Below are 53,624 nucleotides of genomic sequence, written 5' to 3' on the forward strand. Positions count from 1 at the left end.
AGGAAGTGTCTCGGTTACAAGCAGCCTGTCGTTGTGTTCAATGAATTACGCAATGCAGCCTAATTTAGCGAGTGGTGCACTTCGGACTTGAATTCGCGTCTGTTTCTATCGTTTTTATAGCTTTGAATATTTCCGGGGCTACATTAGAAGAAGCGAACTCATTTATATTAAAATTGAAATTTACTAAAGGTGGAAACCTATCTTACTTATTCATAGGAAGTATTCTTTACCTTACGCTCAGATACTTTGGATACGCGAGGGAATACCATAAGAAACTATTCAATTTTTGGAGCTCTAAGTTATTGAATGACTATAGAATTTTAAACTTTAATCCTCATGAGGGAGATTTTACAGGCTTACTAGCTCCAGCGATTAAGATATGGCCAGGAGATGAGCCAGGCATTCAAAGTCCATCTTATAATCCAGTTGGAATTTTAAAGAGAAACTTGACTTATAGATCGGAATCAGTCGACGAGTACGGGCAGGAATATTTCTATACTGCAAATATAGAGCTAAACAAGTTTGACGATAAATGGACTAGAAAAAAATTTCTTAAATTACTGAAGTACGAAGCAAGCTATCAACTCAATGCTTTTTTTAAAAGCAGAGAAAACTTGGATCTCTATTTTCCGTACATTGTAAGCTTGCTAGCAATAATAAGTGTATATTTCAAACCCAGCTAGTATACACATAACAAAAAAATTAAGTCGCTCGCGGGCTCGCTGGGACACAAACATGGCGGCTGAGTCGCTTCGCTCCGATTATAGCCGCCATGTTTGTGCCCCTTATTTGGGTGTTAGCTTTCTTTGGCTGTAAGCCGACAAGTATGCTGTTATAATTGGGGTGTTGCTTTTCTGATTAAGTTGATACGTATGAGTTTTACATTAGACGGAAATGACTGTATGCCTCCAATTTCAGGGGGATATCTAATTATTTACAGAGGTAGTGTTGAGTTATCGGTTATTAGTGTTCCATCTCCCAATTTTGTCGCTGATAGATATAGGGATAGTGTAAGTGAGAATTATGATTCTTTCGAAGATGATGATGGGAATGATTACAACATGACCGTTTTGTCTTCAAATGTAGGCGTGGATTGGACTCTTGAGGTGTCAACTGAAGACCCCGCTTTAAAGTCCGAGATTAAAGTGGAGTACCACGCTAATGAGTTCTGAGGAAAAAGCGAATGAGTTTTTAGCTGTTTTTAATGACGGAATAGCAAACATCAAAGCTCAAAATAGGGATGGTTTTCATAATCAGTTATATTTTTCCAATGTAATTAGCCTTATGGAGCAATTTCTTTCAAACCTGTTCATTTTTGAGATAACAGATTGTCACCAATCCCTTCAGAAATTGGCGAGTCACGACAAGTTTAGGGCTGCTACAGTTACGATTCCGTTTGCGCTAAATAATTCTATTGAAACGTATTTAGTACGCTCTATGAAAGCACTAGTTTGGCACCGCTTAAATGACGTCGAAATGTATTATAAAAGAGTGTTAAATATCCGTTTTAACATAAGCAGTGATTTATTGAAGCAGTTAGAGTTACGCCATGATTTCGTTCATCGTAATGGCTTTACGCTTGACGGTGAGCAAGTCGAAATATCAGATGAAGATCTAGATAAGTGTATTTCACTAGTTGAACCTTTTGTTATCGATATCCACACAAAATACGTCGCAGCAAAAAGCTAACAAGACGTTTATGCTGCTTCGCCGTGACACGACTTCGTTGCGCATCATATTAAAGGGTTGTAGCCCCTTAAAGTCATCTACACCTAGGTACCACTATGAGTGGCAACCTTGATTGAATGAAATATTCTGATCAGGACAAGCAAAAAGAAGAAAAATTTCAAAGAGTCAATGATTCAATCGCCATGGAGATAGATATAAAACGCTTAATATGGAGTTCTGAAATCCTATGGAAAGACTAATAAAAACCTATAAATATTTACTGGGGGAATATTATAAATGAAACCAACGACGTTATTACGGTGAAGCTTACTTTCGTTAACGAGTACGGCACTCATTTTTTGGAAATGAAACCAATTAAAGCGAATGAAAATCGTATATGGGAATATGAACAATCATCACTGTTCACTGACAAGATAGATAAAGATTTATCTAAGGTTGAGGCGACAAATTATGCAGGTTGTACCATTGTTTTTGACCGTAAAGCGATAAAGAAAAAAGTTGGAAAAAATAGACAAGTAATAGTGATTGAACCTCAAGATTTTATTGATGCTTGCAGTTCAAAATCAAATATGAACTAGATGAACATCATAAAATTAAACCATGTACCGTTTTTGATTGGTGCTTAGTTTGTTAACTAGTTTAAATACCTAATAAGGGTTTTAAAATTGGTTTCGTAACAGTTTGCTCGGTTTCGCTTCACTACACATCTTAGCACACTATTATCAGCCCCTTATGCAGGAGTTATGTGCTTTCAAGGAATATTATGAAAAAACGTATGTTATTGGCTCTATCTGCTTTTGCATTCACAGCTACCGCTATAGCTGAGGAAGCAGTTTACGATTGTGACAATGCGGTTAGCACCCGGCAAATTAATGATTGCGCGATAATTAAACTGAACTCAGCAAAAGCAGAGTTATCCAAGTATTTGGAAGCAAGTTTTGAGCGCAATTCTTATGATTCTGAGTTAGTTGAAGCTATAAAAACTGCTCAAAATGACTGGCAAATCTATGTTGATTCCCACTGTGGCTCTGTCTACACGAAATGGCGTGAAGGTACAATTCGTGATGTTATGGCTATTTCATGTGAAACTAAGCTAACTAGGCAAAGGACTTATGAGGTTTGGGCACACTTTTTAACCTATATGGATAGTACTCCGCCAGTGTTACCAGAGCCAAAATAATGTTTATGGCGCTGTATGGCAGCTTCTGTATTGCGTGGCGGCTCCCCTTAATGCGGCTTAAAAAAAGCCATGAATTGTTCTAAGTATGTTTGAACCCTTTATTCCTGATAATTTCGAGGCGCCTAAGCGTTTTGACACTGAATCTTTTCATTTTAGAGTGCTTGAAGAGGCGGTTGCTGAATTAGACTTTGACGCTGTGATGTCCAGCCAACAAAGGCTGCAAGGGATTTTTGGGCTAGAGTCCGAATGGCCTAAGCCATCGATGACTCTCGAAGAGAACAATGAAAGCCTGAAGGTTCATAAGCGAGAGTTTGAATCGCGAGTAGCGTTTGCTTATTCAGTGTTCAATAACTCAAACGATACATGCCTCGGTTCCGTTTACATAGACTCTAGCCAGTCACCCAAATATGATTGTGAAGTATATTTGTGGGTTAGAGACGATGCTATTGCTTTAGACAGAGCGCTTTACCACACGGTCTTTGATTGGCTAAAAAAAGATTGGCCATTTTCAAAAGTTGCATTCCCTGGTCGAAGCATTTCATGGGCAGATTGGGCGGTTGCGTTGAAAGTTACCTAATATAAATCAATTATGTATGAGACGTATAAAGCCTAGCTTGCGCTCTTTCGTTGCTTTTTTAGCCAAGCTTAATGTGCTCCATAGTGAAGCATCATCTACCTAGGGAAGCATAAAACGTCTATTCATCATTTTATTAAGCCTGGACGTTACTGGTTGTATGGATGATAGGCCGCTGTGAGGAAAAGTTGGGGCGTCTGCAAACAGTAAAACGAATTTCGGTGTTAGCGATAATAACGGGTCAAAGAGGATCACAGCGTAGAGTGGTGATTATTCAGTTTAGTTGAATAAAAGATCTAGTTTACGTATTATGGCCTGCTCAGAATAAAGGCACGGTGCTCGAAAGAGTTTCCACGCAAAGCTCCAGGTCTAAGGTCAATACATTGGCTATGATGGCTGAGCCGCTTCCACTTTTGCCCTCCTAGTGCAAACGAACTTGTGCCTTTGTTGTATCTGTATTTATTAGAGAGAACGACATGGCCAACTCTGTTGTTGCGAGTTTAAGTTATTGCGCTGAAGAAAACATTGTCTGCGCAACCATGCGCGGTAAAGCGCAATCAATTGATGTGTTAAATAACGCCAACGCCATTATTGAATTCGCCAATAGTTACAATGCGAAAGCAGTGTTAATTGATGTACGCGAATTTGAACATGCTTATGCTAAGGATGAGTTCATTGATGTGTGCAACAAGCTAGCGCCATTGCTCGGCCAGTTGATTATCGCCCGGGTGGTTAGTTATCAGGGTTTTATGCATGAACTGGTGACGCAAAAAGTACGAGAGCTTGGGGTCAGGGTGAAAAACTTTGATTGTCAGGAGCAAGCACGTAATTGGTTGCGCCCACTTTCGTGCTAGGTTAGTATCCCAAGCCCAAAAAATAACAACAGGCCTGAACATGCAGGTTACAGGGTTACTCGCAGAACTAAAACGCCAAGGCGGTATCGCCTCTGAGCAGCAATTTAAAAAACTTCAGCAGGAGATGGGGTCTTCTTTTAAAGACACCATCGATTGGTTGCTAGCGCAAACCCAAACATGGGCGGTGGCGCCCATTTCGTCATTTCATGTCGCCGCTCTTGTTAAAGCAAAAAATAGCCAAGGTGACGTGTTTTATGCAGTCGGTGTGAATGTTGAGCTAGCAGGTTTGGGGTTAGAGGTATCCACCCATGCAGAGCAGTGCGCATTACATAATGCCTGGCTACACGGCGCGACAGAGATTGAGCACATCTATATCAGCGCCGCACCTTGCGGGCATTGCCGCCAATTTATCAATGAGTTCAAAGGTGCGAAGAACATCGCTATAACCATAGGTGATAAGTCAACGACCTTGAACGAATTGTTGCCTCAAGACTTTGGTCCAGTTGATTTGGGGGTAGAGCAGCCCTTGCTGGGCAATGCTGCTAGCCATCATGATGAGAGCCGCTCATTACACCACCATTTTGCGCAAAGCTATGCCCCTTACAGTGGTGGTAAAGCGGCGGTAGCCATTGAATATGCCGGCGCAACCTATTTTGGCCGCTATATGGAGAATGCTGCGTTTAATCCTAGTTTTTCACCCATGCAAGCGGCGCTAAGCCAGATTGTGTTGGCCAATCAAGAAGTCGATTTTAGTGCTATTACAGCGGTGACTTTATTGGAGCAGCAGGCGGACAAATCACACCTTGGAGCAAGCAAAACAGTGTTAGCTCAACTTGCTCCGCACGCGCAATTTAATTACGAATTGCTAAGCAGCAGCTGTGCTCCGGCAATAACCTGATCTATCGCATTTTGTTCAACAGCCGAGATATCCACGTCGGGTATCTCGTTTTCACAGCGGTTGACTAATACTCCGGCGATGCACGCTGAGCGCAGCCCTAATGCGCTACACATGGTCAGTAAGGTGGCAGACTCCATTTCATAATTCATCACGTTAAGCGCTTGCCACTGCTGCATGGACCCTTGAAGGTGAGTGGGAACATAACCACTGTGGGTGTCATAACGCTCTTGCCCAGGGTAAAAGGTATCACTGGATGCGGTAATGCCAACGTGATGAGTGATATCGCTATCCTGACATGCTTTCACTAGGGCGGCGGTGGCTTCAAAGTTGGCCACTGCGGGGTAGTTGGCTGGCGCAAAGTGGTGCGACGCTCCATCTAAACGCACAGAGGCTTGGGTGATCAATAAATCTCCCACAGCAATGTGCGGCTGAATGGCTCCTGTGGTTCCCACTCGTAAAAAGGTATCTACGCCTAGCTGCGCGAGTTCCTCAACGGCGATGGACGTAGAAGGTCCACCAATACCGGTTGAGCACACCACCACAGATTGGCCTGCTAACTGACCTAAATAAACGTGAAATTCGCGATGCTTGGCAAGACAGCGCGATTGCTCAAGCTGCTCTGCAATAACGCCTGCACGCTCAGGAGCGCCGGGGATAATAGCCAAGGTTGCCCCTGCAATGTCTTCTTTAGTGATGCCAAGGTGAAACATTTTTTTCATGTAAGCCTCTGATTTATCTTACGCATAATAGTGCCTTTAAAGGTGCCATGCTGCGGTGTTGCGGTCCATGCCAATAAGGACAAATGTCCGATACAAGTGATCCCCTAGCTTGCGAACTGAGTAGATCTCAACTAGATGTTAATTGAATGTATCATAGGAGATAAATTATGGGGCTTTCTTCTAGTGCTTCGAGCCGCAGTGAATTTGCTCGTTGCTTTGAGTGTAACAAAGTGAGCGTCTTTGCTCCTTTACATTGGTTAGCGTTAGCGTTTAAAGATATGGCTCGGGCACCGCTGTTGAGCCTTGTCTATGGTTTAGTGTTTACCGCTATTCCCGCTGCGCTGTTGTTTTTTGTTTATTCTAGCCAGTCGCATTTGGTCATTTTGCCTGCTGCCGTCGCCTTTGCCCTCGTTGGACCAGCCTTTGCGGCCGGCCTCTACGATGTGGCGTGGGAGCTGGAAAAAGGGCACACCCCAACATTTCGCCATAGCCTCAAATCTATGTTTCGTAATCCCGCAGGGGAGTGGGGCTTTGCCGTACTCTTGATGGTCGTCATGATAGTGTGGATGCGCTTGGCCGCTTTGGTGCATGCGCTTTATCCCAACACCGTTAACCCTACATTGGAAGAGCTGAGCGCGTTTCTAACCTTAGGCTCTATTATTGGCGGCGTGCTGCTGGTAAGTGTATTCGCCATCTCTGCCTTTACTCCGCAAATTATGATGGAACGTCGCGTTGATATTATGACTGCGGTGGTGAGCTCAATGAATGCAGTGCGAAACAATGTGGGGGCAATGGTGGTGTGGTGCGCCTGTATTGTCTCTTTGGTTTTGCTTGGCTTTATCACCGGTACTGCGGGCTTTATAGTCATTATGCCTCTGCTCAGTTACGCCAGTTGGCACGGCTATATCGCTATTATTAAAACCAAGCGTCCGCGTAGCTACGAGTAACTTTCTGGCTGGCTTATGCAGCTTTTATGCATAGCCAGTCACGCCTTTGTTTGCGGCCCCTCCACGTCAGTTTGACTTCTTCACTCAGCTTGTATATTAATCGTTTACCTTGGGTGCTAAGGTGTATATGGATGCTAAATAAGTCTTTTAAAAACATAATGTTATGTTTTTATGGTGGCTTGGTGTCGAGGTACAAATTACGCAGAATAAGATATCAACGCACAGCAACACGATTTTTCTGCAAGCACCATACAATTGCATAACTATTGAGGAGAGAGCATGACTGCTAAGTGGCAAGATTTTCAAGAAAAAGTTGAGCACTGCTTGTGCCCGCCAGGTAACGGTGTATTTACTGTTAACACCGCTAAAGAGCGCAAAGCGGCCCTGCATCACAAGCTCTACGGTCAAACTGAAAACATTGAACCACTGTGGAAATCATCCCTTCAAGATTTACCCACTAGCGAGCACAAAGCAGTTATGCTGGGGATCAGCTCTGACTGCGGTGGCGGTATTTTACGTGGTGCGAACTGGGGCCCGTTATTCCTTCGTAGCACATTAATTGAACAGCAACCACAAGCGAAAGCGTTCGATATCGGTGATGTTCGTGTGATCCCACACTTATTGCATGATAAGTACCTCAACGAAGGCACTATCAGCAACTGTCAAAAAGCCTTGTACGCAAACGAGCAGAGCGACTATCATGTTAGCCCGCTATCCATCACCGAAGATGTATGCACTGATTTTTATGCAAACTTCCCTGAAAAAGGCATTTTCGGTATCGGTGGGGACCACTCAATCAGTTACCCACTGACAAAAGCGTATCTTAAAGCCAAGCGCGAGCAGGGCAAGAAAGTGGCTATCATCCATTTTGATGCGCACACTGATTTGCTCGTGGAGCGTTTGGGCATTGACTTATGCTTTGGCTCTTGGTGTACGCATATTCTAGAATTCTTGCCGAGCCCTGCGCATTTAATCCAGTTTGGTATTCGCTCAAGCGGTAAGCCGAAAGAGCATTGGGAGTCTACCTTTGGTGTGAAGCAACACTGGGCCCACGAAATCAATGAGCGTGGTTGTGAAGCCGTTATTGCCGAAGTGCTTCAGCAACTGCGCAATGATGGTGTTGACGAGCTGTATGTAAGCTTTGATATTGACGCTTTGGACGCTGAGTTTGCCTCGGCCACCGGCACACCCGAAGACGACGGCTTAAACCCACAACAAGCACTCACTATTCTTGGCGCACTGGCTGATGAGTTTCCAATAACGGGTGCCGACATGATGGAAATCGCTCCTTTCACCGACAGTTCATTGGAAGGAAAAAGCAGCTCAGAGACGACCTTACGCGAAGGGGCTAAAATCTCAGCGTTTTTGCTTCAAGCAATGAATAAGTAAGACTCCACGTCTACTAGTGACCAAAAAAAGCGCCTTTCGGCGCTTTTTTCATTGTTGATAAGCGCTCCTTTGGCTATTCAAAACGGCCTTTGCGTATCAGCTCACCATCGGCCATCATGCATTGACCGCGCACGAACACCCATCGTGGTAACAGTGAAGTGCTATCAAGCAACACTAAATCAGCACATCCCCCCGTTGCCAGCGTGCCTTTTTGTATACCCAGTGCGTTCGCAGGGTTGCTGGTTATCGCTCTTAACGCATCGGCAAATGCCACCTTATGCTCTTTTACTGCTTCGATAAATGCCAGTAATAACGAGCGCTCATGACCGACCTCAAGACCCACCAAATGGTTGTTCTCATCAAACACTGGCAAGCTAGCGTGGCCATCAGAGCTCATAGTTAAACGGGTTTTTTCAACACCCTTGGCTAAGCATTGTGCCAAAGCGCGCGCCGCACTGACTTCGCCATGTGCTAAGTCATAGTCGGTGGTGCTGGTGGTGAAATCTATCCAGCCACCGGCATTGGCAAAGGCGATACCGGCGTCAAGCAGCTGCTGATTGCGGTTCATATGGGTAGGATAGAAGCGGTTTAATGGCACATCATAGTGGGCAGCCACCTCATGCAGAAGCGTTAAATGACTGTCACTGGGACCGACATGAATACTAATCGTGCCGCGCTTATTACTTAGCATACCTGCAACCCGAGCATGTGCTGCCAGCTCACTAAGCTGCTTCGCATCCAGCTGAGAGCCGCGATGATCGCTAATAGCGACTTCACCGACACCGATGACTTCATCAATGAACATAATGTCTTTTTCAATACTGCCGGTGAGCGAGGGCGCTGGCAGATGATACGCACCGGTATAGCAAAAGGCATTGAGCCCTTCTTCTTTGAGTCCTTTAGCCTTAGCCAGTAAATTACTGTGTGTGCGGCCGATTGAATCAGTACCAAGGGCGCCAACAACCGTGGTGATCCCGGCGGTTATCGCATCACTGAGCATCATTTCCGGCGTGCGACTGGCGAAACCGTCTTCACCGCCACCGCCACAAATATGCACTAATGAATCAACAAAGCCGGGTACGGCAATCAGTGTGCTGCCATCTATGACCGTTTGCTGCAGGGAGCTGGTGAACGTGAGAGCAGGGTCTATACCGAGAATATGTTCGCCGCCCAGGGCGATAGTTTGTTGCCCCATAGGGTCGGGGTTGTAAGTAGTAACGTTGTTAATAAGTGTGATCATAATGACTTAACTGTATTGCATAAATTGAGCGCCGATAACAAAAGCGCTGGCGAGGGCAAATAGCGCAAGCTGCAGGCGCCAAATAAATAAAAACCATTGGCCCCACTCTAACTTCACCACGCCCAAACAACCAATCAGGCTTGCTGAGGTGGGAATAATGATATTGGTCAGGCCGTCACCGAGCTGGAAGGCGAGTACCACGGTTTGCCGACCAACATTAAGCAAGTCGCCCAAAGGCGCCATAATCGGCATGGTGATCGCAGCTTGCCCCGAACCTGAGGAGACAAAAAAGTTAAATAAGCTTTGAAACACCAACATACTCCATGCTGCCAGCGCTTCGGGCATACCGTGTAATAGGGTGGCGCTGTAATATAAAAGCGTGTTTAACACCGAAGGCTCACTGAGCTCATTGCCACCGAGTAAGAGCACGATGCCTTTGGCTAAGGCGACCAATAAGGCGGCCGGTAGCAGCTCTTGTGCTCCTTGGGTAAACATCTCTGCACTGCGCGAAAACGAGGTGCGATACATGAACTTGGCAACAATGGCGCTTAACACCGCCAAAGTAAAAAATTGGCCAGCAAGTTGCGGAATGTAATACTGGTGCAAGGTCACTCCCCAAATCACCCAGGCAATGACACCGGCAAACAGCAATAATAGCGTTTTATCAGCTCGACAAAGAGGCGCATAACTTGTGGTCGGCGCAGGTTCAGCGGGTAATGTGCGACTGTGTTTTGCATAGCGATAGGTGTAGGTCATGCCCAGCAATGTAAAACAACCCCAAGCGAACATCCGCAAGGGGGCACCGGAGAACACGCCGAGTTCAGCAATAGACTGAGCAATGGCGATACTAAATGGGTTCATCCATGAGCTCGCAAACCCGATTTGCGTTGCCACATAAGTCACTAACACTGTGGTTTGAGCGTTGTAGCCCAGCTGCTTCATAATCGGCAGCAGCACCACGCAAAAGGCGATTGCCTCTTCACCCATGCCAAATATGGCACCGCCAAGAGAAAACAATGTAAACAGCACAGGAATAAATAGCCATTGTAGCTTTTGAGTGCGGCCGATCAGTGCTAAAACAGCGCGGTTTATAGCGCCGGTGTGCATCAGAACCGAAAACGCCCCGCCGGTAATAAGAATAAATGCCATGACGCCAATGGTCGCGCCAAATTTATCGCCAGCAACGAGCCCTTCGAATAGTACATTCACAAAGCCGACTTCGCCGTTACTTGCAAATAACGGCAATTGCAGCTGCGTTTGTTGTTGTTGAAATTGCGCCAAGCTGACCGTAGTTTGCTGAGCGTCCATAGCAAACCAGCCAGGTTGCACAAACCAGGTACTGGCATAGGCAAGTAAGGCCACCGACATCAAAATAACGCTGGCACTGGGCAGAGAAAAACGCGTGTGATTAGTCATGAGTCTTCACTTATAAAAGGACAAAGGGGCGCACGGCCCCTCATTGAGTTTTGGGCGCTGACCATTAAAAGCGGTAGGTCATGCCCACACGATAGGTAGCGCCAAGGGCGTTATGATTTATTGCATCAAAACCTCGGGCAGAGCCATACACTGTAGGCGGCTCTTCATCTGTGAGGTTGTCGATATTAACGCGTAGGGTGAGCGCGTTGCTTAGCTCATAGCCAGCAGAGAGATCCCACACTAACCATGAGTCGACCTCTCGCTCACCTTGCGCATCGAGCGCACCAAGCACCTCCAACTCGTCAATTTCACGACCCCTCAGGCCATCGATATCGTCGCTGTAGCTGTCAGTATAGTTGGCACTTATAACGATATAGTAATTGTCGCTATCCCAAGCTAAGCTGACGCGGCCCACATTCTCAGGGTAACGATAACTACCTACTAAAGATTCAATGGCATCGGAGCCTGGGCGGTTACGTTCGTATTCGAGATAATGAGTGGCGTCAAAACGCAGTGTCAAATCTCCTTGGGCGAGTGCAAAGCGATGGTCAAATTTGATATCCACACCTTGTAAATCTTGGCTGCCGGTATTTTCTAAGGGGATCACATGATCGCGAGATAAAGGTAGGTATAACTCACTGTCACGGGGGTCAAAAGCGGCAATATAATTATCAAGAATCTCGGAGAGATCAGCGCCTTGTTGCTCAATGTTGAGCCCTTGCTCGTCAGTCACCTCACACAGCTGTTGATCGTAGGCAATGCCTTGCTGCCCTTGTGGTACCAGATTGCAATGACGTAAGGTTGCATCGCTTAGTGCTCTGTCGAGTACCGCCGTCATATTGGTATCGATGACTTTTTCGTGATTGAACTGCCAGTAATCAATGGTGAGATTGGTTTGGGCACTTGGGCTCCATGCGAAACCTAAGCTTAATGCCTGCGACTCTTCCGCTTTTAATTCCGGGTTGCCAAGTTCAAGTGAATTGACTGTTACTTCGGTGCCATCGCCCATACAATATAAATCGGCCACCGCTTGGTTGGCGCCACAATCAAAGGTTGAGGTGGTCGTGCGCAGCTTTACACCGGCCTGAGTCAATGACGGAGCGCGGAAGGAGGTGGACCATGAGCCCCGTAGCACCATAGTGTCGGTGGGGCGGTAGGTGAAACCAAGCTTGGGGTTAAAGGTACTGCCGAAATCATCAAAATGATCGTAACGCCCGGCGGCTTGCAGCTCAAGCTCGGTGCTTAGTGGAATATTGAACTCTGCATAGGCTCCCCACTGAGTGCGGTCGGCCTCGGCCAGGCTAGAGCCAAAACCGAATACATCCACTAAATAGTCATTTTGCGCCTGAGCTCGTGAGTCTGAAGAGGGGATATCTTCAAGCTCTTCGCGGCGAACTTCGACACCAAAAGCTGCATTCACTGCGCCTGCATCAAGCAGCAGTAATTCACCATTAATATTGGCATCCCAAGCATAAACCGAGCTTTTTCCTGAGCGAGAGGGTTGTTGTTGTGTTAACGCCAAAGTCGCATCATTGGTGCTATCGCCGAGCAAAAACGGGTTATAAAACGGGCGTAATGTAGCGTCGCCTGCGCAGTTTAAGGTAGTGCCGTCATAGCTTGCAATTTGTCCGTCACTACACAGCTCACCAGTTAATGCAGCGTGAAACTTGAAGCGGTTATAGACGCCAGCAATGGCAACTTGCTCTGACTTTGAGCGCGACAGGGTGATGCCACTTTGCCAAAACCACTCACCGAGGCTGCCTTCAAGTTCACTCACTAAGCGCATGTTATCCGACTCTACTTCAACGGTACGCGGGTCGCTAAAACGGGCATCAAAGGCAAAACCATAAACTTGGCGATTATTTACGGTGTTAAAGGGGTCGATATAGAGCTGCTCTAAAAGCGGGTTTGAGCCATCTGCTTGGTCAAAAATAAACAAGCTTTGCTCAAGGGCATAAGGGCCTTCGCTGTCATCAACTTGATTAATAGGCGCTGGCGAAGAGTAGGCTGTTGATTGCGTATAGCTGAAGAAGAAATCTGTTTTCCAATTAAGATCGCCAATGGCTTGCGTAAAGGTAAATCCGGTGGCGAGGCTTTCAAATGGGCTATCGAGGTAATCGTCCTCATTGCCGTAGTAGGCACATATTTGCTCGCCATGTTCGGTTTCTACCAACTCGGTTTTACACCCAGGGGCAGGGAGTTCTAAGCCATCTCTCTGCGAGTAATAATAAATGTTCGGCGTGTTCTCGAGCTTGGGTAAATAAGAATAGCCACTGACTAGGAGAGGGTCTTTGGTGTAGTCACGATCCGTCGCTTTAAAGGCATTACGGTGATAATAATCGGCGAATACACTGAGGTTGCCTTTGCCAAGTTGTGTGCCCCAAAGCAGATTAATTTGCGTTTTACTTTCATCACTTTGTGCCAAACTGTCGCCGTATGAGGCATTGACTTCAAACCCTTCAAAATCATCTTTAAGGATGTAGTTGATAACGCCGGCAACAGCGTCTGCGCCGTAAATGGCCGAGGCACCGGTGGCAAGAATTTCAATACGTTCAATGGCCGCGAGCGGAATTGCGTTAACGTCAACAAAGTTTTCCGTGCCCGCTGCAAATGAGCTCGGCGCAATGCGTCGGCCATTAACCAGTGTCAGTGTTGAGGACGGGCCCATCCCGCGCAGGCTCGCCGCTGATTGCCCAGCAGGCGTGGAGTTAGAAGTACCGCCACTTTGAGATGTGGAAAACGTCCCCGTCCCCCCACGCAGCTGGGAAATGTCTTTCAGTAGGTCGTGGATGCTATCGGCGCCGGAGCGAGCGATATCATCTTGGTCCAACACTGTAAGCGGTTGTGCGCCTTCCAAATCCACGCCTTTTAAGCGCGAGCCGGTGACGTCGATGCGCTCAATACTTTGCTCAGCAGGGGCTTGGGGCTTTTCAGCCGCCGATAGCGAAGGGCATACAGCCGCAGTCACGGCCGCAGCTAAAGATAACTTGCGAAACATATTTCACCTGTCGATGTTGCTGTGCGCGTCATACACGCGCTCAGTGAGTGCGCGCTTTCATGCACAGAATTTTATTATTGGTAGTAGATTTAGAGTGAGATGGCTAAGACGTACTTAACCACCGCGTTGTAAAGACAACGGGTGGGCTACTCGTCAAACCACTCCGACAGGTAATGGGGCGAGTAGAAATATGCAGCAAGCACCGGGGCTTTTTTCAACATTTTCTCGCATTCCTCATAGGTTTTTGACAACGCAAACTAAACGGGTTAGCTTGTACTCGATTTTTGAGTCCTTTTCGTTATAACACCCAATTATTGCTAAAGCAACAATTGTTTTACATTTAAATCAACCTTGGAAACTTATGACCATGATTAAGGATTTAGGCGCTATTCGCGCATTTTCGACTCATAATCGTCTCTTTTACCCTGTCTTGTTTTTCATTTCTCTATTCGTGTTACCACTTGCACATGCCCAGACACATATATTGATTGGCGGCGCTTTGCACACTTGTTCATCGCTAGGTGCTAAGCATTGCCTTGGTAAAACGAATTTGCAGGGCAAGCGTAGTAACCTTTATCAGCTTGATGCACAAGCTATCGACAGGCTAGAAAAACACTGGCCAGAGCAATACCAACCGCAAAAGATGCGCACCATCAACGCGCTAAAAGCCATCACCAGTGAGCAAAAAATGAGTCGGCAAGCGCTACTCGACCAATGGCATGCGGTGGATGAGCAAGTGGCGTTAATCACCGATGAGCTCTATTACTTCATCCTCGATAACCTCGAAGTCTATCAAGGAGATAAACGCCAGCGTTTGGTAGAGCGTGTGGATAAAACTCGTACTCGTTCGCAGGCGGCCAACGATATTGTTGCCTTCATTGAAAAAGCCACGCTGGTGGCAGCGCAACAACAGAAGCAACCTGCAAAGATATTGGCTATTACCGCATCAAGCAGAGACCCTTATGAGTCTGCTGATTTTTATGAGCAACTACTGCAATTTGATGGGGTCGAAACGCAGTGGTTGGCATTGACGCCAGCGTTGGCGCAGGCCATTACCGAGAATCGCTGCGAGGCCTTACCTGCTCTGCGCGCGCAAGCGCTCAGTTTTGCGCGCTCACGAATCTACCCAGAGCGAATCGCCCAAGAGCATGCAATGTGCGAAGCCGGGGTTGCCAGCTTAGTGGAAAAAATCCAAAGTGCGACAGCGGTGATGTTTAATGGTGGCGATCAGAGCTTAACGCGCAAGATACTCTTTGCAGACGATGGCGCTCCCTATCCTTGGACAGCCGCACTAAAGGCGCGCCCTGTTATTGTTGGCACCAGTGCTGGGACGGCGGTACAAAGCGGCGGCAGTAATGAGCACGGCGCGGTGGCTATGATCACCAGCGGTGATTCGATAGGCGCTCTTAGTGCGGGCGCCAAACCCCATTCTGCTCCTTCAGCGCGAGTGCAGCAACGACGTGGCGTGACGTATGAACAAAAAGGGGGATTGGGAAGCTTTACCTACGGAGTATTAGATACCCACTTTAGTGAGCGTAATCGTAGTGTGCGTCTGCACACTTTAGTGCAACACATTGGTCAATATCATGGCTATGGTGTGGATGAGACCACGGCACTGGTCACGCTGTCATCAGCATCAGGCAGCGGCGCTGCAGTGCTCGGTGCTGCAGGTGTGGTAAAGATAACTCCCACGGCAGAAAATGCCTTTCGCTACAGCTTTTACCCTGCGGGTGTGCGCTTAAAACTAAACGATGGGCACTGGCAGCTGGCTGAGAATACCGAGCAAGTCAGTAGCCCTCAGCTTGCCAATCAAGCGTTACCGGATATTCGGTTCAACGACATTATGTACGATGCTAAGCTTCGCAGCCTGACTCAGGCAATGTGTATGACCAACACTAAAAAAGCCCTAGCGCAGCAATTTGCCGATGGCCAGTATTGGCACTTTACTCTAAATGCAGACGAGCAGACTCGCATGGTTAACACCGCTATAAGTAACAATGCCTGCGCCGTTGAGAACTTGCTTATAACCTTCTCTAAAGCCCAGTAATCTCGCACTATAAGCTATAATGGCACCGAGCTCGGGGTGCCATTACTCAAACATACCTTGTCATCAGCTTATCTTTGATACTTTTGGTAACAACAATAGCGGGTATGACTATAAATCATATCGCGGTAATACTGTGTAAGCGTTTTTTCCTAGTTGTAATTAGTCACAGTCCCTATTTTAACTATACTGAGGGAGTTGCAGCGTGAGGGAGAACGGTTATGCCTTTGAAATTTAGATTACTTATCGCCTTTTTATTGGTGGGACTGATCCCAGCTCTGGTTATCACTTTGATCAGTGGCTACATCAGCAGTGAGGCTCTGCGCGAGCAGGCCTACAACCAATTACGCTCCATCGAAACTATCAAAAAATTGCAAATTAAACAGTACTTCGAGCGCATTGAAGTGGATATCCTCAGTGCAGCCAACGATTGGTCAGCACGCATGAGTGAGTCGGACTGGGTTAGAAGTGCTCACCAAAACCAGAGCCGCTTCGCTGATTACATTGAGCGCCGAGGCTACTACGATTTATTTCTTATTGATGACACAGGGATGGTGAGCTACTCGGTCACTAAAGAGGCGGATTATCAAAGCAACCTCGTCAGTGGCCCTTACCGTGACTCGGGGCTTGCCCAACTGTATCGTCAAGTGATGGAAACTGGCGAATACACATTCAGCGATTTTCAGCCTTATGCACCCAGCGGCGGCGCCCCCGCTGCATTTGTCGGTGCGCCCGTTGTTGCTGGTGGTGAAGTTCAGGCGGTGCTTGCGTTGCAGTTATCCATTGACGCTATCAACGAGGTCATGAACACGCGTGAGGGAATGGGGCGCAGTGGTGAGAGCTATTTAGTTGGTCAAGATTATCGTATGCGTTCAGACTCGTTCTTAGATGCTCAGGGACGCTCAGTTAAAGCCAGCTTTGCCGGTACCATTGCTGATAATGGGATTAAAACCAAAGCGGTCACTGAAGCCTTAGCTGGTCGCAGTAACACCGAAGTGATCATCGATTATAACGGTAATCCAGTTTTGAGTTCTTATGAGCCCCTTGATATTGGCGACACGCGTTGGGCGATGGTGGTAGAAATCGATAAACAAGAGGTATTCAGTAGTGTTGATAAGCTGATATCCAGTATGACGGTATTGCTGGTCTTGGTTATTGCGGCAATATTACTGGCAACATGGTGGGTGGTAAGAATGATCATCACTCCCCTTGGCGGCGAGCCTGAGGAGATGCAAGACATCAGTGAGCGTATCTCCCATGGTGATTTGAGCTGCGAACTAAGCGCACGAGGCGAGGGCAAAAATGTATACAACTCCATGCGAGCGATGAATTCCAATCTGCGGCAGTTGGTCGGTCAGCTCAGCGATACCGTTGATACCTTGGGCTCTACAGTTGAGCAAACATCGGCCAGTACCGAGCAAGAGCTGGAGAATAATCGCACACAAATGGAAAATATCATTAGTATTTCCACAGCCATGCAAGAGATGTCGGCCACCATTGATGAAGTGGCAAAAAGTGCTCGTAACGTTGCTGATTTAACACATGGTTTAGAAGGCACATCGCAACAAACTAATGATTCTATTAATCAAACCTCAGGTGCCCTGCAACAGTTGTGTGAAGAAATTGGTCGTGGTGAGAATACCATTAATAGCTTGAGTGAACGTAGCCAAGAAATCGGGTCGGTGCTCGATGTGATTAACTCTATTGCTGAGCAAACAAATTTGTTGGCACTCAATGCCGCAATTGAAGCGGCGCGGGCTGGCGATCAAGGTCGTGGATTTGCCGTGGTAGCCGATGAAGTGAGGCAACTGGCACAGAAAACGCAGAGCTCTACGAAAGACATAGAGTCGATGATTGGCATGCTACAAAAGGATGCTAAGCACGCTCGCGAGTCGATGGCTCGAAGCAGCCAATATGCCAGTGATACAGCTGATAAATCTATCAAAAGCACACAAGCACTGCAGCAAACGCTAGAGCAGTTAAAAACAGTGGCAGGCCATGTTGAAGTGATCGCCACGGCCGCCAATGAGCAGAGCTACACCGCTCAAGATATCTCTAAAAGTATGACGCGCATTAATGATGCTGCCAACGATAATGTCGCTACCGCTGAGCAGGTTAAAGCAGCCAGCGAAGAACTTCAACGTCTAGCCTATGAGCTGCAAACAAGTAGCGGGCGCTTCAAGCTTAATTAATGGTGTGCGCACGCAGCTCGCTTTGAATTTGCTCATATAACATTGTGTCGACCTTCAATGCACTAATATGGGTTTGTTGCTTGGCCCAGTGCAGTGCAGTAATGGGATCATCGACGACATGGTAGAAATAATAGGCCAGTGCATCAGCATAGTTATTGGCATCATCCGCTAGTCGGTGAGCCATGCGTTGTTGCGCACGTGCGAGCCACTGTTTTGGAGCTGCATGTGCTAGGCGCACAATTAAGGCATCGGGAATGTCGTCGATGTTCAACTTAAGGCGAGAAAATTCATCAACAAACTGCTGTGCTTGACCCAGCGCCATGAGTGTATCGGCAAAAAGTAGCCAAGTGCTGGAGCTAAGTTTTGCGCCCATCATGGGGGAGAGTACTTGTTTTGCGGCCAGGTATTGGCCATCAAAATACAGCGCGGTGGCAAAGAGCTCTTGCGTAAAATAAGCCAGTTCAGAGTCGCCCTCGCGCAGCGGTGAGTGAGCAAGGCGAGTAATAATTGGCTGCAGTGGTTCACTTTGCATTTTTACATCAAGGGTGCACACCATGGCCAAATCAACACTGTGTTTAGCGGCCAGTGATAAACAGGTCGCAAGCGCCTTATCAAAAAAGCCAAGTACGGTTTCAATATTCGCTTTTAATAGTAGCGCATTCGCATCGCTAGGTCGTAATGCTAGGTAATGCTCAAGTGTACTTAAAGCCGGTTGAAAATGGTGGGCACGTTGCAACATGCTGGCGTGCCAAAAATGACTGATAGGTCGCTCATCGCTTGTGCGCTTAGCTAACTCTTTACTCAGTGCTTTATGGGTAAATGACTGCGGGGTCACAAACTTATTGCCAGCGATATGCTCCACTAACTCATCGAAACTAAGGTCGTTCAGGCGTGTTTCCTGACTCTTAGGTTCATGTATATGTTCCAAATGGGCAGAGCAGGGCACCGACACTGTCGCTGCGAATAAAAAGCTAAGGGTGGCGAGTTTCATAACAGCTCCTTAAAAAAGGCCTTCCATGGCCTAGGTTTAACAAGGCAGGTCCGTATTGCCTAATTGCTAGCGTCGACTAAGTCTTGATAGAACTCGGTGGTGTCGACATCGTTGCTAAATATGCGGCCATTTACACGGGCCGGCATGGCGTCACTGGCAGCGGTAAATGCCGCTCGGCTGTAGCTTGAGAAGCTGACCTGTAAAGCGTCGACAGTTATTTGCGCTGTCGCTGCAACGGCCATGTTCTTGCCATCGTCGACAGTAAAACTAAAGCTATCGCTGCCGGTGTACTCAAGCATTGGTTGATAGCTGAAACTGCCATCAGCGTTGACGGTGACAGTGCCATTGGTCGGCGCTATGTCTAAGGCGAACGTTAACGTATCACCATCAGCGTCGGACGCTTGCAATTGTCCGCTCAACTCGGTGTCAGCTTGCGTCGTAAAGCTTGCATCCGCGACACTGGGTGCGCTATTGCTTGGTATTGGTTGCTTTTTGTCTGTGCCATCGTTATCGCTGCCACAACCACTGAGAGTCAGTGCTAGGGTGGTAGCAACTGCTAATTGGATTAAGTTACGCATGATGATCACCTCTTATTACTGCGAACCCGGTAACGGGGTCGCTAAATAAGGAAATTGTGCATTGGTGTCCTGTGCACTAATGGGCGCGCCATCGGTGAACGGGACATTACCAACGCTTGCATCATCAGAGCTGCAAAGCCCTAAATCAGTATCGTTACCGGCAACGGGAATGGGGTAACATAAACGGCCCATCACCACGCGTAAGGCGATATCGACAACATCATCACCAGGGCGACGGCCATTGGGGAAACCCGCTAAATCATCGCCAACAACACCAAAGGTAGACTGCTGCTCTTGTGGTGTGGCTGTAATCGCAGTGTTTAGGCGTAACATCTCAGAAGGTGTCACGGTTGCTAACTGGTTAACGCCCTCAAACCCGGTTAGGAAGGCAGTAACCAAATCGATGCGCGGAAAGTTAGTTGGCGCTAAGGTTTCAATATTGGTGCCTAGTGTTTGGTTGACTGCATCTTTGAAAAGAATATTGAGTAGCTCTGGTAAGCTAGGGTGGGTCACATAGTCAGCAAATTGACCATCATCTTTTGGATGAGCACTGGAGAAGGTGTCTTTATCTTTTAGGCCAATGACCAGCTCATTAACCAGAGGGTTACCAAGACGTGAAACCTGCACTAATGCTCCGCCATTGACTGCAGGCTTGGCAAAATTTGCTCGCGGATTAAGAATACGTGCTTGTGGCATCCACGCTGTAGTCCATGTACCAATGGTGCCGTTGCCTTCACCGGTAACACACTCTTTAGGTAATTCGAGCGCTAAAGCGGTCACGTTTTTGGTTGCTAAGTCGTCATTAGCGGTGTCCTGAGTAATACCACCGGGGAACCCTTCACCGTCATTGGCACCCGGTGCGCTATCGCCTTCTACGGGCACGTAGTTGACCAAATCAAAGGTCTTGCCAAGGTTGACGACAAAGGGATCTTTGCGTTGACCAACAAACACTTTTGCCGGTGAGCCACAATTAGGTAGAGCCACTTCATAGACGAATTGGTCACTGTATTGCTGATAGGCAGCAGGGCTGGTAAACGTTTTATTACCGATGTAATCCAATGGCTTGGCAAAATTTTCTGTGCTGGTCATTGGGTTAGTCACGGGGGTGCCTGTACCTGAGGCCATTGGGCCTTGCACAACACTTAGGGTGTAGCTTTCAGAGAAGTTAGCTGCGCTTTGATCGCTGGCACTGATTGGCCCCACGTTTTTTAGCGGGACGGCGATACTTTTCGTATTGCCTTCAGGACCCACATTGAGTGCAATGCCATCGCCACCGGCGAGTGCCGAACTAAAATCGAAGACATAGGTTAAATCTTCGATGGCATCGCCATCATTGTCGATGTGAATGGCGTATTTGGCATCTGGGTGCATAGCGAAGTAATTGGGGCCACCATAGGGGTCTTGTAGCGGAATGTAGTTAGCAATAACGGTTACATAGCCACCCCGTTGCGCCTCGTAACTATTGAAGGCATAAAAGTCGGTGGAATCGACCGTAGGCATCCGCGCGATATTAGGTGCTTCTCGATGACTTGAGGCATGAGCGGGAAGGGCACTAAGAATACCGAGAGCACCGGCGACGATAGAAAGTGATAAGTGTTTAGCATGAGTCCGCATGGGATTCTCCTTTTTGCTGAGTTCATGGCCGTAACGGGGCAAAAAGGACTTTGGATGCAAAAAAAATTAAAAAAGCTAAAAATTTTTTAAAAACTCTGTATTTTCAATTGATTAGGCGCATAAAAAAGGGCCCGTACGGGCCCTAACAAAATGGTTTGCTTTAAATGTCGACTAACTCAGCCGTATATAGCACTTCGGTGGGCGTGCCAGTGGGAGAGCCACCGAGTGGCTCCAAGCTGACAGCGAGCAGGTTGATATTGCCATCGGCGAAATCTTTGGGGATAGGGAGCGATGCCTGCCCTGATTTGGGTAACAAACCTAAGGAAATTGGCGCTTCTTGAGTTTTTACTATCATCCATAGCTCGTAGTCTTTATCTTGTCTTGCTTTTAGCTGTTCATTGGCTTTAACCAGCAGGGCGTTGTCAGTAGCATCAATAAGCCAAAGTGGTTGTTGCTGCTGATCTTTTACAAGCGCAAACTGATCACTGACAAAGCGCTGGTCCACCGGCTCTGAAGGCAACATCAGCAGTATTGTGAGCAATACACAGGCTGCAAGGCTGGCGGCGCTGATTGTTGGCCAGAACCAAGTCGTTGATGTTTTAGTCACTGATTTGCCTTGGCTGATTGCGGTGACATTCTGTGTGTTGTTGATACGAGCTTGAATCTTTTGCCATACCTGTGGATTGGGCGCATCATGGGGCAACTGTGTACCGAGTGTGTTGAGGTGCTGCTCCCACTGATTTGTTGCATGGCGCGCATACTCTGAGGTCATCAATAAACGCGCAAAGCGTTTACGTGCGGGGCCCTTCAGCGTTCCGAGCACGTACTCGGCGGCTAAATGGTCAATGAGGTTGTGGTTGTCATAGTTCATATTCCTAAGCACCTCTTTAATTGCGATAACCCTCGACGGATCCAGCTTTTAACTGTGCCAAGTGGGTCGCCCAAATGGGAAACGACTTCGCCATGGCTAAAGCCGCGAAAGTAAGCTAAATGAATCGCATGACGTTGCTCTGGAGCAAGCGCCTCGATACAGTGCGCCAACTGTGAGTTTTCTTCAGCCATGATGGGTTGCTCACTGCCATGAGTTTCTTCATACTCTTCCTCTTGGCGGACCTTTTGATAACGCAGCATGTCTAAGCAGCGGTATCGCGCAATGCTCACCATCCAACTGAGCACTTCTCCCTTATCTGTTTGATAATCGCTGGCATTGTGCCAGATACGCACATAGGCCTCTTGCAGCGCTTCATCAGCTAAGGCTGGGCTATTCAACATTTTACGACAAATCGCGTTGATGAGACCGCTGGTGTCTTTGTAGAGGTGTTCAAAAGCGCGTTGATCACCTTGCGCCACCGCTGTCAACCAAGCTAAATGATGTTCTTTTTGCACGACGTTATCCCCTTAACGATTAATAAGTCTAATTGGATGCATAGACTCTAGCCAGACTAGCATATAACACTATTTTAACAATTAATTAGGCTGATAATTAGCAACGACATCAATAACTTCGTTGTATTAAAGCGGTACACATGGATATTTAAAGAGAGGCTTTTAGCGCTTGCGCTTACTGATGATCGTGATATGGTTTTACTATAACACTATACAAGGAGTGGTTGATGTACGCTGCTGTTGCTTACTTATTGATGGCCGTGGCGCTTTGTGCCATTGCCGTAGTTATTAAAATTCCTTATTTCGCAATTTTTTTCTATTGGAGCGCACTGTCGTTACTACTGGTTTCCTTGGCTTATATCGCCAATTTAGGGCGCATTTTTAGAAAGCGTCAAGATGGCAGTATTCCTTGGTATATTCGTTGGGCATTTATTCCTTTCTTATTGGGTGCGCAACTATATAACTCTTGGCAACGGCGCACAGATAAAGTGCCGCCTATTCAAGAAGTTGAGCCAGGCTTGTTTCTCGCCTGCCGACTGTTTCCTTCCGACGTGGAAACCCTTAAGCATGAAAATGTCACTGCCATACTAGACGCTACCTGCGAGTTTGATGGCTTGGACTGGTCGCTCATCGGTGAAAACATCAGCTATTTAAATATCCCTGTGTTGGATCATGCGGCGCCAAACCGTGCGCAACTGCGCCAAGCCATCAACTGGATTCACCACCACCGCAAACGCAACCGCAATGTGGTTGTACATTGTGCCCTTGGACGCGGGCGCTCGGTGTTAGTGATGGCTGCTTACTTACTGGCTAAGGAGCCTGAGGCGGACCTAGACGAAGTATTGTCGCGAATTCAGGAGACCCGTGAGACGGCCAATCTCAATCGCTTCCAGCGCAAGGCCCTGAAGAAAATGCACAGCAGTGGTGAACTCGAAGTACGCAATAAAGTGTGCTTAATTGCTAATCCAGTCTCTGGACGTAAGTTATGGGGTGAAAAAAAGCACGAGATCATGTCACGCCTCAATGGCTATTTTGATATGTCGGTGAAAACCACCACAGAGGAGGTTAATGCGGCGATGCTAGCCGAGCAAGCGTTGGCCGATCATCCTGATATGATCATCGCTTGCGGGGGCGATGGCACGGTCACCGAAGTTGCCTCTGTGATCTGTAATAGCGATATCGTCCTAGGAATTATTCCCATGGGCACGGCCAACGCCTTAGCGCATGTGATTATGGGGATTGAGTCTAAAGCCTTTGGGGTTGATAAGGCCCTTGATGTGTTGATCAGTGGAGATGTTCAGGCCATAGACACAGCGCGCTGTAATGATGAGTTAACGTTGTTACTCATCGGCCTAGGGTTTGAGCAAAAAATGATTGAAAGCGCTCATCGCGACGCCAAAAATAGCAGCGGCCAGTTCGCCTATTTGCAAGGCTTCTGGCAAGCGCTTGGCGAGCATAAGGCAAAAGATTACGAGTTAACATTGGATGATATGGCCCCTCAGTCCGTGCATACAAACAGTATGATTATTGCCAACGCAGCGCCTATTTTCACTTTGTTAGCGCAAGGGCGAGGGCAACCTGAGCATGACGATGGTTTATTAGATGTCAATTGGCTCGAACCGGCCAAAGACTCCAGCGTTAACGTACTTAGTATTGCTGAGCTTGCGTTTAACAGTGTGACTCAAACTCAACTTGATGTGAATGCGCACCATACCAATGCCCGTAAAGTGCGTGTTACAGCCAATGAACCGATTGATTACGTAATTGATGGTGAAACTCGTCAGGCAGATGAGTTAGTCATTGAAATTCAACCCTCATCATTGCGTGTAATGGCTCCGCAGCGCAACGAAGAGTCATCTTAAAAGCACAAAGTGATTGGGCCCAGGTCATTGGGCTCAATCACCTTATAGCGTTAGTTAGTGCACCCGGATTTTGCCTTGTTGCTCGGGATAAACGGGGTGGCCCTGTTTGTCTACAGCTCGCCAGATAAGCGCGCCGTTATCTTGGTTTGGGTGTTTACGGGCACAGATTTTCGGGGCCCCAAACATGTCAATTACCGCTCCTTCACTGTAACGACGCTCTTCATACCAACACACCGATGTGTGCTGCGCATCGACCCAAACACGCGTTTTGGTTTTCTTGGTATCAGCCACCCCTTGCGGGGCGAACATCAGTGTTATCAATACCACAAGCGCTGTGCGCATATCGGTTTCTCCGAGGTGTAATCGTTATGTCAAAGCAACAGACACAATTATGATACCTGTTGCTTTGCGTGTTTAGGTGGCATCCACCTGTTGCTGCGGCGCCGCATCAGCAAAGGCTTTGAGCGTATTACAGTGCTCATAGACAGCCATGATTTTGGGGTAACGGTCCATATCGACCTTAAACCGCAGCGCGTTAAACACTTGAGGTACCAGGCAAATGTCGGCAAGCGTTGGCGCGCTGCCAAAACAAAATGGACCCTCGCCGATCTGATTTTCAAGGCTGTCAAAGCCGGTCACTATCCAGTCTTGATACCATTTGGTTTTCTGCTCATCACTGACATTGAGCTCTGCTGTTAAATACTTTAGCACACGCAGGTTGTTGATAGGGTGAATATCGACGGCAATGGCATACGCCAGAGCGCGAATTTGTGCTTTTTCCCATGCATCACCTCTAACCAGCGGCGCCTGCGGGGCTATTTCGTCTAACCACTCTAAAATAGCCAGTGATTGACTAAGTACACCTTGCTCAGTTTCAATGGCCGGCAGCAAGCCTTGTGGATTTTTACTGAGATAAGGCTCGCCACGCTGCTCGGATTTGAGCAAATTGACTGGTACAATGTCATGCTCCAGCTCCTTTAAATTTAGTGCAATGCGCACGCGGTAAGCCGCTGATGAGCGAAAATAGCTGTATAGCTTCATTATTTCTCTCCGTTAAAGTGTTTTTTTATCCCTTTCCAGCAATCAAGATAGTTGCTTTGGCGCTCTTTGCCAGTTAACGCGTACTCTGTGGGAGCAATGATATAGCGGGATTCAAACATAAAGGCTAAGGTGTTTTCATAGCGTACCGGCTCAAGCTCGCCCTGGCTTGCCTTGTCGAACACTTCAGCCTCTGGGCCGTGTGGTGACATGCAATTGTGTAGGCTCGAGCCACCTGGCACAAAGCCCGCTTCTTTCGCGTCATAGGTGCCTTTAATCAGACCCATAAATTCACTCATGACATTGCGGTGGTAATAAGGCGGTCTGAAGGTGTGCTCGGCGACCATCCATCGCTCAGGGAAAATAACGAAGTCAACATTGGCCACCCCAGGGGTGCCCGAAGGAGAGGTCAATACTGTGAAAATGGATGGATCTGGGTGATCGAAACTGACCGTGTTCATGACATTAAAACGTGACAGGTCATATTTGTATGGCGCGCTGTTACCGGTCCAAGCCACCACATCCAGTGGTGAATGGGTGATATCTGCTCGATACAGTTGACCGCTAAATTTGGCCACCAATTCAAAGTCACCTTCTTTGTCTTCAAATGCAGCGACAGGGTATTGGAAGTCGCGGTCATTGGCATAGCCATTGGCACCCACTGGGCCGCGCTCGGGAAGAATATAGGGGTGGCCGTAGTTTTCGCAGATATAACCGCGCACGGGGCCATCGATTAATTCGACAAGGAACTTCATGCCGCGAGGGATCACCGCGATTTCTCCAGGGACAACTTCGATGATGCCGCATTCTGTGCGCAGCCGCAGGCCGCCTTGTTGCGGCACAAACAACATCTCGCCATCGGCGTTATAAAAGTAACGCTCATGCATCGAGGTATTGGCCACATAGACGTGAATACCAATCCCGGCTTGACCATTGACGCTACCGTTAGCTGCCATGGTCACCAAACCATCAATAAAGTCGGTATGCTTAACGGGAATATCGATTGGATCCCAACGCAGCATAGTCGGTGGAGTCGGCACTTCGGTGATGGGGGCACTGCGCAGTAGGCCATTGTCCAAGGGTTGATAATCTCCTTGAACCACCGATGGGCGAATACGATATAGCCAAGAGCGACGATTGTCGGCGCGCGGCGCGGTAAACGCGGTTGTCGAGAATTGTTCAGCGTAAAGGCCATAGTTGACCTTCTGTGGGCTGAATTGACCAATTGGCAAGGCATCGGCAAGGGCTTCGGTGTCAAATTCATTGCCAAAGCCGGTCATGTATTGCAGTGTATGTTTGCTCATTAGTAGGCTCCTGTTGTATTGTTAGCCAACATACTCTCATGTGAGAGTAATTTCAAACATCACGCACAGGGCGGGTGTAACATAAATTTTACGTGTAAAGTCGATGTCATTTGATTTAAATAACTTCATCCCCTATCTACTCACCTTGTCTGGGGCCAAAGTCAGCGCTGCTTTTGCCTCTGTTTATCAAGATTCATTATCAACTCCCCAATGGCGCATTATGTGTCATTTGAGACAACAAAAATCAGGCCTAACGTCACGCCAACTATGTGACTATGCGCTATTAGACAAATCAACGGCCTCGCGGGCAATTAATGGTTTGCAAGAACAATTGTGGGTTGAGGTGCAGCCTTGTGCGGAGGATAGGCGCGCCAAACAAGTGCGTTTAACGCATTTGGGCGAGTCATTGATGGATGAGTTAGAGACGAGGGCTTTGCAGTGGCAAGAGAGCTTAATAACCGAGCTAAGCGCACAGGAACAGGCCTTGCTGAAAGGTTGTTTGCAGAAATTAAACCGCGCTGCAGAGGCGAGCGCCAGTCGTCAGGCATAAAAAAGGCCCACCTTAGGTGAGCCTCCTATTATCGTGTTTACTAGCAATTAGAACGTATAGCGAACACCGATGCGCATTTCCCACAGTGACGCGTCGCGTTGTACAGACGTGTCTTGGTTGCCATCGTTAAAGCCGGTATAAACATAACGGCCGTTGCTGTCGATATTCATATCAACCATACGGTTGCCTACGAATGAGCCTTTTTTATAAGTGCCCCAATCGTCGTTCAACAGGTTAGTTAGGTTGTCGATGACAAAGAACACTTCACCGTTGTGACCTTCTGCGAAGCCAGGCAGTTGTTGCGTAACTTTCAGATCAAACTTCACATACCACTCGGCATTTTCGGAGTTACGATCGGTCACTGAGCCACGCTTCAAGCCTTCCTCTTCGATGAATGCATTGAATGCAGCGAGGTCTTCGGCACTCATGTCATAAACAACGTTTGGATCGTTTTCCAACGGTACATACAGTAATTGGCGTGAACCATAGCCGTAGTTGTTGAAATCGCCGAACTGGCTGTCTGCGGTATCAAACACGTAGCTGTAAGGTAAGCCTTCGCTTGCTTGACCGAGTAGGTTGAAGCGAGTTTCGTAACCATCGAAGAACTCTTGGGTGTAGCCAAGGCGCAACGTAAAGCGGTGCGGTACTTCGTAATCCGAAGTGGCCGGTCCTGGCATACCCGGATTGGTGGTTGCGAAGTTACTGTAGTTCGATGCCGCCACTGAGCTATTCATTGGGTTTACATCTTCTGAATCAGTAAATGCATAGGCCACAGTGAAGTCGATGCCGTTATCGTAGGACTTGCTTAGCGCTGCCGAGATAATGGTTGATTCGCCATCATCGCCGTCTACATTGGTGAGCATGTACTCTTGGTTACGACCTTCAATGCTTTCGAAGATAGGACGACCATCAAAGGCTGTTTCGCCGCTATCACGTAAAGCGATGTCTTGTAAGTACGCTGAATCTTGTTTTTGCGTGTGCAATACATCTAAGTTAACAACATAGTCATTTTCGAAGGTGTACGTAGCACCGACTGAGTACTTCCACTCTGACGGGATTTCAAAATCAGGGTCGATAGAGTGAGTTGCTGAGTCACCTGCGCCTGGTGTGGTTGCTGCGATTTCATCAAACAGTGATTGTGGTACGCCGTAACCTGGAGTGTCACCATTGGTCATTGCAGTATTGAACAGATCTACACCAGATGCGCTCAATTGAATTTGTGTTACACCGTCGTTCTGGTAAGCACTTGACGCCCATACATTCGGGTTACCACCTGAGTAGAGACCGAAACCAGCGCGAATCTCAAGGGCATCGTCTACGAACCAGTTAAAGCCAACACGCGGTTGCAACAAATCAACGCCATCTAGGTTTTGCTGGTTAGAGAAGCCATAGCGATTTTCAAACTGCGCATTGAAGTTTGGATAGTCGTCGCTTTGGTATTTGTCATAGCGTAAACCAAACAACAGGGTCGCATCGATATCAGTGAAACTATATTCGTCTTGAACGTATAGAGTATGCACTTGGTATGAGAATTCCGCCGCTAAGTCGTTCGGGTTGTTGCTGCCCGCTGCGTTATAATAATAAACGCGATCAGCGATACCTTGCTCATAATCTTCGATTGAGTCGAAGCGGAACTCACCTTCGGTGTGCTGTACGAAAAGGTTGAACACGTTCAAATCTTCATACTCATAACCGGCAGTAATGGTGTGTTGGTCAAGGTAATATGTACCTGAGATTTTCGCAGTCAGGTTGTCCCAGTTAAGGTCGTTTGACTGACGTGAATCATCCGGGCCGATGTATACGGTGTCGTCATTCGGTCCATAAGTAATTTGGAATTCACCGAAACCGCTGGCTGCATCAAGTGACTCTTGGCGAGCATCTAGATCTGACTTGCCGATACGTACTTCAGTGGAGAAGTTGGCTGACCAGTCTGAGTAAAGTGAACCGACGATAGAGTAGAACTCTGCGCCACGCTCGTAGAAATGACTAGAAAATGCCAATTCGTCGTTGTCAGCATCAGACTGTGAAAGATCAAAACCATCGTTGTAGTTATACACTACACTGGCGCGGTGATCTTCGTTAATGTTCCAGTCCAGTTTTACCAACAGCTTTTCATCTTCGATAGGCATGCTGCCTGGCGTTCCGCCGATATCGTAGTTATAAACATCGCTGGTGATTTGGCGAATGCGGTCGATATCTGATTGGCTGATATTACCATTGTCGACAGGGCCGTAGTCGAACTGTTTTACCCCTTCCAACTTCTCGTAAGAGGTGAACAAGAATAGCTTATCTTCAATCAGTGGCATGCCCACATTAAAGCCATAGCGTTTTTCGGTGTAGTTGCCGTTATCGATGTCGCCATCGATTTCGTCGATGCTATCGCCTTTCATCGAGTCATTGGTGTAATCAAAGAATACGCCACCGTGCAACTCATTAGTACCAGATTTAGTAACGGCGTTGATGTTACAAGAGGTAAAGCTGCCGTACTGAACGTCAAACGGGGCCATTTCAACGGCGACTTGCTCTAGCGCATCAAACGAGAACGGCTGGCGCACTGTTGGGTAACCATTTGAATTCAAACCAAAGTTGTCGTTCATACGAACGCCATCAAGGGTTAGGCTGTTAAAGCGTGGGTTAGCGCCACCACAGTGAATCGCATCGCGGCTATCGTCCACATAAATACGTGGGTCGGCACGGACAATATCTTTAATATCACGGTTAATGGCTGGTGCTGATTCTAAATCTGCTTGAGTAAAGGTCGCGGCCGGGCCGGTGCCACCTGAAAATGAACTAATAGGACGGCCGGTGACTACGATTTGCTCGATATCGCCTTTCGCTTGAAGTTGCACTGTTACTGGGTATTCTTTACCCAGTGATAGATAAACATTTTCAACGACTTGGTCTTCAAATTTATCTGAGTCGATCAGTACATTGTATGGGCCGCCAACGCGCAAGCCTTTGGCGCTAAAGTAGCCAGCATCATTGACTACAGCGGTCTTTGCAGAGCCTGTCGGCAAGTGAATAATGGTCACTTCAGTGCCTGCAGCCGGGTTGCCGTTTGGTCCAGTGATTTGACCTTTGACTGAGGATGCGGTTTCGTTAGCAAAAGCACCTGAAGACATGCCCACAGTAGCGGCAATGGCCATCGACAGTGCCGATTTCCTAAGTTGCATTTTCATGTTGTTTTCCCGTGTTTAAGTGTCATTAGTTAGACGGTCATTAATTATCGTAAGATATTAAAAACTATTATTGTTACCGTGGTATTGCGAAAAGCTAAAATTACACATTTTATTGCAAAAATAAGCTCTTAACTTGCTCAACGGCGTGACTCTTATTGTTACTTGCTTTAAATATATTAACAGCTAAGCCTAGTTCATCGACTCATAGATGCCAGTATATCGACACACTCTGATGCGCTTAGCTTAGTGGCTGTTGAAAGTGGGTGAATTGTACCCATCATAGCCAGCTTAGTCACTCTTTTTCAGCAAATTAAAGGCCATTTGTCCGCTTTAGATTGAACTTTGTTTATAAACTGTAAGTTGGAGTATTAACCAGCAGCGGGATGTATATATCGTCGGGTGAGGCGGTTGCATAAAAGCACACCAGAGTGTCAGGGGTATAATGATCACGAATAACCCTAGGGAAGAGGGAAGTCTAGGTATAAAAAAGCCCACCGAGGAGGTGGGCTTGAGGTTGCGATTTTCTAACTAATTAGAAAGTGTAGCGTACACCAATCTTAGCTTGCCAACCCGACGAACTCTTTGAAATAGAGTTGTAGTTACGAGTGTCGAAGCCATTGTGGCGACGGTCAATGATGATGCGACCTTCGTCATCTAAGCCACCAAAGTCATAGACTGCTTGGTCTGAATAGCTTAGGCGCTTTTCTACGCCCCAATCATCATTAAGTAAGTTCGCGAAGTTCTCAACCATCACGTAAAGCTGGCCTTTGTGGCCTTCGGCAAACCCAGGGATCTCTTGCTTGAAGCTTACATCCATGGTGGTTACCCAAGGTTGTGTGCCGGTGTTACGGCCGATGATCTCACCACGCTCAGAAATGCCAGCCTGGTTTAGCAAGGTTTCTAGCTCATTCCACGTCACCTGTGACTCATCCCAGTTGACCGCTGCGTCATCAGCGCCAGATGGAATATAGGCTAGGTAGGCTGAGTGGCTTTGGAACTCACTGCCGATATCGCCGAAGTCGTAATCATTGTAGAAGCCCATTGAATGGCTGTAAGGACGACCCGAACGACGCTCGAAGAACATGTTGAACTGTGATTCATAGCCTTCAAAGAACTCGGTCTTGTAGCGAAGGTTAATTTTAAAGCTGTGTTCTACTTCATAGTGACCACGGCCCACAGTATCAATATTGCGGCTCTCGACTAGCGCATGCTTATAGTTACTGATGGCGCGTGATGATGAACCAGGCGCTACTTCAGTAATATCTTGGTGCGCGTAGCTCACAGACGCATAAAGACCGTTGTCCCACTCTTTGGCAAGTGCCGTAGCTAGGATCACTGAGCGACCGTTTTCATCAGCATTGGTCATCATGATATCGTAATTTTCTTCACGCTCACCATCATAACGGCTCTCGTAAATCACCCGACCGTCAGCTGATTCACCCACTGGAACCAAAGCGGTATTGTGCCATACTGCTTCGTTTTCTTTTTTGTGATAAACCGCTTCACCGGTCCAGCTAAAGCCATCACCTAGTAGCTCTGAATCAAACTCATATTCAAAGCCAAGTTGAGCACGAATTGAAGACGGTAATTCAAAGTTAGGGTCGGTGTAGTTAGTGCTTCCTGCGCCTTGAGTCATAGAAGCTTGGATTGCTTCAGGTACTCGAGTTATATCAGCTTCAACACCGTCTTGTGAATAGTAATCCGCAATCGCTTGCGACGTGGCTGCTACATAAGTTAGACCATCATTTTGGTATGGATTGTTATACCAAACGTTTGGAATACCGCCTTGGAAGCGACCTACGCCACCATTGATGGTGAGGTTCTCGGACGCGTAGTATTTAAAGCCAACGCGCGGCAGAATAATATCTAAGCCATCAAGATTCTCTTGGTTTGAGTACCCATAAGTGGCTAGGAAGTTTTCGTTTAGCGTGGGTTTATCATCTGATGATAAGCGCTCATAACGAAGACCGACGGTAAGTTCCAACTCATCAGTAGGGTAGAATTTGTCTTCAACATACACAGCAAACTGATTACGGCGTGCGTCATAAGCCGTGTCATCGGCGTTATTAGTGTAGGCATTGCTATAATCGAAATCGTAGTTACCGTTGTAGTTACCCACTTCGCGGTTTTGGAAACCTTCTAGGCTATCAAATTCCCACACACCTAATGAACCTGCTGCAAATAGGTTGTATAGGCGCAGTGACTCGTACTGAGCACCAAAATTGATTTCGTGGTCACCCCAGAAGTAAGTACCATCGAAGGTCAGGGTGAGGTTTTCCGTTTCCGATTGGTTTTTATGACGATATTCATCGGTGCCGAACTGATAGGCTGGGCCGCGATAGTATTCTTCTACCTTAACGCTACCAATGCTTGAGTTGGTGAGGCTGTCGCTACTGACATCTTTATAGGCAATACCGATTTCGGTCGAAAAATTACCTGACCAATCTGAGTATAGCTTAGCAGCAAAGTTGTTAAACTTGGTTTCGTAGGTATAACGGCTCGAAGCCAACATTACTGTGTCGCCACCGGTACCGTAGTTTCGCTCGTCGGCGTCATCTTGCCATTGGTAGGTGAAATCAGCGCGGTGATCTTCAGCCACGTTCCAGCTTAGTTTTACCAGTAAGCTGTCGTTGGTATCTTCCGGGTCACCACCAAGCTCATCGCTCAGACCGTAGGTGCTGTCTAGTACAGAAAGGAACTCATTAAAGTTTTGCTCTGAGGTATCGTACTCGTGCGTTGCACCTGAGCCTTCAAAACCATAGTCCATTTCCAGTTCACTGGCCCAGCTGTTGTAGTTAACAAAGAAGAATAATTCGTCTTCGATGATGGCGCCACCGGTGCTGATCCCGAAACGCTTTTCAGATTGAATAGGGTCTGTCTTGGTTGTTTCGAAGGTGCGGCGACCATCCTCGTCGAGTACCGGTCTTCCATCTGCGTATACCTGAGAAATACTCTCTACTTCTCCAGCAAGACTTGGGTTAGTGAATTCATAGAAACCGGTGAATTCAAACTCATTGCTTCCCGATTTAGTCACCGCATTGATAACACCGCCGCCAAAGTTACCTTTTTTCGCTGAAAACGGTGAGGTATCTACTGACACTTGTTCAATAGCGTCAAGTGCAACAGGTGGCTGCTCAGTAGGGTAACCGCCATAGTTTAAGCCGAAATCGTCATTTTGGCCGATGCCGTCAACGGTTAAGCTGTTACTTCTTGGGTTGCTACCGGCAATGGTTAGCTCGCCGCTACCATTAATGCTTGCTAACGGATTCAAACGAGCAATGTCTTTGATATCGTTATTAAAGCTCGGAGTGTTAGCAATTGTGTCTTGGCCAAATACGCTGCTTGAACCGCCTGCTTTTTGCAAAATACGGTAGCCTGATACTTCGATACGCTCTACGTTGATAGGCTCAAGCTGAGAAGTGACGCGGCGAGTTTCACCTAGTTCAAGATAGATGTTCTCCAGCTCTGCATCACTGTATTTATCTGAGTCAATGAGGATGCGGTATGGACCACCTACACGCAAACCCTTGGCGATGAACGCGCCAGAATCATTAGTCGTAAAGGTGCTCACGGTGCCGGTAGGCTCGTGAATCACTGAGATTTGCACGTTAGATGCAGCATCGCCTTTAGGCGTGGTGATCTTACCGCGCATTGATGATGAAGTATCGGCTGCGAAAGCGTTTGCTGACACGCCTAAAGCGAGTACGAGCGCGCCGGCCACTTTCGTTAAGCGAACGTTTTTCATTATGTTGTTTCCCGTGTTTTGTTTCATTGGTTAAACAGTGTGTAATCGAGTGAATATTTTTATTGTTATTAATTCGGTCTATTGTTGTCCGTATAGCGCGTTAAGCACGGCCGCTAGGCGTACACCCGCACGCTGCAGTTGTTGCTCCATCACTGGACGATAGGTAAATAAGTAGTCGTAGCTGACTTGCTCACCGGTATTGGCGTAAATGTCTTGCGCTAAGTGGTGAGACTCAATGAGCCACTTTTTAATATCCAGGTCTTTATTGATTGCCTTGGTATCAACGCAGCATAGGAAGTCTGCGTATTCGGAATATGACAGCTTTTGGCTCTCAACAAGGTCGGTATCCCATAAACGATGTAAATTGGTTTGCTCACGAAAGAAGGTGACATCGATGCGGTTACCGCCTCGGTCCTCGGCATTACCGACATGCATAGGTTGGTGAATATCGCCAATAATATGAATTAAAAAACGCAAATAGAATTGCTGCTGTTGTTGGCTTGTTTTTGGTGAGCGCAGTGCCTTCATAGCCGTTAGGATGGCAGTATAAGCGTCTTTTACATCATGCTTGTGTTCTTTTGCTGAGAAGTGCTGGTGTGTAAATTCCTCAACGGAGTCGATATTAATGTAATGCCAAGGGCTGGCCTGTTTTTGCCAGAATGTATCGGGGGAAGAGCGCATTTCATCAGCCCAAGTACTGACTCTGGCCATACTGTGGCCAGCTAAAATGGTAGACACCTGTTGCTTTGCATCAGCATCCAAATGGTGCTCAGCAATGGCTCCTACAATACGGTGACCGTTGGCGCCCCAAGCGCTCACTTTCGTTGCGAAAAAACTAACAAAAGCGAGGGTGCAAATAAGCGGCAATTTGCTCAGATGCGTATAATTGAACTGTAAACTCATTGTTGTTGTCACGTTACTGGCTTGCTTAAGTGAAGGCAAATTGTCCGGATTTTTAAGCGAAAAAACAGGACTTGATGGGATTCATAATTACTTGTTAATAAAGCATGTAAAACAATAGCTTATGGTTTATAAATAAAATTACCTATTGCAATAAGTAATTATAATTGTTGAAATAGTAATTGAATTCAATAAAAGCAGCACAAAAGCCCGTGACAAGCATATTTAACAGACGTGACACTGCGCTTATCCTGGTTACATTAATGGTACTGGCGTTAACTAGTTACCTTATCGGAACAATGCGTTTTACCCTGGCAACCACACAACTGGGTAATGTTATAGCGACTCACTACAGTTGTAATACCACCCAGCCAGAAAATAAAACGCAGCTTACGTTGTTTGCCCCAAGCGAAAATGTCGTCATACGATTGGCTCAATCGCTATGTGGTGACACCACTGTGTCTAAGCAATACGGCGCTGTCCAAGCTTTTTGGGGAGGCTCTTCTGAGTTTGAGGTGAATGTGCTGGGAAAAGGTTTAGCGGATCTAATCCTAGCCAAGGAAAACCTCTTCAGTGCCTTTACCGCCCATGAAACCTATGGCTACTCACCGCTAGTCGGGTATCCTTCATACACGGCCTACTTTATTGCTAGTAAAGAAAAGCCGCGCTTAGAGAAAAGCTACTTTCTTGATAAGCGCATTGGCTTAATTGAATATCCCACCAGTCGCTCCGGTCACATTATGCCCAAGCAGGTGTTCAAGGAGCTGGATATTAATATGAATAGCCTGAATATCACTTTTGTGAACTCGCACAGTGCGTTGCGAGATAAGTTAGCGCTAGGTGAAGTGGATATCATTAGTTCTTATTGGCAACAAGCAGATAACGAGCGCTTTTCTGCAAACTATATAACCGCAATCAGTGACAATATCAGTGGTAGCCATTGGTTTTTACGCCAAGCCAGCGACAATCCTGACTTAGCCTGCGCTATTCAGGGCGCTATTTTAAGCCAAGCAGAAGAGCAATCGACACAGTACTTTAAACAAGCCAAACCTTATTGGCAATGCAGTGATTCGGCACCCGCAACATTTCAAGGAGAGCCGCTGTGAGAGCGATTAAAGTTGCGTTGCTAAAGCATGTGCACAGCTGGGTTCGGCGCTTTAATGCCAATATCGCCACGGTATTATTTGCATGTTTGGCTATGGTTATCGCTTACTGCAGTTACGCAGTGGGGGCAATGAATAGCTGGCATCATCAACAGCAACAAGCGATAGCCCATGTCAAAACACGCATCGCCCTGGATGCTCAATACATTGGACTACCCAATAGGTTGTTGGAGGTACCGGGCGATCGCAAACGCGTGGTGCATTATCTCAAGCAGCTCAACACTCACCTCGCATCACAAGGTTACGCAATTCAAGTGCATGCAATAGCGGGTACTACGATCGGGAATGAGACAAGCAATCTTGAGAGCTTCAACCTCGTTCGCACAGGTGGGGAAACGTTCACCGTGACGCTGTCACCAGCGGTGATGCCTCTAGCCCAGCTATTGAGCCCTTGGCCTATACTCATCGTGCTGCTGCTGTCTGTCGCCATGCGAGCGTGGTTTAAAACCCTCCAAAGCAAATTAGATAAAGCGCGAGAAGCGGGGACGCCGATACTTGAGCGAAAGCGCCTACTTATTGATTTAGCGGATAAAAGCTTACGCTATGGTGAGCAGGGCAGGCAGGTGCAATTGGCGAACAAGCCCCTTTGTTTTTATCTGGCGCTGTTGGAGTTTGGCATTGAATACCCTGAGGTGACGTTAAATCAAAATAAAGAGGTGCCACAAGAGCTATTGGATTTGGCTCATAAGTATTTTGGCCGCCTTATCGATTTAGGACACACGATTAGAAAGCGCCCCAACTTTGGCAATAGTTTAGAGAAAACGCTGAGTGAAATTCGTGCTGCACTGGATGAAGTGTTTGCAGCAGACTCGCAAGATAAAGAACCTTATTTTCCGCCTAAAGCCCATGGTGAAGGGTCACGCTCGCGTGTCCATCACTATGGGCTTAGGGCCATCAATGACGATGATTTTGAGGTTATTGGCAAGTAACCGGATGAGGCACTTTCATTGCCTTAATTGGGCTGTGCTTGCTTACATAGTTGCTCAAAATACTGGCATCTGAGTCGCCAGTGTCAACGAAGCGGGTGTCGGTGTTCAAACGCGGATAGCCATCGCCACCTGCCGCATTGTAGCTATTGATACTCATACGATAGGTCTTATCTAGCTGTAACGGCTGACCGTCAATGCGCACTGATACCAATTCATCCCCCTCGCACACCGGCGCCACTTGGTTGAAGTGGGCATAGGCGCCAGAATCAACAGGGTATGATGCGACTTTACTGATGTATGCAAAAGCCTCACGACCACTAAATTCAATGTAGCCAATGCGGTTTTTAAACGGGTGTACACGGAGAATATCTTTGTAATCGATATCTCCTCGGCTGATTGAGTCACGAATACCGCCGCCACTAATGACTGCAAAATCAGCATCGACATGATTCATTTGAGCTTGGGTGATCAGCTGTCCTAAATTCGTCTGTCCAAAGCGAACTTTGTTTCTGTCGCCTTGAAGGTGAACTTCGGTATGCCCTAAAGTCACGCTTAACTTTTCTTGGCCTTTTTGCTGATAAGGAGTTAAAAAGTCGAGCATTTCTTGGTCTTTGTTGATGTAATCACCGACCCATTCACCGGTCGCATCTTTAAGGTTTACTGGGATCAGCTCGTAGCTTTCAAGAGTCAACTCTTCACCTAGCAGTTTAAATCGAGCATGACCCACATACTTGCCCCATTCATGGGCTTGCATGATCCAAATACCGTTTTGATTATCTGGCTGGCAGGGCATGCCTGGGCGGTAATCATCATTGTTGCTGTTCTGTGCCGCCATGCACACTGGTTCTTGGGAATGGCCGCCGATGATCATATCCACCGCCCCTTTGGGTAAGTTGCGAGCCAAGGTTACATCGCCGGGCGCGTTAATGCCGTGTTGAGCATTGCTGTAGTGGCCCATGTGCGTGACGGCAATAACGATATCAGGGTTGCGACGCTCAATTTTAGGAAGTATGTTTTTGGTCGCGGTTGCAGGCTCAATAAAATCAAAATTACCGATAAAATCAGGGTTCGCAATCTTCGCGGTGTCGGTGGTGGTCAGGCCTAAAATAGCGATATTTAGATTATCTCTTTGTAACAGCGTATAAGGAGTGTAAGCAGGCTCGCCATTGCGTTTATCGATAATATTTGCGCTCAGCAACGGAAAGTCGACCCAACGCTGCTGCTTGTCTAATACCGCTAATGGGTTATCAAACTCATGATTGCCAATGGCCATGGCATCGTAGCCTAACAACGTCATGGCTTTAAAATCAGGTTCCGCGTGTTGTAAGTCAGACTCAGGAATACCAGTATTGATATCTCCCCCTGAGAGCAACAGCACGGTATCGCCTCGTTGTTTAGCTTGCGCGCGCAATTGTTTTAGTAATGTTGCGCGCGCGGCCATACCGTATTCACCCTTATCGTTATGCCAAAAGCGGCCATGGTGATCGTTAGTATGAAACACACTAATATAGTGCGCTTGTGCGGAGTCAGAGTGTGGCTCGGGTGTCGGCGTGGAGGCAGAGCATGCACTGAGCAGTGTAAGCACTGAAAGAGTAATTAGGCGCACAGGGGATTCCTATCGGCGATTATCGTTGCGCCTGATTTTAATTAAATTTTATGACAATTTCACTAGTCTGAGACGGACTGTGCAAATCTGCCTGTTTATCCCCCAGTTAAGATATTTGTTGAAGCAACCGGGCTCAGCCGCAACAGATCAGCCAGTTAACTCACTGTGCTGGCTTGCATAAGACGAGACGCTGGCCAGTGCCGCTTGTTCACGACGGCGTAACTCAGCACGTGCTACGGGTGCTTGATGATGATTGACACCAACCATCCAGTTTAAAAACGATGCAGGCACTTGGCGGTACGACTCGCCCTTGTGGACACCAAAGTCGCAAATGAGGTTGTTGCTGTTATCCATAGTTGTTGTTTTTAGCTGCTCAAATGATATGCACATACTAGAGAACTCTTGGTCGTTTGATAAGTCGAATCTGTTTTAAAAAATCTCAAAAAGATACTTTATAGTTATATGTTGTTAACCAATTTGTAACTGGGTTTTACCCCCAGGTATCAATTTGTTGTTATTCACTGTGCCTCATGGAAGCATGGCTTGAGTCAATGTAAAGTGGCTCAAAACAACAATATAGGAAATCCCATGAATAAACTTATTGGCTTTGGTCTGGTCGCAGCGGGGCTTACTCTTGCGCAACCTGTTCACGCGACTATCGTTGAAATGCAAACCTCCCAAGGCAGCATTCAAATTAACCTTTTTGATCAGCATACACCAAAAACAGTGGCTAATTTTCTAGGTTATGTTGAGCGTGGCGATTATCAGTTTAGTTATCTGCATCGCTCCGAGCAGGATTTTATTGTTCAGGGCGGCGGGTTTATTTACGATGGCGGGGCCGTGGCCATTGAATCCCAGGGGACGGTAGATAATGAGCCTGTGCTATCCAATGTTGCTGGCACCATCGCCATGGCTAAACGCAGTGGCAACGCTAACAGCGCGTCAAGTCAGTGGTTTTTCAATGTCGCCGATAACAGTAGTAACTTAGATCTGCAAAACGGTGGATTCACGGTGTTTGGTCAGGTCATCGGTGAGGGGATGGAGGTTGTTAAAGCCATTAATGCACTGCCTACGTGTTCCAGCACGCCGGTCGTTGATTACAGTACTGACGAATGCCAGCAAGGCGCTGAGCTAACGGCAAACAATCTAGTTATTGTTAACGACGTTATTGTCATTGATGATGACCCCAATTCGGCGGCAAACCTGACTCCGGTTGAAAATACATTAATTGATGAACCTGTCGAGTCAGGTGATGATTCAAGCTCAGGTGCATTTTGGTGGTTGTTACCCCTGAGCTTATTGACTCGCTGGCGCCGTGCGTAAGACAAGCCTAGTCGGCGTGCTATAGTATCGATAGCGCGCCGTTTCTTGGGCGGGTACTAAAGCATGCGCAACACTAACATGATCCACATCGCCAGCACGGTGATGCAACCAAACAAAAAGAGGTAGTAACGTGTTTTTAGGTGGTTACTACTAATATGGACCACAGTGTGCGCAAGGCGCAGTAGTACAAAACCCCAAGCCAAGGCGGTGAAAGCGTAGCCGGTGGTTTGTGTAATTAATGCAGTGAGCACAGCAACATAAAATAAAACTGGGATTTCGAATTGATTAATAAAGTTACGCCCAGCCACTTGCACTGATTCCGGGGCGTTGTCGAGATCCATAGTGGCAAATTGCTGCATTTTAATTTGTTTGTTGCGTGCGGCAGCAAAACGACGTCGCCCCATTATTACCATCACCACAAGGGTTAACAGTACTTGCGCGAACATTGCCAAAATAAGCCATTGGTGCACGTTAATCTCCCATTACTCGTTATTATTTATACACATCCCAGACCATACCTGAATTACTTTCATTATTCGAGTGCCAGCAAAGATAGTCAGTGTTTTCATACATTGTTACAAACTTGATAGCTTTTTCATTGCATTTTCATCAGTGATTTTTGATCATAAAAGAAAACGTCCACTTATAAGAGACAAATTCATGAAAAAGACATTAGCACTGAGTGCCCTGAGCCTCGCCGTACTGGCTGGTTGTAAAAGTACATCGGCGCCTTTACAAAGCGAACTGGCTCAGCAATTGATCCCGGAAAACTTAGTCGTTAGCCCTAACGACAAGCGGGCCTATGAGACACTGACGTTGGACAATGGCATTGATGTGGTGCTGGTTTCAGACCCCAGTGCTGAGAAATCTGCGGCGGCGTTAAGCGTGGGCGTCGGGCTTTTGCACGACCCCATGTCGCAACAAGGCATGGCGCATTATCTCGAACATATGCTGTTTTTAGGCACTGAACGCTACCCCGATACCAAGGGCTACAGTGACTTTATGACCAAAAACGGCGGTGCTCATAACGCTTATACCTGGCTCGATATCACTAACTATATGTTCAAAGTGAATAACGATGCCTACGCAGAGGGGCTTGACCGTTTTAGTGACTTTTTCAAATCGCCAAAGCTGTACCCTGAGTACACAGATAAAGAGAAAAATGCGGTCAATGCTGAGTGGTCGATGCGCCGAGAAATGGACTTTTTCGGGCAGTTTAAACTCGCGCGTAAAATGATGGGTGAGCACCCAGCAAACCGCTTCCTTATTGGTAATTTAGAGACGTTGGGCGATAAAGAAGGGAGCTCATTACACCAAGAAACGGTTGATTTCTATAACCAGTATTACTCCGCGAATATAATGAAAGTGGCGATGATCTCCAATCGCCCACTCAATGAAATGCGCCAGCTAGCGAAGCAATATTTCGCTAATATCGAAAATAAAAACATTGATGAGCCTCAAGTGAATGCTGAACTGGATTTTGATCAGGCTGGTGGCAAACGTATTTACTATAAGCCCAATGAAGATGTGAAACAGTTGAAGCTTGATTTCACGATTAAAAATAACATGGATAAGTTTGCCCTTAAGCCGAACCGCTTTGTGGCCTACTTACTTAGCAATGAAATGCCAGGCTCTCCAGCGCAAATACTGCGTGATAAGGGCTGGGTCTCACAATTGAGTGCCAATGCATCAGCGAATATGTACGGCAATTATGGCGCGTTGTCAGTGGATATTGAACTGACAGATGCAGGGATGCAAAACCGCGAACAAATCGTTGCTACGGTTATGCGTTACATTGAGCTTATCAAGGAAAATGGTGTTGATGAGAAGTACTTCGACGAAATTCGAACGTCGCTGAATAATCAGTTTCAGTTCTTAGAGAAAAGCGATGAATTTAGTTATGTTTCTTCGTTAACGCAAAGCATGCAGGATTATCCGCTCACCAACGCAATTAACGCGCCTTACTATTATGGTGAGTTTAATCCGCAGGCAGTGCAGGATGTGCTGGCACAGCTTAACGGCGAGACCTTGCGAGTTTGGTATATTTCTCAGCAAGAGCAAACCGATAGTCAACTGCACTTTTACGACGGCGAATACCGCATTGAAGATATCAGCAGCGAAGAGCAAGCAAGTTGGCAGCAAGCAAGCGAGTTTGCTTTGTCTTTACCCAGCGTTAATCGTCTGCTGCCACAGCATTTTGATATCAAAACCCGTGGCTACGCAGCGCAAACCAAACCGGTTGTGAGCTACGATAAAAACGGTATCAAGATTTGGCAGCAGCCGAGCCAACATTTTGCTGAGCAGCCTAAGGGGTTGGTCGAGGTGTATGTTAATTCACCAGCGCCACAAAACAACATGGCTGCGAAGGTGTTAATGAATTTGTGGGCCGATTTATACAATTTGTCGCAAACCGCGTTGGCAACCGAGGCCTCTATTGCTGGCATGTCGGTAGGCATGGACCCTGGTAACGGGTTTACCCTCACTGTCGGCGGGTTCACCGATAAACAGCCAGAGTTATTGAGTGAAGCGCTAAGCAACTTGCAGGTTGAAGTCGATGAACAAGCATTTAATCAAGCCGTTGACCGCTATGTACGAGCACTAAACAATGCGCAGCAGCAATTTCCTTTTTACCAAGCGTTTGATGAGTACTCCAACCTAGTTCGCTCTGGCAGTTACGACACCGAGGCACTAATTGCCAAAGCGCAATCACTTACGGTCGCGGACTTAGAGCAATTGATGAACCAAGTGTTGACGCATAACACAGTGCGGGTATTTGCTTTTGGTAACTATGATCAAAGCAGTATTGACGTTATTGCCAAAAATATTACTCAGGCACTGCCGACGCAAAAAGAAGATAGCCAGTATACGCGTTCTCAGTCTTGGCAACCTAAGCAGGGCGAAACCTATGTTGTTCATAAAGACATAGAGGTGGCTGATGTCGCTATTATTGATATGGTTTATCACCCGACCCCAGGTTATGCGCAAAAAGCTGCGGCTGCGGTATTACAGGGGCACTTCCGCACAGTGGCCTTTGATAAACTGCGCACTGAAGAGCAGCTGGCTTACGCCGTCGGTGCTATCGCCCGTCCACTTGAGGACTATGCCGCCATAGGGTTGTTTATTCAGACCCCGGTCAAAGGTCCGAAGGCAATGCAGGCCCGTTTTGATAGCTTCAAGCAACAATATCAACAAGAGCTTAATGAGATGGATGAGGCGACGTTTGCGCAGCTCAAAAATGCCACTCTCGTGGCGCTCAAAGAGCAGCCAAAAAATCTAAAAGATGAACTTGGACGGCTTATTACCGATTGGTATCGCGAACAGTTTGATTTCAACAGCCGTAGCCAACTGATTGCGGCGGTCGAGCAACTGACGCTTGCAGACATTCAAGCATTCTACCAGCAAACGATGATGAACCCAGAAGCCGCAAGGCTCAACGTGCAGCTTCGTGGCAGTAAATTTGCCGACAAGGACTTCGCTGACTTACCTGAGCAAACCAAGGTGGAATCGGTGGCTGACTTCCAAAAGCAAATCAGCTGGCAGCAGTAGTTTACTGGATAATAACGTGCAGAAAAGGCTCCCATGGGAGCCTTTTTTATGTGTTTGATTTAGTCTTGATTAAAGTGCTGAGGAAGGGCGTTAGCAATCTCTTTCAAGCTGGCTTGCCATGCTTTACTCAGGGCGGATGCCAAAGCAGCGTAGCCATCTTGTGCCAGCGGCTCGCTTTGGCTAAAGCGCGCCATACTAAGTACGTGTAATTTACCTTTCTCATCAACTCGAGATAAACGCCACAAGCCTGCTATTTCTGCATTGTTATCGAGGCCGCCGTTAAAATGGTCGATGTCGATATCGAGTTGATAAAACGATGACTGCAGCTGCTCGGCATAGACATCAGCCCCTTTGACGACCAGCACTTGCTCTAATGTGGCCATTAGCTGCAACTGGGCGCTACTTTCGAGCATGAGTGCTGGGCTATCGGCCCAAAAATGGTAATTAGCACTGTATATTTCTTGCGGTGAGCGTCGTACCACCATGGCACGGTTATTAAGGTTTCCGCGTAAACTGATAGGGCTTAAACGCAATAGGTGTTGGGTCTGCTCATTGGTGCGTAGCAGGTTGTTATTAAACAGCGCGCTATCTAACTGGTAGTAGCGGATATTGCTAGTTCGCGAGTCTCCTGCGCAGCCTTGTATCAGCAATGCCAGTATCAGTAATAAAATAAGTCGAACCATTAGTTATCACTCCTTGGCAGCGGATCAGCAGGCAGCTCTTTATCAAAGATCAACATATTAGGTTGCTCCTTTAACCCTTTCGATAGGGGCTGCAGTTCATCCATTAGGCGCTGCATTTGCTCAAGTGAAGACTGCATTTGTTGATACATTTTCGAACCATTTTGGAAGCTCGCCATGGTCACCTCAAATTGCTCCATGCTTTGCTCAAATTGGCGCATACTTTGACTAATATCTGCCATATCTTGGGTAAACTCTTTGGGCAGCGCTTTCATACTCGGGTCGCTCATGAACTGGCGCATATCCACAGCAAGCGTTTCATAACGGGCCATGGTGCTTTCAAACTGAGCCAAACTTTCTTCTATACGAAGGCCTTTAACCTTATTGAGCACATCATTAACTTGGTTGGCCAGCACCGTGATGCCGCTGGAGGTACTGGGGAAAACAGTGTAGTCGCCGCGTTGTGTTAAGCCGACCAATTCACTATCAGGATAGATATCAAAATCAACGTAAACGGCGCCAGTAAGCAGGTTACCAGGCTTCAAAGAAGCTTTAAGTCCTTGTTGCAGGAGCTCATCAACATGAGATTGCCAAAACTCCCTCGCTTGTGCTGAGTCGCGGTACAGGCGTCCATACTCGATACGTATAAGTACCGGAACGGCATTGCTGGTATTGCTAAAGTGAGCAGGGCGACCATCAATCATAACCTCAGCTGGAACTTGCTCGACAGTGCCTATGCGCATGCCCCTGTATTCGACCGGCGCCCCCTCTCGTAGGCCACGAATAGACTGCTCAAACTCAATGAGGTAGTGCTGGTAATCATAAAATCGCTGCTCTAACGCAGCTTTATAGCTATCACTTAGGCTAAAAGTGTGGTCTTGCTTGGCGACTGCTCCTGGAGGATCGCCCTCCGGGGTGGCCAGCGAAATACCTCCCTTTAGCATTTTCGCGATTGACCCTGTTTTGACGTTGATGCCATCAGCGGATAGGTCAAATTCGAGTCCTGAATTAACCCAAAAGACCGTGTTCAATGTCACTAGGTTTTCGTACGGCGCATTAATAAATAAACCGTAACGCATCACTTGTTGTTGCCAATCAAAATTGGCAGTTTCGATTTGGCCGATTTTATACCCTTTGAAGTAAACTCCTGTGCCCACTTCAAGCACTTCAGCATCTCGGCTGATTAACTTGTAACGCCCGCCTTTGACATCATTGGCAATCAGCGCAGGTTCCTCTTGCAATTCAAAGCGCTCGGTAAGCTGCTTGCTCTCGCCGGGAGCGAATTCTAAATAAACGCCTGAAAATAAAGTACTAAAGCCGGTGACTCCACTTTCATCCACGCGCGGTTTAACCACCCATATTTTTGCATCTTCAGTGAGTAAGTTATCGTAATGGTTATCTACTTGAGCTCGGGCGATGACATGGTCGCGGCTTGACGCCAATCGAATTGCATCGACAGTGCCTATTTTTACACTGCGAACTTTGATTTCTGTTTTACCCGCAACGATGCCCTCAGCATGGGGCATTTTGATGTAAATAGTTTGCCCTTGTGAGAGTTGGTGTTGCAGTAACATCCATGCACCAACAAACAGGGCGATGATAGGGATCAGCCAAATAGGGGACAGTTTAGGCGCCGTTTTAATGCGCGCAGTATTACTCATTCACGACTCTCTTCACTTTTTCAGGGGGATCCCAAATCAAACGTGGATCAAAAGCATGGGCCGCCATCATTTGGCAAATAACCATCGCTGCGAAACATAACGCGCCCAACCCGGGTTCGACCAACATCAGGTTGCCTAGCTGTACTAAGGCTACCAAGATAGCAACAACAAATACATCAATCATCGACCATTTGCCAATAAATTCAGTAACCTGATATAGCCGAGTGTACACCATAGAGCGGCGACTGGCTTGGCGGTAAACCATCACGCACAAGGTCGCAAGCACCAATGCTTTAGCAAATGGCACCACCACACTGGCCAGGAAGATAATCGAAGCGATGGGGTATGAACCACTTTGCCACAACAGTATTACGCCGCCAATTAGCGTTGATGGCTCTCTGTCTCCCAAGCTAGTGGTATACATGATAGGCAGTACATTGGCAGGAATGTACAACAGTACCGACGTCACCAGCCAGGCAGCGGCTTTTTGTACACTTTGCATATTGCGATAATGCGTAGTGCTATGACAGCGTGGGCATAATTTGTCGTAGGTAAGTTGCTGGCAAACATGACAGGCGCGTAGATTGACATCAATAGCCCTGACTCCTTGTGGAACGGCGACCTCTTTATGAGGGGCAATCTGTCGCCACAGTCGAGGACGGTTGACGTAAGATAGAGCACCTATATATGTCAGCACAAACCCGCCATAGGCCCAAAAGCTAATGCCAAAGGTAATGTCAGCCATAGACATTATCTTGACCATACTGACCAATACGCCGACGAGGAAAATCTCCGACATCACCCAGGTATCCAATGCCAGAGTCAATTTTAGCAGCTTACGTCCCCAATGTTTTGGCAAGGTGCGCAAAAAACCTAAGTGTAAAGGCAGCAGTAACAACAGCATCACTAAGGGTAAGATAATGATACTGATATCAATAAATATCCCTAACAGGGTGCTGTCGTAGTTAAAAAGCATGCGTCCGGCATCAGGCAAGGTCATAGTTTGCGTGATGCCTCGACTGGAGAACGAAATAAAAGGGTAAAACACTGAGCTCAATAATAAAATAATGGCACTCAGGGTGAGGGCTACAACTTTAGGGTCGTTATTGACGTTGCTTGCATTTAAGCTCGAGTGACAGTGAGGGCACTGGGCAACTTGTTTGGCTCGGAGTCGCGGCACATCGACCACTAGATCACATTGCGGGCAGGCCAGTTGCATGTTTTCTCAAACTTTATCCAGTTAACTGCTAATGTTAGAGCATAGCGCTTATTTTATGTAATTCCTAGTGACTAAGGACGGGTTATGGCAAGGGGTCTGGTAACGAAGAATTGGCTAGCTGTCAGTAAGCTAATGCTGTGTACGATGTTTATGTGCACAGCAAATGCTGCCAATAACCTCGACGATAAAGCTGTGGAGCTCTCCGCCAGTGCTTACATCCCACCTTATGTATTTAAAGACGGACACCACGGGATTGAGATAGATATTATCAAACATGCTTTGGAAAAAGCGCAGCTTGGGCCATTAACATTGCACTTTTTAAGCAATCGCCGTGCTGAGGCGCAGTTACGCCAAGGTAAAATTAGCGGCGCGATTAATATTCCGAAAGAGTCAGGGCTCGAAGGCTATTACAGCGAGCCCTTATTGTATTTTGAGAATGTAGCTATTAGCTTAGCTGAGCATAACTTCAGCATCGAGCAGTTCAGTGATTTACATGGTAAAAGCATTCTTGCGTTTCAAAATGCCAAAAACTACCTTGGACCTGACTATGCCAAGGCCATTACTAAGGCCTTGAGTTATGATGAGGTAGTCAATCAGTATGCGCAAATAGACCACCTCATGAAGGGGTGGGTGGATGTGATTGTGTTGGAGAAGCGCATTTTTCAGTATTACTTACACACCTTTGCAATGAGCCAGGGGCAACAGACAAAGCAAGTTGCCATCCATGCGCTTTGGCCTCCTTCTCCCCGACACGTGGTATTTACTGATTCACAGCTGCGTGAGCGCTTCAACCAAGGTCTTGCAGAGCTAAAAAAAACACCGCGCTACAAGGCATTGCTTGCCAGCGCGCCATCGTATGCTCAGCGCCAATCAAGCAAATAAGGCCACAGTTTGTTTAGAGCGAGCAAGCACCTGCCCTGACTCAGAGTAAACAGTGGCGTCTTCGTAAGCGTAGCCGTTATGTGCGGCGGTGGTGTGCACATGCAAGCCTAGCCATTGTGACGCTGCTAATTGAGGTAGCGTTAAACACTCTACATGCCAACTCATGCTACTTGCTGGTGCCGGTTGCTTAAATGCTTGTAATTGCGATGGTGGCCAGCTGTCAATCAGGGCAATGACATGGGTCCAGTCGTACTGCTGCTGTTGTCCTTTAAAGCGCATCCAGCCTGTTAAGTCAGTGCGTTCGGCGCCGCTGTAAGGCATATTGCCCTCGGTTAGGTTTAAGTCCACATGCTGAAAAAAGGCCGGCATGACATTCTCGACATAGGGTAAGCAGTTTTCTGCATCTGCGGCTTTAGGGACGGTCACAGCGGCCACTGGCACTTCAACCTCGGAGGCGCGGTCTTTGGCGAATAATCCTTGGACAGATAAGCACACTTGTCCATGCTGCTCAATGGTTGCGCTGTATTGGTTAGAGCTTTTGCCTTCGCGTAAATGGTGGAAGGTCAGGGTAAAGGGCGTGTCTGGAGCAATGGGGCCAATAAATTGCGCACTAAACGATCGTAAAATACGGTCGCTATCGCAATGTTTCAGCATGGATTGCAAGGCTAATGCGCAAGACAAGCCGCCAAAAGCTGTGCGCCCTTGTGTCCATGAAGCAGGAAATTCGAGCGTTTGTTGGTTCTCGCCAGTCACGCTGGCCAATAGGGTATCAAAGGTCATCTGTCTCACCTTAATCAAACTTGTCAGACCAGTTTAACGGCAAATTCTTCCTTGGCGAGGGGGAAAATTGAAAAAAATGACAAAAAAACGAAATTTTTTTAATTATGACGCTTGAATTAACAAAAGCGGCCCCTATCTAGTAGTCATCGAACACGTTAACAGAATTTTGAAGTTGGAGAAGATTCATGGGTAAGATTATTGGAATCGACTTAGGTACTACTAACTCGTGTGTAGCAGTACTTGACGGTGAGAAGCCACGCGTAATTGAGAACGCCGAGGGCGATCGCACGACTCCTTCTATTATCGCATTCACTGAAGACGGTGAAACGCTAGTAGGTCAGCCGGCGAAACGCCAAGCGGTAACCAACCCGACTAACACACTATTTGCAATCAAGCGTTTAATTGGTCGTCGTTTTGAAGACGAAGAAGTACAACGCGATATCGGCATCATGCCGTTTAAGATTGTTAAAGCAGACAATGGCGATGCCTGGGTCGAAGCAAAAGGCGAAAAGCGTGCTGCTCCTCAGATTTCTGCTGAAGTCTTGAAGAAAATGAAAAAGACCGCCGAGGATTACCTAGGTGAAGAAGTAACAGGGGCTGTAATCACTGTGCCTGCATACTTCAACGATTCACAGCGTCAAGCAACAAAAGACGCAGGTCGTATCGCGGGTCTAGAAGTTAAGCGTATCATTAACGAGCCAACGGCCGCTGCGCTTGCTTATGGTATGGATAAGAAAAAAGGCGACAACGTGGTTGCCGTGTATGACCTCGGTGGTGGTACTTTTGATATCTCTATCATTGAAATCGACGAAGTAGAAGGCGAGCACACCTTCGAAGTACTGGCAACCAATGGTGACACGCACCTAGGTGGTGAGGACTTTGATAACCGCGTTATCAACTACTTGGTAGAAGAGTTCAAAAAAGAGCAAGGTATTGAGCTTAATAACGATCCGCTAGCGATGCAGCGTGTTAAAGAAGCCGCCGAGAAAGCTAAAATTGAGCTTTCAAGTGCACAGCAAACTGAGGTGAACCTACCTTATGTTACGGCTGATGCTAGCGGTCCTAAGCACATGAACGTGAAGCTGACTCGCGCTAAGCTTGAGTCATTAGTTGAAGATCTTGTTACTAAGTCTATCGAGCCATTGAAAAAAGCACTGGCGGATGCCGATTTATCGGTAGGTGATGTGAATGACATTATCCTAGTGGGTGGTCAGACACGTATGCCATTAGTGCAGAAAACGGTTACTGAGTTCTTCGGCAAAGAACCTCGCAAAGACGTAAACCCGGATGAAGCGGTAGCTATGGGTGCGGCAGTGCAAGGTGGTGTTCTTGCTGGCGACGTGAAAGACGTACTTCTGCTTGATGTCATTCCACTGTCTCTTGGTATCGAAACCATGGGCCAAGTGATGACCGCATTGATCGAGAAAAACACGACCATTCCAACGAAGAAGTCGCAAACGTTCTCAACAGCGGAAGATAACCAAAATGCAGTAACCATTCATGTACTGCAAGGTGAGCGTAAGCGCTCTGCCGACAACAAGTCGCTTGGTCAGTTCAACCTTGAGGGTATTCGTCCAGCGCGTCGCGGCGAGCCGCAAATCGAAGTCACTTTCGATGTTGATGCCGATGGTATCTTACATGTGTCAGCAAAAGATAAAGACACAGGTAAAGAGCAAAAAATCACCATCCAAGCTTCTTCAGGTCTAAGCGATGATGAAGTAGAAAAAATGGTACGTGATGCCGAGGCAAACGCTGAGGAAGATAAAAAGTTCGAAGAGTTAGTGACTGCACGTAACCAAGCAGATGCTTTAGTACACGGTACGCGTAAGCAAATCGAAGAAGCGGGTGATGATTTACCGGCAGAAGATAAAACAGCTATCGAAAGTGCGCTAACGGAACTTGAAACTGCGATTAAGGGTGAAAGCAAAGAAGAAATCGATGCGAAAACCCAAGCGCTTGCTGAGAAGTCACAAAAGCTAATGGAAATCGCGCAAGCGAAAGCCCAACAGCAAGGTGGCGCTGATGCCGGTGCACAGCAGCAATCACAAGCAAAGCAAGACGACGATGTTGTTGACGCTGAGTTTGAAGAAGTGAAAGACGAGAATAAATAAGTCTTGAACTTTGTAAGGGCGCGCTGGCGAAATCGCTTGACGCGCCCTTAGTGTATGTAGATTTTAGGAATGAGGGTTGCCATGGCTGAGGCTCAACGGTAAACCCTTTTTCACTTTGCAGCCTTGCTGCATTTATTAACAGTAGTGGTAGATATGTCAAAACGCGATTATTACGAAGTCCTTGGCGTAGCAAAGGACGCCAGTGACCGAGATATTAAAAAGGCTTATAAGCGCCTGGCGATGAAATATCACCCGGATCGTACTGCCGGCGATAAAGAGCTTGAAAATAAGTTCAAAGAAGTCAAAGAAGCCTATGAAGTCCTCGGTGATGAGCAAAAACGCCAAACCTATGATCAGTTCGGCCATGCAGCATTTGAGCAAGGCGGCGGTGGCGGCCACGGCGGCTTCGGCGGTGGCGCAGGCGATTTTGGTGACATCTTCGGGGATGTCTTTGGAGACATCTTTGGCGGCGGTCGTCGTCAGTCACGCCAACAACGTGGCGCCGATTTACGTTACAACATGGACTTAAGCCTAGAAGAGGCAGTGCGTGGTAAAGACGTCGAAATCAAAGTGCCTACTTGGGTGGCCTGTGAGCCTTGTGATGGCTCAGGTGCCAAACCAGGTTCAAAACCGAAAACCTGTCATACTTGTCATGGTGCAGGGCAGGTACAAATGCGCCAAGGTTTCTTCGCAGTGCAACAGACGTGTCCAACTTGTCAGGGGACAGGGCAAATTATTTCCGACCCTTGTGATAGTTGTCATGGTCAAGGTCGCGTAGAGCGCACCAAAACATTGTCGGTGAAAATTCCCCCAGGAGTAGATACTGGCGATCGTATTCGTCTTGCTGGCGAAGGTGAGGCCGGTGCTCATGGCGCGCCTGCAGGCGATCTCTATGTACAAGTGAGTGTACGCGAACACCCTATCTTTGTTCGCGATGGCAACAATCTATACTGTGAAGTACCCATCGGCTTTACCACAGCAGCGTTAGGCGGCGAGATTGAAGTACCGACGCTAGATGGTCGTGCTAAGCTGAAAATCCCAGCAGAGTCGCAAACTGGAAAGATGTTCCGTATGCGTGGTAAAGGGGTCAAGTCAGTGCGCTCCGGCTCAGTCGGTGATTTAATCTGTAAGGTGGTGATTGAAACGCCAGTGAACCTCAACAGTGAGCAACGCGAGCTACTTGAGCAGTTAGAAAGCAGCTTGGGCAAAGACAGCTCAAAATACCGCCCTAAGGAGAAAGGTTTCTTCGATGGGGTGAAAAAGTTCTTTGATGACTTAACCAAGTAAGGGTGAGCTCGTTAAAGTAAAAAAGCGCCTCAAGGCGCTTTTTTTGTATCTGGTGAATATATTAGTTGTATTCGTTATTAGCTTTATAAAAAACAAAGCTTGTCGATGTGCTCTTCACTGCAAAACTCATCTTTTTTATAAAAAAAACAGCACTAAGTGTGCCAAAGAAGTAACTGAATCCGCTATAACCATCGGGTATAACAAGCAAGCACGACAATAAAAAAGACCTCGCCCAAGAGTGTCTATGATAATTAAAGAAAAATAGCCTAATAAAAGGAAATGAATAGGGAGCGGTTATGAGTTTATACAAGATGATAATCATTAAAGCGTTCTCTTATTTGCTTTAACGTTTGACAAGGTTTTTAACATCATCTTACTATAGCCTCTTGCGGTGAGTATGCTTTATGGAGAAAGCTCCCGAAGACCCAGCAAACAACGTTGACAAGGATGAACATAGATGCAAAAGCTTAAGCAGCAGATAGAGGTTTTAAATTCCGTAGGCCAAAGAGCCATAAATAAACCTATAGATGTAGCACTCGTACAAAAATTACTTAAAGACTATTTTAAGAAAGAGATTGATCTTAACCGAGCTTCTGCGCTTGGTATCCAACAGGATTTTAGTATAGGCCCAAGAGGACCAAGAAACGTTTGCGACCAGCTAAAGGCCCTACATACATCGGTTGTGCCAAGTTCAATCGTAAGAAATAACCAAGAAAATTACCAGAACCAGCGATTTGCTCGGTTAGTTGTAAATGGTTATGTAACACCTGAGTTAATTAGTGCCATAAAACGATTTCAAACGAATGTCCTAAAGGTGAAGTCGCCGGATGGTAGAGTCGACCCGAGAGGTAAAACATTTAATGCGCTGCTGGCGGAACAAAAATCAAAACCAACTGACTTACGCACTTTTTTATTTGGCCCTGATATTGTACCTAAGGAAAGCATAGCAACGATTACTGCTTTACACTTCAAAAGTTTTTTTCAAAAATATTTAGGTTTGACTACTAGCAAAGGTGAAGACTTTTTAGGTTTTTTTGCCCCTTTGCAGTCTGCGCGAATTCAAGTCCGAAGTGCACCACTCGCTAAATTAGGCTGCATTGCGTAATTCATTGAACACAACGACAGGCTGCTTGTAACCGAGACACTTCCT

The 53,624-nt window shown here is 47.1% G+C and carries 43 protein-coding genes and 1 riboswitch; of the genes, 21 read left to right on the forward strand and 22 right to left on the reverse strand.

Annotated elements, in window-relative coordinates:
- Positions 1 to 872: 872 nt before the first annotated feature.
- From MHM93_RS17420 to cdd, 7 genes are all read left to right on the forward strand, one after another.
- Positions 873 to 1,172 (forward strand): hypothetical protein, encoded by a 300-nt coding sequence (locus MHM93_RS17420; RefSeq protein ID WP_239450004.1) that lies wholly within the window; start codon positions 873 to 875, stop codon positions 1,170 to 1,172.
- Positions 1,162 to 1,689, forward strand: a complete 528-nt coding sequence (locus tag MHM93_RS17425) for a hypothetical protein (RefSeq protein ID WP_239450005.1) — start codon at positions 1,162 to 1,164, stop codon at positions 1,687 to 1,689. The genes MHM93_RS17420 and MHM93_RS17425 overlap by 11 nt, the downstream gene beginning before the upstream one ends.
- Positions 1,690 to 2,033: 344 nt before the next feature.
- A complete protein-coding gene (locus MHM93_RS17430; protein WP_239450006.1) occupies positions 2,034 to 2,267 on the forward strand; it encodes a hypothetical protein in 234 nt (77 codons plus the stop codon).
- A 185-nt stretch (positions 2,268 to 2,452) separates the two neighbouring features.
- Positions 2,453 to 2,869, forward strand: a complete 417-nt coding sequence (locus tag MHM93_RS17435; protein ID WP_239450007.1) for a lysozyme inhibitor LprI family protein — start codon at positions 2,453 to 2,455, stop codon at positions 2,867 to 2,869.
- An 85-nt stretch (positions 2,870 to 2,954) separates the two neighbouring features.
- Entirely contained in the window at positions 2,955 to 3,446 is a 492-nt protein-coding gene (locus MHM93_RS17440) for a hypothetical protein (protein WP_239450008.1), read from the forward strand.
- A 316-nt stretch (positions 3,447 to 3,762) separates the two neighbouring features.
- A riboswitch (cyclic di-GMP riboswitch) is annotated at positions 3,763 to 3,852 on the forward strand.
- A gap of 67 nt (positions 3,853 to 3,919) precedes the next feature.
- Complete coding sequence (locus tag MHM93_RS17445; protein WP_138508340.1) at positions 3,920 to 4,297, forward strand: hypothetical protein; 378 nt, start codon at positions 3,920 to 3,922, stop codon at positions 4,295 to 4,297.
- A 40-nt stretch (positions 4,298 to 4,337) separates the two neighbouring features.
- The gene (gene cdd, locus MHM93_RS17450) at positions 4,338 to 5,195 is read left to right on the forward strand and encodes a cytidine deaminase (protein ID WP_239450009.1); all 858 of its coding nucleotides are present in this window, start codon (positions 4,338 to 4,340) and stop codon (positions 5,193 to 5,195) included.
- On the opposite strand, the gene udp is transcribed toward cdd, so the two are convergent.
- A complete protein-coding gene (udp, locus tag MHM93_RS17455) occupies positions 5,153 to 5,914 on the reverse strand; it encodes a uridine phosphorylase (protein ID WP_022944403.1) in 762 nt (253 codons plus the stop codon). The two genes, cdd and udp, sit on opposite strands and share 43 nt — an antisense overlap.
- Before the next feature lie 167 nt (positions 5,915 to 6,081).
- On the opposite strand from udp, the gene MHM93_RS17460 reads away from it, so the two are divergent.
- Together MHM93_RS17460 and MHM93_RS17465 are read left to right on the forward strand one after the other, a co-directional pair.
- A complete protein-coding gene (locus MHM93_RS17460) occupies positions 6,082 to 6,861 on the forward strand; it encodes a DUF2189 domain-containing protein (RefSeq protein WP_022944402.1) in 780 nt (259 codons plus the stop codon).
- A 279-nt stretch (positions 6,862 to 7,140) separates the two neighbouring features.
- The gene (locus MHM93_RS17465; RefSeq protein ID WP_045979883.1) at positions 7,141 to 8,250 is read left to right on the forward strand and encodes an arginase family protein; all 1,110 of its coding nucleotides are present in this window, start codon (positions 7,141 to 7,143) and stop codon (positions 8,248 to 8,250) included.
- A gap of 73 nt (positions 8,251 to 8,323) precedes the next feature.
- Here the strand turns inward: MHM93_RS17465 and iadA are convergent, their stop codons facing one another.
- The 3 genes from iadA to MHM93_RS17480 form a co-directional block, all read right to left on the reverse strand.
- Positions 8,324 to 9,490: a beta-aspartyl-peptidase gene (gene iadA, locus MHM93_RS17470; protein WP_239450010.1), complete on the reverse strand. Its 1,167-nt coding sequence runs from the start codon at positions 9,488 to 9,490 to the stop codon at positions 8,324 to 8,326.
- Between the two features lie 6 nt (positions 9,491 to 9,496).
- Complete coding sequence (yfcC, locus tag MHM93_RS17475) at positions 9,497 to 10,906, reverse strand: putative basic amino acid antiporter YfcC (protein WP_239450011.1); 1,410 nt, start codon at positions 10,904 to 10,906, stop codon at positions 9,497 to 9,499.
- 64 nt (positions 10,907 to 10,970) lie between these two features.
- The gene (locus tag MHM93_RS17480; RefSeq protein ID WP_239450012.1) at positions 10,971 to 13,904 is read right to left on the reverse strand and encodes a TonB-dependent receptor; all 2,934 of its coding nucleotides are present in this window, start codon (positions 13,902 to 13,904) and stop codon (positions 10,971 to 10,973) included.
- A 361-nt stretch (positions 13,905 to 14,265) separates the two neighbouring features.
- On the opposite strand from MHM93_RS17480, the gene MHM93_RS17485 reads away from it, so the two are divergent.
- Together MHM93_RS17485 and MHM93_RS17490 are read left to right on the forward strand one after the other, a co-directional pair.
- Entirely contained in the window at positions 14,266 to 15,951 is a 1,686-nt protein-coding gene (locus MHM93_RS17485) for a cyanophycinase (protein WP_239450013.1), read from the forward strand.
- A gap of 218 nt (positions 15,952 to 16,169) precedes the next feature.
- Complete coding sequence (locus MHM93_RS17490; protein ID WP_239450014.1) at positions 16,170 to 18,140, forward strand: methyl-accepting chemotaxis protein; 1,971 nt, start codon at positions 16,170 to 16,172, stop codon at positions 18,138 to 18,140.
- Here the strand turns inward: MHM93_RS17490 and MHM93_RS17495 are convergent.
- From MHM93_RS17495 to MHM93_RS17515, 5 genes are all read right to left on the reverse strand, one after another.
- Entirely contained in the window at positions 18,133 to 19,131 is a 999-nt protein-coding gene (locus tag MHM93_RS17495) for a hypothetical protein (RefSeq protein WP_239450015.1), read from the reverse strand. The genes MHM93_RS17490 and MHM93_RS17495 overlap by 8 nt on opposite strands.
- A 59-nt stretch (positions 19,132 to 19,190) precedes the next feature.
- Positions 19,191 to 19,709, reverse strand: coding sequence for an Ig-like domain-containing protein (locus tag MHM93_RS17500; protein WP_239450016.1), 519 nt, complete (start codon positions 19,707 to 19,709; stop codon positions 19,191 to 19,193).
- A 15-nt stretch (positions 19,710 to 19,724) separates the two neighbouring features.
- A complete protein-coding gene (locus tag MHM93_RS17505; RefSeq protein ID WP_053909312.1) occupies positions 19,725 to 21,323 on the reverse strand; it encodes a DUF4331 domain-containing protein in 1,599 nt (532 codons plus the stop codon).
- A gap of 160 nt (positions 21,324 to 21,483) precedes the next feature.
- Positions 21,484 to 22,194: an anti-sigma factor gene (locus tag MHM93_RS17510; RefSeq protein ID WP_239450017.1), complete on the reverse strand. Its 711-nt coding sequence runs from the start codon at positions 22,192 to 22,194 to the stop codon at positions 21,484 to 21,486.
- On the reverse strand, positions 22,191 to 22,709 hold the full coding sequence (locus MHM93_RS17515; protein ID WP_022945212.1) for a sigma-70 family RNA polymerase sigma factor: 519 nt from the start codon (positions 22,707 to 22,709) through the stop codon (positions 22,191 to 22,193). Before MHM93_RS17515 ends, MHM93_RS17510 begins: the two co-directional genes overlap by 4 nt.
- A gap of 227 nt (positions 22,710 to 22,936) precedes the next feature.
- Here MHM93_RS17515 and MHM93_RS17520 point away from each other — a divergent pair, with 227 nt between their 5' ends.
- Complete coding sequence (locus tag MHM93_RS17520) at positions 22,937 to 24,571, forward strand: diacylglycerol kinase family protein (protein WP_022945211.1); 1,635 nt, start codon at positions 22,937 to 22,939, stop codon at positions 24,569 to 24,571.
- A gap of 54 nt (positions 24,572 to 24,625) precedes the next feature.
- Here the strand turns inward: MHM93_RS17520 and MHM93_RS17525 are convergent, their stop codons facing one another.
- From MHM93_RS17525 to hmgA, 3 genes are all read right to left on the reverse strand, one after another.
- Positions 24,626 to 24,913 carry a DUF1496 domain-containing protein gene (locus MHM93_RS17525; protein ID WP_053909315.1) on the reverse strand — a complete coding sequence of 96 codons (288 nt, stop codon included), beginning with the start codon at positions 24,911 to 24,913 and terminating at the stop codon, positions 24,626 to 24,628.
- Positions 24,914 to 24,985: 72 nt separating this feature from the next.
- A complete protein-coding gene (gene maiA, locus MHM93_RS17530; protein ID WP_239450018.1) occupies positions 24,986 to 25,612 on the reverse strand; it encodes a maleylacetoacetate isomerase in 627 nt (208 codons plus the stop codon).
- Entirely contained in the window at positions 25,612 to 26,913 is a 1,302-nt protein-coding gene (gene hmgA, locus MHM93_RS17535) for a homogentisate 1,2-dioxygenase (protein WP_239450019.1), read from the reverse strand. The genes maiA and hmgA overlap by 1 nt, the downstream gene beginning before the upstream one ends.
- 103 nt (positions 26,914 to 27,016) lie before the next feature.
- On the opposite strand from hmgA, the gene MHM93_RS17540 reads away from it, so the two are divergent.
- Positions 27,017 to 27,463 carry a MarR family transcriptional regulator gene (locus MHM93_RS17540; protein ID WP_239450020.1) on the forward strand — a complete coding sequence of 149 codons (447 nt, stop codon included), beginning with the start codon at positions 27,017 to 27,019 and terminating at the stop codon, positions 27,461 to 27,463.
- A 47-nt stretch (positions 27,464 to 27,510) separates the two neighbouring features.
- Here MHM93_RS17540 and MHM93_RS17545 read toward each other — a convergent pair whose 3' ends face one another.
- The 3 genes from MHM93_RS17545 to MHM93_RS17555 all read right to left on the reverse strand — a co-directional run bounded on the left by MHM93_RS17545 (position 27,511) and on the right by MHM93_RS17555 (position 35,290).
- Positions 27,511 to 30,642 carry a carboxypeptidase regulatory-like domain-containing protein gene (locus MHM93_RS17545; protein ID WP_239450021.1) on the reverse strand — a complete coding sequence of 1,044 codons (3,132 nt, stop codon included), beginning with the start codon at positions 30,640 to 30,642 and terminating at the stop codon, positions 27,511 to 27,513.
- Between the two features lie 532 nt (positions 30,643 to 31,174).
- Positions 31,175 to 34,387 (reverse strand): TonB-dependent receptor, encoded by a 3,213-nt coding sequence (locus tag MHM93_RS17550; RefSeq protein WP_239450022.1) that lies wholly within the window; start codon positions 34,385 to 34,387, stop codon positions 31,175 to 31,177.
- 78 nt (positions 34,388 to 34,465) lie between these two features.
- Positions 34,466 to 35,290 carry a S1/P1 nuclease gene (locus MHM93_RS17555; protein ID WP_239450023.1) on the reverse strand — a complete coding sequence of 275 codons (825 nt, stop codon included), beginning with the start codon at positions 35,288 to 35,290 and terminating at the stop codon, positions 34,466 to 34,468.
- A 260-nt stretch (positions 35,291 to 35,550) separates the two neighbouring features.
- Between MHM93_RS17555 and MHM93_RS17560 the strand changes: the two genes are divergently transcribed.
- Complete coding sequence (locus MHM93_RS17560) at positions 35,551 to 36,393, forward strand: phosphate/phosphite/phosphonate ABC transporter substrate-binding protein (protein WP_239450024.1); 843 nt, start codon at positions 35,551 to 35,553, stop codon at positions 36,391 to 36,393.
- The gene (locus MHM93_RS17565; RefSeq protein ID WP_239450025.1) at positions 36,390 to 37,379 is read left to right on the forward strand and encodes a hypothetical protein; all 990 of its coding nucleotides are present in this window, start codon (positions 36,390 to 36,392) and stop codon (positions 37,377 to 37,379) included. The genes MHM93_RS17560 and MHM93_RS17565 overlap by 4 nt, the downstream gene beginning before the upstream one ends.
- On the opposite strand, the gene ushA is transcribed toward MHM93_RS17565, so the two are convergent.
- Positions 37,366 to 38,985 (reverse strand): bifunctional UDP-sugar hydrolase/5'-nucleotidase UshA, encoded by a 1,620-nt coding sequence (gene ushA / locus MHM93_RS17570; RefSeq protein ID WP_239450026.1) that lies wholly within the window; start codon positions 38,983 to 38,985, stop codon positions 37,366 to 37,368. The two genes, MHM93_RS17565 and ushA, sit on opposite strands and share 14 nt — an antisense overlap.
- 147 nt (positions 38,986 to 39,132) lie before the next feature.
- A complete protein-coding gene (locus tag MHM93_RS17575; RefSeq protein WP_343224178.1) occupies positions 39,133 to 39,375 on the reverse strand; it encodes a hypothetical protein in 243 nt (80 codons plus the stop codon).
- 198 nt (positions 39,376 to 39,573) lie between these two features.
- Here MHM93_RS17575 and MHM93_RS17580 point away from each other — a divergent pair, with 198 nt between their 5' ends.
- A complete protein-coding gene (locus tag MHM93_RS17580; protein WP_239450027.1) occupies positions 39,574 to 40,308 on the forward strand; it encodes a peptidylprolyl isomerase in 735 nt (244 codons plus the stop codon).
- A 56-nt stretch (positions 40,309 to 40,364) separates the two neighbouring features.
- Here MHM93_RS17580 and MHM93_RS17585 read toward each other — a convergent pair whose 3' ends face one another.
- Positions 40,365 to 40,778, reverse strand: coding sequence for an MAPEG family protein (locus tag MHM93_RS17585; protein WP_022945198.1), 414 nt, complete (start codon positions 40,776 to 40,778; stop codon positions 40,365 to 40,367).
- A 190-nt stretch (positions 40,779 to 40,968) separates the two neighbouring features.
- On the opposite strand from MHM93_RS17585, the gene MHM93_RS17590 reads away from it, so the two are divergent.
- Positions 40,969 to 43,854, forward strand: a complete 2,886-nt coding sequence (locus MHM93_RS17590) for an insulinase family protein (RefSeq protein WP_239450028.1) — start codon at positions 40,969 to 40,971, stop codon at positions 43,852 to 43,854.
- 59 nt (positions 43,855 to 43,913) lie between these two features.
- Here MHM93_RS17590 and MHM93_RS17595 read toward each other — a convergent pair whose 3' ends face one another.
- From MHM93_RS17595 to MHM93_RS17605, 3 genes are read right to left on the reverse strand one after another with little or no spacing between them, the layout of a single operon-like run.
- A complete protein-coding gene (locus MHM93_RS17595) occupies positions 43,914 to 44,537 on the reverse strand; it encodes a PqiC family protein (RefSeq protein ID WP_239450029.1) in 624 nt (207 codons plus the stop codon).
- Positions 44,537 to 46,195: an intermembrane transport protein PqiB gene (gene pqiB / locus MHM93_RS17600; protein WP_239450030.1), complete on the reverse strand. Its 1,659-nt coding sequence runs from the start codon at positions 46,193 to 46,195 to the stop codon at positions 44,537 to 44,539. Before pqiB ends, MHM93_RS17595 begins: the two co-directional genes overlap by 1 nt.
- Complete coding sequence (locus MHM93_RS17605; protein WP_130146958.1) at positions 46,188 to 47,414, reverse strand: PqiA/YebS family transporter subunit; 1,227 nt, start codon at positions 47,412 to 47,414, stop codon at positions 46,188 to 46,190. Before MHM93_RS17605 ends, pqiB begins: the two co-directional genes overlap by 8 nt.
- 84 nt (positions 47,415 to 47,498) lie before the next feature.
- Here MHM93_RS17605 and MHM93_RS17610 point away from each other — a divergent pair, with 84 nt between their 5' ends.
- Positions 47,499 to 48,296, forward strand: a complete 798-nt coding sequence (locus tag MHM93_RS17610; RefSeq protein ID WP_239450031.1) for a transporter substrate-binding domain-containing protein — start codon at positions 47,499 to 47,501, stop codon at positions 48,294 to 48,296.
- Here the strand turns inward: MHM93_RS17610 and MHM93_RS17615 are convergent.
- Entirely contained in the window at positions 48,285 to 49,076 is a 792-nt protein-coding gene (locus MHM93_RS17615; RefSeq protein ID WP_045979902.1) for a thioesterase family protein, read from the reverse strand. The two genes, MHM93_RS17610 and MHM93_RS17615, sit on opposite strands and share 12 nt — an antisense overlap.
- A gap of 185 nt (positions 49,077 to 49,261) precedes the next feature.
- On the opposite strand from MHM93_RS17615, the gene dnaK reads away from it, so the two are divergent.
- From dnaK to MHM93_RS17630, 3 genes are all read left to right on the forward strand, one after another.
- The gene (dnaK, locus tag MHM93_RS17620; RefSeq protein ID WP_239450032.1) at positions 49,262 to 51,187 is read left to right on the forward strand and encodes a molecular chaperone DnaK; all 1,926 of its coding nucleotides are present in this window, start codon (positions 49,262 to 49,264) and stop codon (positions 51,185 to 51,187) included.
- Between the two features lie 153 nt (positions 51,188 to 51,340).
- Entirely contained in the window at positions 51,341 to 52,474 is a 1,134-nt protein-coding gene (dnaJ, locus tag MHM93_RS17625; RefSeq protein ID WP_022945190.1) for a molecular chaperone DnaJ, read from the forward strand.
- Positions 52,475 to 52,931: 457 nt separating this feature from the next.
- Positions 52,932 to 53,579, forward strand: a complete 648-nt coding sequence (locus tag MHM93_RS17630; RefSeq protein WP_239450033.1) for a hypothetical protein — start codon at positions 52,932 to 52,934, stop codon at positions 53,577 to 53,579.
- Positions 53,580 to 53,624: the final 45 nt, after the last annotated feature.

It is taken from the genome of Pseudoalteromonas sp. MM17-2, assembly GCF_022347945.1.
GTDB lineage: Bacteria > Pseudomonadota > Gammaproteobacteria > Enterobacterales > Alteromonadaceae > Pseudoalteromonas > Pseudoalteromonas ruthenica.

Bases quoted from the DNA above. Each gene is read 5' to 3' on its own strand.
- dnaK (WP_239450032.1), top strand. From the start codon at position 49,262: ATGGGTAAGATTATTGGAATCGACTTAGGTACTACTAACTCGTGTGTA.
- MHM93_RS17425 (WP_239450005.1), top strand. From the start codon at position 1,162: ATGAGTTCTGAGGAAAAAGCGAATGAGTTTTTAGCTGTTTTTAATGAC.
- MHM93_RS17540 (WP_239450020.1), top strand. From the start codon at position 27,017: ATGTCATTTGATTTAAATAACTTCATCCCCTATCTACTCACCTTGTCT.
- MHM93_RS17420 (WP_239450004.1), top strand. From the start codon at position 873: ATGAGTTTTACATTAGACGGAAATGACTGTATGCCTCCAATTTCAGGG.
- MHM93_RS17430 (WP_239450006.1), top strand. From the start codon at position 2,034: ATGAAACCAATTAAAGCGAATGAAAATCGTATATGGGAATATGAACAA.
- maiA (WP_239450018.1), bottom strand. From the start codon at position 25,612: ATGAAGCTATACAGCTATTTTCGCTCATCAGCGGCTTACCGCGTGCGC.
- MHM93_RS17580 (WP_239450027.1), top strand. From the start codon at position 39,574: ATGAATAAACTTATTGGCTTTGGTCTGGTCGCAGCGGGGCTTACTCTT.
- MHM93_RS17435 (WP_239450007.1), top strand. From the start codon at position 2,453: ATGAAAAAACGTATGTTATTGGCTCTATCTGCTTTTGCATTCACAGCT.
- MHM93_RS17610 (WP_239450031.1), top strand. From the start codon at position 47,499: ATGGCAAGGGGTCTGGTAACGAAGAATTGGCTAGCTGTCAGTAAGCTA.
- MHM93_RS17510 (WP_239450017.1), bottom strand. From the start codon at position 22,194: ATGAACTATGACAACCACAACCTCATTGACCATTTAGCCGCCGAGTAC.
- MHM93_RS17445 (WP_138508340.1), top strand. From the start codon at position 3,920: ATGGCCAACTCTGTTGTTGCGAGTTTAAGTTATTGCGCTGAAGAAAAC.
- MHM93_RS17590 (WP_239450028.1), top strand. From the start codon at position 40,969: ATGAAAAAGACATTAGCACTGAGTGCCCTGAGCCTCGCCGTACTGGCT.
- MHM93_RS17615 (WP_045979902.1), bottom strand. From the start codon at position 49,076: ATGACCTTTGATACCCTATTGGCCAGCGTGACTGGCGAGAACCAACAA.
- MHM93_RS17575 (WP_343224178.1), bottom strand. From the start codon at position 39,375: ATGTGCATATCATTTGAGCAGCTAAAAACAACAACTATGGATAACAGC.
- MHM93_RS17520 (WP_022945211.1), top strand. From the start codon at position 22,937: ATGTACGCTGCTGTTGCTTACTTATTGATGGCCGTGGCGCTTTGTGCC.
- MHM93_RS17500 (WP_239450016.1), bottom strand. From the start codon at position 19,709: ATGCGTAACTTAATCCAATTAGCAGTTGCTACCACCCTAGCACTGACT.
- MHM93_RS17490 (WP_239450014.1), top strand. From the start codon at position 16,170: ATGCCTTTGAAATTTAGATTACTTATCGCCTTTTTATTGGTGGGACTG.
- yfcC (WP_239450011.1), bottom strand. From the start codon at position 10,906: ATGACTAATCACACGCGTTTTTCTCTGCCCAGTGCCAGCGTTATTTTG.
- cdd (WP_239450009.1), top strand. From the start codon at position 4,338: ATGCAGGTTACAGGGTTACTCGCAGAACTAAAACGCCAAGGCGGTATC.
- MHM93_RS17485 (WP_239450013.1), top strand. From the start codon at position 14,266: ATGACCATGATTAAGGATTTAGGCGCTATTCGCGCATTTTCGACTCAT.
- hmgA (WP_239450019.1), bottom strand. From the start codon at position 26,913: ATGAGCAAACATACACTGCAATACATGACCGGCTTTGGCAATGAATTT.
- MHM93_RS17550 (WP_239450022.1), bottom strand. From the start codon at position 34,387: ATGAAAAACGTTCGCTTAACGAAAGTGGCCGGCGCGCTCGTACTCGCT.
- pqiB (WP_239450030.1), bottom strand. From the start codon at position 46,195: ATGAGTAATACTGCGCGCATTAAAACGGCGCCTAAACTGTCCCCTATT.
- MHM93_RS17465 (WP_045979883.1), top strand. From the start codon at position 7,141: ATGACTGCTAAGTGGCAAGATTTTCAAGAAAAAGTTGAGCACTGCTTG.
- MHM93_RS17440 (WP_239450008.1), top strand. From the start codon at position 2,955: ATGTTTGAACCCTTTATTCCTGATAATTTCGAGGCGCCTAAGCGTTTT.
- MHM93_RS17605 (WP_130146958.1), bottom strand. From the start codon at position 47,414: ATGCAACTGGCCTGCCCGCAATGTGATCTAGTGGTCGATGTGCCGCGA.
- MHM93_RS17560 (WP_239450024.1), top strand. From the start codon at position 35,551: ATGGTACTGGCGTTAACTAGTTACCTTATCGGAACAATGCGTTTTACC.
- MHM93_RS17555 (WP_239450023.1), bottom strand. From the start codon at position 35,290: ATGAGTTTACAGTTCAATTATACGCATCTGAGCAAATTGCCGCTTATT.
- MHM93_RS17495 (WP_239450015.1), bottom strand. From the start codon at position 19,131: ATGAAACTCGCCACCCTTAGCTTTTTATTCGCAGCGACAGTGTCGGTG.
- MHM93_RS17505 (WP_053909312.1), bottom strand. From the start codon at position 21,323: ATGCGGACTCATGCTAAACACTTATCACTTTCTATCGTCGCCGGTGCT.
- MHM93_RS17630 (WP_239450033.1), top strand. From the start codon at position 52,932: ATGCAAAAGCTTAAGCAGCAGATAGAGGTTTTAAATTCCGTAGGCCAA.
- udp (WP_022944403.1), bottom strand. From the start codon at position 5,914: ATGAAAAAAATGTTTCACCTTGGCATCACTAAAGAAGACATTGCAGGG.
- MHM93_RS17480 (WP_239450012.1), bottom strand. From the start codon at position 13,904: ATGTTTCGCAAGTTATCTTTAGCTGCGGCCGTGACTGCGGCTGTATGC.
- iadA (WP_239450010.1), bottom strand. From the start codon at position 9,490: ATGATCACACTTATTAACAACGTTACTACTTACAACCCCGACCCTATG.
- MHM93_RS17460 (WP_022944402.1), top strand. From the start codon at position 6,082: ATGGGGCTTTCTTCTAGTGCTTCGAGCCGCAGTGAATTTGCTCGTTGC.
- MHM93_RS17595 (WP_239450029.1), bottom strand. From the start codon at position 44,537: ATGGTTCGACTTATTTTATTACTGATACTGGCATTGCTGATACAAGGC.
- dnaJ (WP_022945190.1), top strand. From the start codon at position 51,341: ATGTCAAAACGCGATTATTACGAAGTCCTTGGCGTAGCAAAGGACGCC.
- MHM93_RS17545 (WP_239450021.1), bottom strand. From the start codon at position 30,642: ATGAAAATGCAACTTAGGAAATCGGCACTGTCGATGGCCATTGCCGCT.
- MHM93_RS17525 (WP_053909315.1), bottom strand. From the start codon at position 24,913: ATGCGCACAGCGCTTGTGGTATTGATAACACTGATGTTCGCCCCGCAA.